Genomic DNA, 57,671 nt, shown 5'->3' on the forward strand with positions numbered 1-57,671 from the left:
TGACTCGATATGAATCTTTTTGATTTGCTTTTTCAACGCTTCCTGTCTTTTCTTTTGTTGACTTTCTGGTCGTTTGGCCCATGCATAGTATGAAACACCTAGAACTTCACACATCTTCACCACGCGAAACTCCTTTCTATGTGTATGAATGAATTCATAAATTACTTCTGGTTTTTGGCGAAGATGCTCATGGCCTTTTTTAAGATCGCGTTTTCCTCCTCCAGATTCCGAATACGTTTTTGAAGTTCACGCTTTTCACGATCTTCTGGCTTGAGGTTTCCGCTCCCGATAAAGCTATGCTCAGCATCTTTTTTATAATCTGCTACCCATTTATGAAGAGTTTTTGGCGAAATATCGAGTTGTCTTGCGGTTTGAGCGACCGCCTTTCCTTCCTCGACCACTCATTTTACTGCATGTATTTTGAATTCTTTATCAAAACGTCTAGTCATTATAGACACTCCCTATGATTGATAGATTTACTATACATTTCTCTATTCGTTGTGTCTATAATCTAGACTAACATCATTTAACGTTTCTCTACAAATTGGACAGCGTAAGTTCCCAAGAATTGAAACCATTGATGTCCGTCCCCTTTGCTTTTTTATTTCGAGATTTCTTGCTTCTCTCCACCTCTCCTCTCAAAATACACATGCAACCGATACTCGCAAATTTCTTGCGTCCATTTGTATAATATGTGTTCGTCTTCTGGTGCGATGGAAAAGGTTAGCGAGAAGACGTTGTTTTCAAACGAGATGAGTCCGTTTGAGCTACCACTCCATTTTGTCATCGGCATTTTGGCGATAAGTTTCGCCACTTTTTGTTCGTCGTATTGCCATAGGCGTTTCGTTTCGCCGTCGGAGAAGTCGATACGTTTTCGATATTCTTTCTCCATAAAGTATTGATGGAAAAATGGCGCGGCTTCGTTCGGCGTCATTGGCAAGTGCCAGCGTGACGACCCGCGGTTTAGCATCGCCTGCAAAACGACCATTTTGTAGCTTTTTGTCATCGTTGTTCGCTCAACTTCGACAAGCCATGATTCATATCGCAAAAACACTTCTTTTTCGCGTTCGGACAATTCATCCGCCCAATAAAGAAACCCCACGTACGATTTAAACTCATCGCGATATTCTTTCGCGACACTGCGACCGTACAAGTGCAGTTCAAGATACGTCGGGCGGCGGCCGAGTTGTTGTTTGACGTCATAATAGTCAATGAGCAATTTTTCTTTGCGCGGTTGCCGTTTTCGACGCATTTCCTCCAATAAGTGAACGACACGAACATCAAAGTCAATAACACATCCGTCTGGAACAACAGGAATAGTAGATTTTTGTTTTCTTTTTTCTTCTTTTTTTGTATCAAATAGCGCGAGTTTGACATCGGCATTGCGGTAGTTCCCGATCAAGTCAATAATGACGCAATACTGTTTGGCTGGATGCAGACGCAAGCCGCGCCCAACTTGTTGCGTAAATATTGTGAGTGATTCCGTTGGACGAACGAATAATAACGTATCAACCGCTGGAATATCGACACCTTCATTAAATAAATCGACAGTAAAAATCGCATCTAATTCACCTTTTTCGAGCAACGAAATCGCTTCCGTACGCGTAATATGTACTTGTTTAGAATGCAAGCTAACGGTATGGTAGCCGTGTTCATTGAAATAATTTGCTAAAAAATCGGCTTGGCGAATGGAAGAGCAAAACACGAGCGTTTTCGTCTGTTTGTACTTCTCCCAAGCTTGCAAAATACGTTCTGCCATTTCTTCACGAAGTTGTACTTGCAATAGTTGTTCTTCATCGTAACGATTGCCGCGCCATGCGATTTTCGTATAATCCGTATCATCATATACGCCATAATAACGAAATGGCGCAAGCCATCCTCGCTGTACGGCTTCGATAAAATCGATGCGATACGCCACATTTCCGTCGCAAATGGCATATACGTCTTTATAATCATTGCGATCAGGGGTGGCTGTAATGCCAAGTAAAAACTTTGGCTGGAAATAGGCAAGTACACGCTCATAAGACTTCGCCGCCGCATGATGAAATTCATCGACAACAATTAAATCGAACGCATCTTGCGCAAATATTTCGAGATGTTTTTTCATGCTTAACGTAAAAATAGATGCAAAAACTACATCTGCTTGTCCTTCTTTCGCTTTTCCATCATAAATGCTAAACGTCTTATGTGGAAGAACTTGCGCAAACGACCGTTTTGCCTGATGCAAAATTTCTTCGCGATGGGCGATAAATAGCACTCTTTGAAACTTTTGAGCGAAAAAAGCAGCTAAATACGTTTTTCCTAGTCCCGTTGCCATGACGACCATCGCGCGATCGTATCCTTCGGCATATGTTGCTTCCAATTGGGTGAGTGCTTCAACTTGCGCAAAGCGTGGCTGAATCGATCCATATGGTACTTTTTCATCATGAATGATTTCTGTTTCTTGTTCCGTTTCAATAGGAAGCATAAATTCTACTTCTTCTAACTTCGTCCATTGTCGCACGAGATTCGCATGACGTTGGTGATAATCGGCATATTGTTCTTCATATTGCTTTAACGTCTCGGCATTGACTTGTACCGTTTGTTCAGCATAAAAAAGAGTTAAAAACTCATTCATTACTTCCGCAAACACACGTTCTTCCACACATTTATGTATACCAATATTCCATTCTACACCGCTCGTTAGCGCAGAACGCGATAAATTGGAAGAACCGATAATAAAATAGCCGTCATTTTCATGTTCAAACAAATACGCTTTCGGATGAAAAGAAATGCCCTCGCTTTTCCATAAACGAATTTCGATATTCGGGTGGATCGCTATGAGTTCACGTAAAGCGTCTGGCTGTGTAACATATAAATAATCCCCGGCACAAATTTTAATATCGGCTCCTCGTTCAGCCGCTTTTTTTAACGGCTCTTTTATTATATCGACCCCCGACTTCATCACAAACGACGTCAATATGTAAATCGTGGAAGCCGTTTCAATCTGTTCAGTTAACTTTTCAATTAGACGACTTTTGACAAACTCGATTTTACTCATCATGTACCTCAATTAAGAAAATTTTTTCTTTAAATCCGCCTCGTTTCTCCGCTTTCGATGCACGAATTGCTTCGACTTGCTCGATTGTCGCTCCATGGCATTCGGCAAGTGCATGGATAATCTCCAACAAATCCGCTAACTCTTCTACTGCTGTCGCATCGTCTTTCGCGTCCATATATTCTTCCAGCTCTTCAAACGCTTTTTTCCGCAACTCTTGCCGATATTCTTCATCGCCTAACGTCCGTATCGTACACGTCTTCCCAGCTGCTTCGATGACTTGTGGAATGTTGTCACGAACAAGTTTATTATAAACAGGCATCATGATCCTCTCCTATCTCTTTCCTTTATCTATTACATATTTTACTAGATTTTCAATACGTATTGAAGTCTTCTACAAACATGTTTGAAAAATAAAAAAGCAACTCTTTGTTGAAGAGTTACTTTCTCAAGATACTACTATTCAAAAACAAAATACTTTTCCACTTTGTTCTCTCGCGTTTATTGTTGGCAACAGAAAAATGTACTTTTTGCCCTATGTCCCAATAAAAAAGTACTAAGTAGCAAAAAAGCCCGTTTGGAGTGTCCATAATACTAAATAAAGTCACAAAACGAACGGCTTATGCTCTTACTCCCCCTCTAACAGCTCACGCAATTCTTTTACATATTCCTCCGATCCGGTGACGATCATGCGGTCGCCGATGCGCATTTCGGTGTCCCCATGTGGAACGATCGATTCGTGCCCACGGAAAATGCGGACGATGATGCAGTCGCCGAGAAATGGGAATTGGCGAAGGAGCACACCGTGGTAAGCCATGTTGTTCATTTCTATTTCATGCAATGTGATGTCGCGGTGTGTCAACATATGGACAACATTTGGTGATTCAATAAATGCTTTTAACATCGCTCCTGCTGATAGGGCGAGAGAAATGGTTTCAACGCCAACGTCGTTTAATTGTTGGACAACGGATGGGGACTCGGCGAAGGCGATGACGCGTGAAGCCCCTTGTTGTTTTGCCCACGTGGCGATTTGGGCGTTCGTCTGTTCGTTACCTGTCAAAACGACAACAACGTCAGCTGTTAGTGCCACATGTGCTTGTAACGTTTCGAATGAATAATCATCGATATCGACAATCGGAAAAATATGTTCCGTTTGTTCTATTTTATCTTGGCGAATATGGTACAATGTCGGTTCATATTCATCGGCACGCAAATCGCGAACAGCCGCAAGTGTAAATTGATTTGTCCCGATGAGTTTGACAACTTTTTTCCGCTCCTCTTTTTCCACTCGATATAACTTTTTAAACATAATTGGTGAAACGACGCTCGTGAGTACAGCGACTAAAATTAACGCGCCTTTCATATTTTCATCAATCATCCCCATTCGCTCTGCGATCGTTGCAGCAGCGATGACAAGCGAAAGCGTCGAGACGAGTAAAAAGCCTGCCGCAAGCGTTGTCTTTCGATCGTACCAAATACGCAACATATACACTGGTACGACTTTAGAAATGACAAGTGCGATAAATAAAAGTGGAATAAGCAATAAAATATCAAATTGTGTAAACAACGGGCGCAAGTCTAAATTGACACCAACCATCACGAAAAAAATCGGGATAAAAAAGCCGTAGCCAAATGAGTCAAGCTTATGAACGAAATCTTGATTTGGCGCCAATAAAGAAACGAGCACCCCGGCAAGAAACGCCCCTAAAATGTTTTCAGCACCAAGCGTTTCTGATAACGCGACGAGAACAATAATAAGCGCAAATACAGCACGCGTGCCAATTTGAATTGTCCCTTTTGCCATCGTTTCGATAAACGAACGTTTTTTAAAATATTTCCCTGCAAAATAAAACAACACACCGACGAGAAATAAACCGAGCAATAACCATGTGTTCCCATGGCTCGGATCATACGTCGATACGAAAACAGCTAACAACACCATCGTGACTAAATCTGCGATAACCGCAATTAATAAAATGGTTTGTCCGATGGTTGTCTTCATTAATTGTGCATCTTTCAGCGTCGGAACGACAACGCCAAGCGAGATGGTCGAAATGATGAGCGTCATTAAAAAGGCGTTATCGATGTAACCGAACCAAACAAATGTGTAAGAAAGACCGAGCGAAACGAGAAAAATGCCGACAAATATAATAGAAGCGACGAAAAACGCATTCGGCTCTTTTTCTCCCTTCCTCTTCTTTTTGTTTGCGAAAGCAGAAAAATCAATTTCTAACCCGCTTAAAAACATTAAAAACAAAAACCCTAACGTCGATAACGTCTCGAGCCACATATCTTGTTCAACAATATTGAACCCCGTCTTCCCGATGATAATCCCTACAATAATTTCCGCCACCACGACAGGAATCATGTGCAGACGAAAACGATGCAATAAAAGTGGCGTGAGGAAAGCGGCAACGATGACAATAACTAATGATGAAAGCGATGCATGCATCATTCATCCCTCCTTCCAATCTTTCCACCCATTATATAAGTTTGTGAGCGAAGTTACAATTTTTTCGCATAAACGGGGCAACATAAGAAAAAAGAAAGGAAGATGCATCATGAAACTACACGGATTTAACAACTTAACAAAGTCGCTTAGTTTTAATATGTACGATATTTGTTATACGAAGAGCGCAAGTGAGCGGGAAGCTTACATTGCATACATTGACGAAGTGTATAATGCGGATCGGTTGACGAGCATTTTAAAAAATGTAGCGGATATCATTGGCGCGCATATTTTAAATGTCGCCAAACAAGATTACGTTCCTCAAGGGGCAAGTGTGACGATGCTCATTTCAGAAGGACCGATTGAAGTGCCAAAAGAAGAACCGCCTGTGCCACAAGCGGTCGTTTGTGCCCTTGATAAAAGCCATATTACGGTACATACATATCCCGAATATCATCCGAACGATGGAATTAGCACGTTTCGGGCTGATATTGATGTCGCCACGTGCGGGGAAATTTCACCATTGAAAGCACTTGATTATTTAATTCGCTCATTTGAGACCGATATTATGATTATCGACTATCGCGTGCGCGGATTTACACGCGATATTTCCGGGAAAAAGCTATTTATTGATCACGATATTACATCGATTCAAAACTACATTCCTGACGACATTCGCAAACAGTACGATATGATTGATGTGAACGTGTATCAAGAACATATTTTCCATACGAAATGTAAATTGCGCGAGTTTGATTTAGATAGCTATTTGTTTGAACTATCTAAAGATCAGCTTACAAAAGAAGAAGTAGAAGACATTACACAAAAATTACGCATAGAAATGGATGAAATTTTTTACGGAAAAAACATGACGCTACCTAACTAATGTCGATCCAAATGCAATGGTATGTCGCGCGAATAAACCCTTGTTCCGAAAAACGTTGTTCATATTCATGCATCATTGTTTTAAATACAGACGGTCGTTGGCAATAGCGACCAGATGTACTATTCGTTGCGCCAATATGGCGAAGCGATAAAAAAAAGTCGCGCACAGATGGAAAATATTCGACTTCAAACTGCTCGTGGCCACGCGCATGGGAATGCATATGCAGCCACTCATGAAATGTCGGAAACGATGGTCCGATGCGAAGCGGTTCATGAATATGTTGTTTCGCTAACGCATAAGCAAACGATGTATGCAGCTCGTAAAACGTTCGGTCGCCAAATGTTGAAAAAAGAAGTTGTCCCCCTTCGTTTCTTCGTTCGGCGAGTTTGGCGATCGTTTGTTTTGGATTTGTGAACCATTGAAACGTGGCATTCGAAATCATTAAATCGTACGTTTCATGTAGCGTTACTTCTTCTACATCCGCGCAAAGCCACGTCACCGGCGCATCCCCTAGTCGTTCTTTTGCGACTTCAATCATGCCCGGGGCGATATCGACAGCGGTGAGCTGTGCATGCGGATAGGCGTCATACAGCAATTTTGTCAAATATCCTGTGCCACAACCAATTTCTAAAATTGTTTTTGGCGGGCGACAAATGCGTGCCATTAACGCGTGCGCCATCTTTTTTTGGACGTTTGCGAACTGGTCGTACGTATTTGCTCGTTCGCTAAATCGCTTTTGCATCAATTGTTTATTAATCATTTTTCCCACCGCCTAACCACGTTTCAATGTAATGGGCGCACACGCTTGGTTGCGTGACGTGCGGGGCGTGTCCGACATTTGGCATAAGCATAAATGTACAATCGTTTGTTCGTTCGTATATATATTGAGCGGCTTGCGGCGGACAAATGCGATCACATTCTCCGTGAATAAGTAATAGCGGCACACGAATGCTTGACAGCTTGTCGCGCACATCTGTTTTGAGTAAATAGTCTAGTCCGAGCAGCAAGTCAGGCGTATGACGATACATATACGGGAACGGCTCTGCCTCTTCCTCGCCCCATAACATATCAATAAATGATTGTATCGTTTTTTCCGGCTGGCGTAGCAATTGTTCTTTCATTCGTTCAACCACGCGCGCATGCCAGCCGATCCGATAATGGTCTGTCATCGTAAATCGGCTCGTTCCCCCGATACATACGAGCGCTTGAACATGTTCATGCATCGCAAGCTGTAAAGCGACGAGCGATCCGAGCGACCAACCGATCACAAGAGATGGAACGGTTAGGGCTTCTTCTGCTTTCTCTAAAAAATGATCGATATCACGCATATGCTCCCATGCGACGACGGTCACATGGTTTGGCTGAAGTGCGTGAATGAGCGGGGTAAACACTTCTCCTTTCATCCCCCATCCCGGCAATAATAACACGTTCACGCGATCAACCCCATTTCTTTTCCGACTGCACAAATGTGCTCAAGCGCCCAATCGATTTGTTGTTTTGTCATCGTTGCCATGAGCGAAAAACGAATGCGTGCCGTTCCTTCTGGGACCGTTGGTGGACGAATTGCCACGGCGAAAATGCCACGCTCGCGCAATCGGGCACTAAACGCTAGCGCCCGTTCGTTGTCGCCAACGATCAGGGGCACAATGTGCGTCGTACTTTCACCTATATGAAACCCCGCCTGTTGAAGACGCGTGCGAAAATGGTCGCTTAACGCACGTAAATGGTAACGCCGTGCCGGCTCTTTTTGTACAACGTCAATCGCGGCATAAATGGCGCCGAGTACGCTTGGGGGTAGCGCTGTTGTAAAAATAAACGGTCTCATCGTGTTTATCAAATAATCGATGAACACGCGCTTTCCAGCGACATAAGCCCCATATGAACCGAGCGCTTTGCTGAATGTTCCCATATGTACGTCTACATGTTGTGCCACTTGACATTCGTGAGCCATTCCTTCTCCGTTTTTTCCATATACACCGCTTGCATGCGCTTCATCGACGACGAGTATCGCTTCGTATGCTTCCTTTAACGAAACGAGTTCGCGCAATGGAGCGACGTCGCCGTCCATGCTGAAAATCGTGTCGGTAACGATCAGTTTGCGTTTATGTTTGTCTGTCTTTTTTAATAGCGTTTCTAAATGATCGATGTCAGCGTGACGGTAACGTCTGACTTCTGCCCGGCTTAATATGGCGCCATCCACAATGCTTGCATGATTCCATTTGTCGCTGAAAATGACCGCGTCTCGTCCTGCTAAAGAAGAAAGAATGCCGACATTTGCTGTGTATCCACTATTGACGATGAGTGCAGCTTCATAGCCTTTCCAACGAATAAGCGCATCTTCTGCCTGTTCGTATAGCGGATGGTTGCCGACAACAAGGCGGGACGCGGTTGCTCCAACGCCGTATGTTCTCGTTGCTTCCATACTCGCTTGAATTAATCGTTCGTCATTCGCTAATCCTAAATAGTTGTTTGACGAAAAATTAAATGCATGTTGTCCGTCTATACGTATAAAACACCCATCGCTTTCCACGTTGACTAACGCTCGTTTTTGCGCTTTTTTCTCGAGCTGTTCTATATGTGTTTGCAACTCTTCCCACAATGTCCCTCTCCCCTTTGTAAACCTCACGAAAAGAAAAGTTTACAAATATCTTATCATACGTTTATTTCTTTTTCCATAATAAATAAACGAAATAAGGCGCGCCAATGAGCGATACGAGCACACCCGCCGGAAGACCATCTGGCTCAATTAAGTTGCGTCCAACTGTATCAGCAAACAGCAACAACGCCCCTCCCATTAGCATCGCAACAGGTAAACTTAACTCGTTGCGCGACCCAACAAGCGCACGAGCCATGTGCGGCGCCATTAAACCGACGAATGCAATTCCCCCTGTAACAGAAACGGCCGATGCCGCAAGTGCCACTGCTGTAAGCAATAAAACAAGCCGTTCACGATCGAGCGATACGCCGATGCCAATCGCTACCGAATCGCTTAACTGCAATGCATTGAGGCGATGAGCTTTATATAAAACAAACGGAACGAGAATAATAAGCCACGGCAACAATGCGAGAACAAACGCCCAATCGAGCCCCCAAATGCCGCCAGCTAACCATTTTGCAATAAAGTCGACTTTCGTTCGATCAGCTCCTGAAATGAGGACGATCATTAAACCTGAAAACGCAGCGGCAAAACCGATGCCAATTAACACGAGACGAATCGGTTGAAGTCCTGTTTGCTTATTGTATGACAACATATAAATGAGGATAGCTGTCAGTAGCGCACTGAAAAAAGCGACGAGCGGAATAATGTAGGCAAATGATTCCGCTTGAATCGGAATAAATAAAAAGAACAAGGCGACTCCCACACCTGCTCCGGCGTTTATACCGATGACACCTGGATCGGCTAAGTCATTGCGCATGACAACTTGTAAAATGGCACCAGACAACGCTAAAGCCATTCCCGCAAGCAATGTGATCGCGATGCGCGGCAAACGAATGGAGAAAAGAACGAATTGTTCTTTAAACGTTCCTTCACCTAAAAGCACCGGGATCAATCGGTCAAAAGATAAAGAAGAATAGCCTGTCCCCATGCTGATGATCGCTGTCATGCAAATGAGCGTAAATAATACGAGCAAAATGATGCGCTGTTTTTTTCGTAGAGGTACGATCACAACCCTTTTCCTCCTTTACGAACGATGAAAAGAAAAAACGGAAGCCCCATGACCGCCACAACTGCTACAACAGGCGTTTCATACGGTGCGTGAATCGTTCGGGCAATCGTATCGGCAAACAACATAAATGTCGCCCCACCGATCGCGCTCATCGGTAAAATGAAACGATAATCCGTTCCGACAAACAAACGAACAAGATGTGGGATCATTAAGCCGACAAACGCTAAATTTCCGACAAGAGCTACAGATGCACCCGCTAAAATAATGACAATGAAAAAAAGAATCGTTTTTACGCGCGTCAGTTGTTGACCGAGCCCGACCGCTACTTCTTCACTCATGCTTAAAATCGTTAATTGACGGCTTTGCCAAAAAGCAATAAGCATCGCCAAACAAATAAATGGCGTAACGATTTGTAACTCATGCCACGTTGTACCCATCATCCCGCCAGCCGTCCACATCGATACGTCTTTTGATACTTTATATATAAGTCCGATCCCTTCTGCGACCGCATATAAAAAAGTAGAAATCGCCGCTCCTGCTAAGACGATGCGAAACGGTGAAAATTGTTTCGCGCCAATGCTAAAAACGAGCAACCCTCCAAGCGCTGCCCCGCCAAAACAAGCGAACACCGTTTCGATATAGTTTGCGGAAGGGAAAAAGGCAAACATCATCGCTAAAGCAGCGTTCGCCCCTGCGGTTAGCCCAATGAGTCCAGGATCGGCGAGAGGGTTGCGGGTCATCCCTTGCATCACAGCTCCGGCTACAGCGAGAGCCGCCCCAACAACAGCCGCAGCCGTTTCACGCGGCAGGCGAACTTCGTGAATCATCGTCGCTATTTTGTTTGTCTCTGGCGCTGTAATCGCTAGCCAGACGTCTTTGATTGTCGTATCCGCCGCTCCGATAACAATGGAGCAAACGAATGTCACAAACAATGCAACACATGCGAACAAAAATTTTTTCAGCATACGCATCCTCTCTTTTCCATTCACATAAAGAAAGAGGAATTCGCGACGAACTCCTCTTTAATTATATTACTCACCTAAAAAATGTTTTTTGAAAAACTCAAGCTGATATTCTAATGTAATTGGATCGTTAAAGTAAAATTCTTTTGCATTCGCTTCAAAAACGCGGTTGTTTTTCACAGCTGGAATGTTTTTGTACGTTTCTGTTTCTGTAAATGAAAGGTCTCCATCTGCGTTTTTGCTGAAAATGACATAGTCCCCAGCAAATTGTGGAAGCACTTCAAGTGAAATGGCGTAATATCCGTCCTTCAATGCATGTTCTTCCACTGCTTTTGGCATTTTTAATTTCATTTCTTGATATAAAATTTCTGTCCCACGGCCCCAGTTGTTGCCGAATACGTACAATTGCTTGTCGAAGTTTTCAATGACAGAAACGGTTGCATTTTCACCGATTTTTGCGCGAATCTCTTCACCAGCTTGTTGTGCACGTTTTTTAAAGTCTTCGATCCACTTTTTCGCTTCTTCTTCTTTATTTAACAATTTACCAATTTCTAAATGTTGTGTTAAGTAATCTACTTTGCCATACGTGTACGTCACCGTTGGCGCAATTTCTTTTAGCTTATCTAAGTTTTTATTTGTTGATGCAGCAATAATTAAATCTGGTTCAAGCTCAATAATTTGTTCTAAGCTTTCATCTGTCACTTCTTTTGCGTCTTTTAAATATGGCTCATAACGCGGGTTCATTTTCGCCCAAGAATCTACCCCAACAATCGGTACGTCTAACGCCATCACGCTACCCGCTAAAAACGAAGACAAAACAACGACTCGCTTCGGATTTGTAGGCACTTCGATTGGACCTGTTTCAGATTGATACGTCATCGTTTTTGGTTCGTTGGCTTCTTTTGTCGCTTTCTCTTGTTCTTTTTCTGCTGCTTGATTACCGCACGCACTCAAGATGAGCACGAACAAAAGTAGAATGGACATCATTCGCTTTTTCAACATGTTCTGCATCTCCTTTAATTAAATGATATGTGATACACATTGGCTTGTTTGTTCGAGGGTCGCGACCGATTTCCGCGTCAATATGAAACACTTTTCGCAATACGTCAGGCGTCATCACTTGCTCGCACGTTCCCGCCTGAACAATTTTTCCGTCTTTCATCGCAATCATATAATCAGCAAAACGCGCCGCTTGGTTTAAATCATGCAACACCATGACGATTGTGCGCTGTTGTTCGCGGTTTAAACGTTGTAACAGTTCGAGCACTTCTAATTGATGCGCCATATCTAAATATGTTGTCGGTTCATCTAAAAAAATAATGTCTGTTTCTTGCGCAAGCGCCATCGCAATCCATACCCGCTGTCTTTGACCGCCTGATAGCGAATCAACTGGACGGTGTTTAAATTCGATCGTTCCGGTCACTTCAAGCGCCCAATCAACGACTTCATAATCTCGTTTCGTGAGCCGACCGAATCCTTTTTGATACGGAAACCGTCCGTACGAAACAAGTTCACCGACCGTTAAACCGCCCGGACTTTCTGGTGTTTGCGGTAAAATGGCCATTTTTTGCGCTAACAGTTTCGTATGCTCTTGTGAAATTTGTTTTCCGTCTAAAATGACTGCTCCTTCTTGATGACGAATAATGCGTGTCATCGCTTTTAACAACGTCGATTTTCCGCAACCGTTTGGTCCGATAATCGTCGTGATTTTTTCATCTGGAATATGTACAGTTAGCCGATCAACAATGACGCGTTCTCCATATCCAACAGAAAGCTGCTCTGTATACAACCGCGGCATATATGTTTCCCCCCTCGAACAACAAGTTAACTAATCGATATTGAGAATTAATATCAATACATATTGTAATTTACACGAATTGATTATCATTGTCAATGAATTTTTTGTGAAAAAAACCAACTTCATTCGTTTGGAAGTTGGTTTTTGATGTATGTTTTTTCAAATACGTCTGCTGGAAGTGGTTTACCGAGCACATATCCTTGAATTTCATCGCATTGAAGGGAACGAAGAATATCTAACTGTTGCAACGTCTCGACTCCTTCAGCAATGACGCGCAATTTTAAGTTTTTCGCCAGCACAATAATCGCTTTAACGACGGCAACGTCTTCTTTTTCCTCCGTCATTCCATCGATAAACGGTTTTGCAATTTTTAGTCGATCAATCGGAAATTTGCGCAAATAACTGAGCGATGAGTAACCTGTCCCGAAATCGTCAATCGATATGTGCACGCCGAGCTGCTTTAGTTGTTGGAGCTTATGAATCGTATACTGTTCCTTAAATACAGCGACACCTTCTGTAATTTCTAAATCGAGTTGATGAGGTGGCAATGGCGTGTTTTGTAACACGGAATGAATATGTTCCACAAAGTTTTCTTTTAAAAATTGTTTTGGAGAAATGTTGACGCTTATCCGAAGCGATCGTCCAGTTTGTTCATTCCAGCTTTTCATTTGTCGGCACGCTTCTTCAATCACCCATTCACCGATTGGAATAATTTGTCCCGTTTCTTCTGCAATCGGAATAAAAACGCTTGGTGAAATTGTACCGAGCTTTGGATGAATCCAGCGAATGAGCGCTTCCATGCCGATTAATTCCTTCGTTTGCACATCAAATTGCGGCTGATAAAATAAGGTGAACTGTTTTTTCTCAATCGCTTCGTGAAGCGCCGTTTCAATGATCGTTTTTTGTAAAACGATACGGTCCATTTCGCTATTAAAAAATTGATATTGATTTTTTCCTTGCTCTTTGGCGCGATACATTGCAATATCCGCATGCTTCATTAACGTATCGCTCGTTTCTCCGTCGAATGGGTAAACAGCAATTCCTACACTTAACGTGATGCGCACATCTAAATGTTTAACTGTTATCGGCTGTTCGGTAATGGTCATCATTTTTTCAACAATCGTTTGTAATTCATGTAAGTGATAAATTGGTGTAACAATAATCGTAAATTCATCTCCGCCTTGTCGTGCTACGATATCTGTTGAGCGGACTTGTTTTTTTAACCATTGACCGATTTGTACAATGAGCGCATCACCTATTTCATGTCCGAAATAGTCATTGATTTGTTTAAAGCGATCGACATCAATAAAAACAACGGCCATGCTATGTTTTTGTTTATTCGCTTGAGCGATCGACTGCTCAAGTGCAGTTACGAAAGCTCTGCGATTAAAAAGCCCTGTTAAAAAATCGTGATTCGCAGCGTATGTTAATTGCTCATTCAGCTGAGTCAACTCTTGCGTGCGTTTCATGACTTTTTGTTCTAAGTCGTTGTTTAATGTTTGTAATTGCTGAACGAGCTGGCGGTTTTCTTTTAACGTCATAAATTGACGAATGAAAATGAATACAACCGCAAAAGCAAAACATGTGATGACGATCTGGTCGCCAAGATAAATAAAAGGCATCCACATCAAAGTAAGAAAACTGATATATGGAAAGAGAACTTTTATATGGAACGATTGTTCTTCCTTTTGAAAAGATAACTCTCCTTCTTTTGCATCATAACTTGAAAAACTGATCATGAGTAAGCTCATCATCCATAGCGGATCTAACCACGAACTGTATACCTCATTCCATTGCATCATTTGAATGAAATATATCGTATCTGTAAACACAAACAATCCAACACCTACAATATTCCATAGCCAAATCCGACGAACATTTGTTACAAAAAAGAGAAGCAACAGTAAAAATAACATCACGAGATCAAGGAAAGGATAAGCAACTAAAACAGCGACATATAAGACTTTTTCTTCTAAACGAATAATCGGCTGAATGATATATATCCAGCTATATGCCATCGTCACACATGTCACGATGAGCGCATCGAATAACGCTTGCCACATCGCTATTTGTTTTCGTTGTTGCATGATGATATATAGTAATGAAGCAATATACATCAATGAATGAGCAATATAAAATACGTCCGACCAATTCGGAAACGTAGGTTCGGTTTGAGACGACCACTCGTATATGCGATAAATCGTTTCGGCGATCAAGTAACAAATTGCACCGATGGTCATCCATTTCCAAAATATTCGCTCATTCGTTTTTATACGAATCGACGCGCGCCATAACAAAATGGCTGAAAGACATATGCCACCTAATGAAAAGAACGAACTAACAACCATTTCTGTTTGTCCAGACGTACTAAACAATGCGATGTAATAAACGATGACATACATAAAAACAATGACTTGCACCCGCACCCCTCCTTTTTTCACATCATATGCACAAGAAAAAGAAACGAATAGGACAACAAACTGTGTGGTTAAAAATGTGTTTCTCTTTTCTTTTATTGTTCACTTAGAACAATGTTTAATTAGGAAAATTCGGGCATTATTCAAGCGGTTTTCGGCTACGAAAACCGCTTGAGCATTCGTGCAAGATTGCGTGCTTTCGTATATAAAAGTGTAGCCGCTGATTGCATACTTTGTTCTACCGTCATCGGTTTTGTCACAATGGCATCACAAGTAACGAAATATTCATATAGTTTTTCAAATCCGTCACCGAGACTACCGGACAATAAAAAAGCAGGAACATCATATTGTTTGGCTAATTGACCAACATAAAACGGCACTTTTCCATATACCGTTTGTTCGTCGCTTTGTCCTTCGCCAGTAATGACGATGTGGGCATGCTTCACTTTTTGTGGCAATTGCACTGTTTCACCGACAAGTTTTGCTCCAGAAATCAACGTTCCACCGAGCAATAAAAAGGCAAATCCTAAACCGCCTGCCGCTCCTGCTCCGCGTTCAAGAGCGTATGAGCGCCCGATTTGCTGCTCGATTTTTTCCGCATACGTATATAGCCATTTATCTAATGTGCGAACCGTTTCACGATCTGCCCCCTTTTGTGGTCCGAATACGTACGATGCTCCTCGCTCGCCATAAAGTGGATTATCGACATCGCAAGCGATAAGAAATTCGCTTTCATATATCCGTCGATCAAGCGATGCCATATGGACATGGGCAATATGTGGCAAAGAAGAAGGCATGGGCGGCAATGACTCCCCTTTTTCATTTGTAAACGTCGCTCCAAGCGCACATAACATCCCGAAACCACCATCGTTTGTGCTACTCCCGCCAAGCCCGATCACAAACCGGCGATACCCCGCATGAAGCGCTGCGGTAATGATTTCACCTACACCATATGTTGTCGTATAAAGCGGATGACGCTTTTCATTCGGAACGAGTGGTAAGCCGATCACTTGCGCGACTTCAATAATGACCGTATCCCCAACGACACCGTATGCCGCTTGCCGCGTTTCAAACAGCGGACCGCGAACCGTTACATAGCGAACGGAACCGTTCATTGCTGAAACGATCGCTTCCATTGTTCCTTCTCCTCCGTCTGCCATCGGAACAGAAATGACAGTCGCTTCTGGATATTCATGTTGAAATGCTTCTTTTATAATGGAACATACGTTTTTTGCTGATAAGCTTCCTTTAAATGAATCTGGCGCAATGACGACACGCATTATCCAACAACCTTTTTCAATATATTTTTTCCATTTTCACGAACGAAAACAACCGTCATGATCGTTTCGCGTTCACATGAAAACGGCTCGTTCGTAATCATCTGTTCGTAATCGCGATAAGGTGAACGATACAAATCAAATAAAAACGTTGTCGCATCAATCGATTCGACAAATATAATTTCGGCAAACCATTCCCCATTTACATACGAAAGTGGTGGGCCGTCTTTTCTTTCAAGCGAAATCAGCTTTTTCTCCCCATCTATTTCATAAAAAGCGACGCCAACATCATCCCCTGCACAAAAGCCAATGATCGGCTCGTTCGTTGTAAACGTAAGCGTCTCTCCTTTCACTTGCACATCAACTGTTCGTTCATAAGCACAAATAAATAGTCCTTCAATATAAAATAATTGTTGGTCACCACATGCCATAAGTCATTCCCTTTCTCGTTATGTTTCTTCCTTAATCATAATACAGGCGAAAATGTTTTCACAACATCATTCCTTTTGTTAAAATGATAGTATGCTTTACAACAAGGAGGCTTTGGTATGTTACAAAAATATGCAGAATTAGCTGTACGTGTTGGCGTTAACATTCAACCTGGGCAAACGTTGTATATTAACGCTCCGCTTCCGTCTGCCCCACTTGTACGTGAAATTGCGAAAAAAGCGTACGAAGCTGGTGCAAAACATGTGCATGTCGAGTGGAGCGATGAAGAAATCACGTACATAAAATTTAAACATGCACCCGAAGAAGCGCTTCATGAATATCCGTCTTGGCTTGCTAAAGGACGTGAAGAAGTGGCTGAAAAAGGTGGGGCGTTTTTAAGTATTTATGCACCAAATCCAGATTTATTGAAAGATATTGATCCGGCACGTGTAGCTGCGGCAACAAAAGCGGCAAGCCTTGCGTTACAACATTACCGCAGTCGCTTAATGGCGGACCATAACTGCTGGTCTTTAATTGCCGTGCCGACACCTGCATGGGCGAAAAAAGTATTTCCTCATATGAGCGAAGAAGAAGGAATAAAAGCGTTATGGGAAGTCATTTTCCGCGTCACACGCGTCGATCAAGAAGACCCGATCGCAGCATGGAAAGCGCATAATGAAAAATTAGCTCGCATCGTTGATTATTTAAACAATAAGCAATATAAACAGCTCATTTATAACGGCCCAGGGACAGACTTAACAGTTGAACTGCCAGATGGACATATTTGGGCCGGTGGTGCAGCAAAAAGTACAGACGGCATCGTATTTAATCCGAATATGCCAACAGAAGAAGTGTTTACAATGCCACATAAAGATGGAACGAATGGGGTTGTGCGAAATACGAAACCGCTGAACTATGGCGGCAATATTATTGACGGCTTTACGCTTACATTTAAAGACGGAAAAGTCGTTGATTTTACTGCAGAAGTCGGCTATGACACGCTCAAACATTTGCTTGATACAGACGAAGGCGCACGCCGACTAGGAGAAATTGCGCTCGTACCACATCAATCTCCAATTTCACAATCAAATCTTGTCTTTTATAATACGTTATTTGATGAAAACGCTGCCTCACATTTAGCGCTCGGAAAAGCGTACCCGACAAACATCGAAGGCGGGACAAATATGCGTACAGAAGAACTGCTTGAGCGTGGGGCAAACGATAGCTTAGTACATGAAGATTTTATGATCGGTTCTCATGAATTAAACGTCGATGGAGTGACAAAAGACGGGGTTCGTGAGCCGATTATGCGAAACGGCGAGTGGGCCATTTCCATTTAACAATGTTGCGGCGTTTGTCCGCAACATTTTTTTTCGTCCGCATATATTGGCAAAGAGAGGAGGAGCGGACGATGTTTAAGCAATTTATTGCCAATAGCGGCATACTTATTGCCGGATTTTATTTGATTAGCAAGTTTTTCCCTTCTACCGTTCATCAACAATCCCCTTTTCATATGCGTTTACTTGCTGGGGCTTTTTGCGGTTTATTAAGCATCGTGCTTATGTTTTTTTCCATTCCGCTTGGACATGGAATCATCGCAGATTTGCGCCACGTGCCACTCGTTGTCGTAAGCTACTACGGCGGGATGCCGAGCGCACTGGCGGCAGGCATGATCATGGGAACAGGGCGTTTTTTGTTCGGCAATACGTTTGCATCGATCGTTTCTTTTTTTATTTCTCTTGCGATTGCGATCGGTTGCGGATGGATCAGTCAACGGATGAAACGACATATAACGATTACAACGTTTTGGATGAACGTCTACAGCATGTGCTTCATTTCGCTTGCTTTGTTTATTAACATGCGAGATGAACACATCTATACGCAAACACTCGTTGTTTTTTGGCCTATTTCGATTGTCGCTACATATGTAGCTGCGAATATTTGTAAAGATATTCGGCAATCAAAAGACATGTTGCAACATTATAAACAATGGGCAACGACTGATTTTTTGACCGGGCTTTATAATGTTCGTCAGTTTCATACGTTATTTGGGCAACATCTCGAGCAAGCGAAAGAGAAAAACAGCTGTTTATCTCTTATTTTATTTGATATTGATCGCTTTAAATTGATTAACGACACATATGGGCATGATGGCGGGGATGTCATTTTACGTGATCTTGGCGAACTGGTCCGCTCGCTCGTTTCGAAAGACGGGATGGCTTTTCGCAATGGCGGGGAAGAATTTTCAATATTACTTTCAAGCTGTGAACATGAAGCGGTGACATTTGCCGAACATATTCGAACAACGATTGAACGTCATCCGTTTTTCGTGCAACAACAAACGGTGCATATTACGATTTCCATCGGCATTTCTGTTTTTCCAACGCTTGCAACAAATGAATCAGAGCTATTTAAGCAAGCGGACATCGCTTTGTATGAAGCGAAGCAACAAGGACGAAATCGCACCATTGTATATAGAAAGGAATACTTGCATGAAACGTGAAACTATAAGACAATAAAAGTAAAAACAATTAAAGGAGCGAAACAAATGAAACAACGATCGAAGCTACTCATTTGTGCGGCGGCTGTCGCTACATTGCTTTCCGCATGTAACGAACAAACGACAGCGCCAGCGAAACAGCCTGTCGAACATAAACAAGAAACAAAAGAGCAAACGCCGCAAAATTTCACACCTGTCGAAAGCACAAATCAATCGTTTACAATTTCGTTATTACCAGCATTCACTTTAGAAGCTGAAGAACCGGGAAAAGATGTCGTGATGCATGAAAGCGAACAAGACCAATGGATGCGTATTGAGCTGCTGCCGAAAGAAGCGAAAGATCAGATGGAAACGTACGCAAAAGAAAGAGCCATGGCCGTCTCTGAACAAGCTACACCGTTTGAAGGCACACTCCCATTTGAAGATGCGATCGTATATGAAGCACCTGTCGATAACGATGTCGTTTATATCGTTGGTGTGACGGGAGATGAACCGATGTTTTTAACGGTATTTACGAAAAAAGAAGATAACTGGCTGAATACGTTTATGACGATGGCGAAAACGATTGAACGGACGGAAACGGAAACGAGCGAACAACCGCAACCATCTTCTTTCACATATAAAAGTAGCAATCAGCCGTTTCAAGCAAATATTTTAAACGGCTATATGGCGGAAGCGGTCGAGCCAGGGAAAGATATGATTTTTCTCGATGAAGAAAAAGCGTCGATGACTGTTGAACTCATTGATGAAGGAGCGGATTGGTCTCTCATTGCCGAACAAGCAGAACAGTACGTAAAGGCAAGCAGCAAAGATGGAACAGTCGAAAAAATGACGTGGACAAAAGGAACTCGTTTAAACGGTGCCGATGTATATAAAAGCGCCATTGAAAGTGGCGAAGTATACGTGTTTGTCGTAAAAAATGGAACGGCGATGCGGCTGACGATTTTTGTTCAACAAGCAAACGAATTAGATCCTTTTTTACAAATGGCAGAAACGATTGAACGGATTGATTAAGGAGGGGTGGTCGTGGAACTGTTAGAGGCATATCGATCATTATGGTCAAACCGTTCGTTGCCTGTCGGGGAAAACGAAGCGGAACATGTGCTGCTCGATGCTATTCAGCGCGATTTATTAGATGAAATGACACATCCGCGCTTAAGAAAATCACCTTATGAAAAATTTTCATTAGCCGTGAAGCGAATTGCCACATCATCGCTTGATGCCAAACAGCAATACGAGCTCGTTCGTTTATACGTGCAACAGTTGGAAAACTTGCCTTCGCGCTGAGGCAAGTTTTTTTTGTATAACTTTGTCCGATTTGCACAAAATACGTATCGAATATGATACGAGGAGGCTTTACGATGGATCCATTTCGTTCGTTAGATGTGATGCGCCGAGATGTAGAACGTATGTTTTCGAACTTCCCTTCCTTTTTATCGCATATGGATGATATGTTTCGTATGCCGCGCGTCGATGTGCATGAAAATGACAAAGAAATGATTGTCACGTGTGACATTCCGGGACTAGAACGAAAAGAAGATGTTGACATTCATATTGACGATCAAACATTATCAATTAGCGGTCAAGTGCGGCGACAACATGATGTAAAAGATGAACATATGCATCGACAAGAGCGGTTTTACGGACGATTTTATCGCACGATTCCACTTCCGTCCCATGCTGCACATGAAAACGTACAAGCATCATATAAAAATGGTGTACTTGAAATTCGTATTCCGAAAGCACAATCTGAGGGGAAAAAACGAATTGACGTACAATTTCATTAACACCGGCACGATTGCCGGTGTTTTTTGAAACTTCTCGTGTTTTCATTCGTATGTATCGGTGAGGTGAATGAAATGGATCATCAATCGTTTTTAATGGAACAGCTCCATCACATTGAACAATGGGAAAAAGAACAAAAGCGTATATGGTTTTGGGAAAAAATGAGCCGTTTACCGTTTATGTTACTTGATCGGCTCACGCCCGCATGGATACATAAAAAAATGGCGCAATTGCTTGATGAGCTCGGACAATATATTCAAACAGGTGGACAATATCTCGTAAATAAAGAAGCGGTTTTATCCTCTTTTTATGGGGAGATCACGTTAGACGATGTTCGCTCGCTTCCTTTACAAAAGATGAATGAAGCGTGTGAAGCACTTGTTGCTAAACGAAAAACGTTTGCGACATATCAAGGGGCTACGACAGGATTTGGCGGTGCGTTTACGTTGCTTCTCGATGTTGTTGTCGTTCTCGGAACCGCTTTAAAAACGTTGCAAGAAATTGCAACGATCTATGGATTTGATCCACATGAGAAAGAAGAACGATTATTTATCGTCAAATGTTTACAATTTGCGCTTGCTGATGTCGTTGGAAAACAAGCCATTTTAAACGAATGGTCGATGAAAAATGAACGACAAACGATGTCTCAACTGCAAGGTTGGCGGGAAATCGTTTGGGCATTTCGCGATCAGTACGGCTGGAAAAAACTATTTCAAGCGATTCCCATTGTCGGGATGTTATTCGGAGCGTGGACAAATCAAACAATGATTGCTGATATTGCTGAAGTTGGTTCCATGTTTTATCGTAAACGGCGCATTATAGAAAAATTGAAAGAAATAGAAAAGGCGGAAGATCCCGCCTAGCGCTCTAACGTTGTGCTTCATTGCTCGGAATAACGGCATCATGAAGCGCAACGTTTACTTGCTGTTCGTATTTATTTCGCTCCTCTTCTGTCCAATGAAAATACGATTGCATCAACGTAACGACTGCTTCTTTTAACTGACGAACCGCCTGAATGTCAAAAAAGAGCGCTCCGGTACGCCGAATGAAAAAGTCGAGCGGTGTCACCGTCATTTCGCATTCAAGTGCATATATGCACATCACATACCAATCAATAGGAAGAGCTATTTCCTCTCGATTGTATGTGCTAGCAAAAGCGAATAAACGATCGACATTTGTACCGTATCGCTGCACGAGCCGTTTTGCTTGTTGCTCCGTCAAGCCGCAAGCCATTCCTTCAGCGATTTTTTCACACATAAACGTATGCCATCGGCTCGCACCGCCAACGTCCCCACCGGAAATCGGCAAATGTTTCGTTTGACACGGTGGATATGTCCCACCTAGCTGTTTAGCGATCAAATCAACAACCGTTTCAGCCATTTTGCGATAGCCTGTTAACTTTCCCCCTGCGATCGTAATCAGACCAGATGGAGATTGCCAAACTTCATCTTTCCGGGAAATTTCAGATGGATCTTTCCCTTCCTCATAAATGAGTGGACGCAATCCAGCCCAACTTGATTCAATATGTTGTTCCGTTAAATGAACGGTCGGGAACATGTATCGAATGGCGCGCAGTAAATAGTCGCGATCATCGCTTGTCATTTTCGGGTGGACGCGATCTCCGTCATAAAACGTATCTGTCGTGCCGACGTACGTCTTCCCTTCGCGCGGGATCGCAAATACCATGCGACCGTCAGGCGTATCAAAATATACCGCTTGCTTAAGCGGGAAATGTGCTTGATCAACGACAATGTGCACCCCTTTTGTTAAGCGCAGTTTTTTTCCGACGTGTGAGCCGTCTTTTTCACGTAATATATCGACCCATGGCCCTGCCGCATTGACAATTTTTTTCGCATATATCGTAAACGTTTTCCCTGTCGTTTGCTCGCGACATATCACTCCATTGATCCGCCCATTTTCATCGTACAAAAACGATTCTGCTTTTACATAATTGACTGCGTGAGCTCCGCATTCCACCGCTTTTTTTATTACTTCAATCGTCAATCGTGCATCATCTGTTCGATATTCAACGTAATAACCACCGCCAAGCAATCCGTCTTGTTTAATTAACGGCTCTTTTTGCAACGTTTCATATGGTGATAACATCGTTCGCCGTTCCTCTTTTTTGACGCGCGCTAAATGATCGTACACCCATAATCCGATAGACGTACTCCATTTTCCGAACGTGCCACCGCGATGAATCGGCAATAACATCCATTCTGGTGTCGTAACATGCGGACCGTTTTCATATACAATGGCCCGCTCTTTCCCTACTTCTGCGACCATTTTTACTTCGAACTGTTTTAAATAACGTAATCCCCCATGAACGAGTTTCGTCGAACGACTGGACGTGCCAGCCGCAAAATCTTGCATCTCAATGAGCGCTGTTTTCATTCCGCGCGTCGTTGCGTCGAGCGCGATGCCACAACCGGTAATACCTCCGCCAATCACAAGCACATCATACGTCGTTTTACTCATTTCCTCGATTATTTCCATTCGTTGTTTCGCTGAAAACATCATCATTCCCCCTATAATAAGAAAAGTGCAAAGCGCCCGCCTATCGGCGAAGAGCGCACAAGCCCCACCGAGGAGGCTGTTGCCGCCGCAGTGTGGGGCGGAGCGACTCGAGCCGATGGCGCTTGGAGCTAGACATGAACCTAAAATTTTATACTTTCTTAAATTTAAATAAAAAGAGACCAAAACAAGCACAATAAGCTTTACTTATTATGCATGTATGGTCTCTCTTCGTCTCTTGACATATATGAACTTTAGTTTCATTGTATCATATATGTGGAAAAAGGCAACTATTTTGCACAAAAAGCCATTTAATCGCTGCACGCGGCTTACATAAGCTGATGTTGATTCCTTTTTCTTTATATTTGTTTACGATATGTTTGACGTTTGACCGCTTGTTTTTCTCTCGTTTTCTTTGCACACGCTCTCTTCCCTTCTCATCTCTTTCACATATTTACGAATCACAACATAAAAAGTTTCGCGAACAATTTATTTTTTCCTGCATATATTACGAACAAACGTATGTCATAAGGAGTGAATATGTTATGAAAAAAGATTTATCTCATATGCTCGATTCGTTTTTTGATGATCGTTCATTAAAAAAATTGTTGTATACGCTTGATGAATATGTTCATCGCACGTTTTCGCCGATCTATATCCCAATCGATGTACGAGAAACAAAAGAACAATATATCATCATCGCCCATCTTCCAAATGTGAAACGTGAGAACGTTCATTTACAGTTTATAGACGACACACGTCTATTGTTGTCGGTCGTTTACGATGAACAAACGGAAACGATTGATGATGAAAAGAAAATGATTCATCGTCAGCGAACGTATGAACGCGCGACAAAATCTATTTTTCTCCCTTATCCTGTTCGTGAATCAGACATTCAAGCGTCATTTCAAGACGGTAAACTTATCATTCGCCTCCCACAAAAGAAAACATTTATTCCAATTGAATAAACGATAAAAAAACGCAAACGTTACATTTTAAACGTTTGCGTTAATCCTTTTACGAGCCCGCTCATTTGGTTCATGACTTGCACCGCCTGCCCCATCGTATTCATCATTTTTGTAATATCGTACGTTCCTTCTTTCGTTTTAAACTGCTCAAGCAAGCTTGGCGGCTTTGCAGGAGCGAATGGAGACATGGGTGGAACGAACGGAGAGGCAGGCGGTGTAGCAAATGGAGACATGGGCGGAACGACTGGTGGAACAGGAAACGAAGTCGGTTGGGAATAATATGGATGGTAATGAACAGGTACCATATGCGGCATTTGCATCGTAGACCATGGCTGGTACATCTTTTCTCTCCCCTTTCACTACATCGTATTCGTTTTTCGCAAAATGGTTCATGACTAATCGTGTCAATCAATGTCGGAATTCTCAATTTTTTGAATTTAACATGTCGTCTTTTTTTATGTTATGATAAGTGCAAAAGGGGGAGGGAATAATTATGACAATTATTGAATTAAAAAACAAATTTATCGCGACAAAACAGTATGAGCCGATCGATGCAAACGAGCTGCTTGACTTTGCGCGTCAACTTTATTTGCGCAATGAATTGCCGCTTGGCGTATACCGCCATCTTGTGCGCGATTTAGAAGCGCTTGGAGCGTATAAGCCTGATGACGAACGAGTAGAACAATATTCAGGAAGCGCTGAATGATTTCGCCCCTCTTGTGCCATGCTAAATGAGACGCTAGCATGGAAAAGGAGGCGGATGAAAATGGGGCGTGGTGTTCATTTTCACCATAAGAAAAAAGGACATGAAAGCGAGAAGCCAAAACATGGTGAACATGTTGAGTCGAAGCAACGTGAAGTTGTCGAATATGCCATTGACACAGTAGGAAGCGAAACGCATCGTCCAGTGACAATTGAACGTGTAAAAGAATAAAGGTGGCCAACGCGCCACCTTTTTATATCGCCGGAGCGAACATATACGTCTCTTTTTTTTCGATTTGTTGTTCAATGTTGTCGAGTTGGCGTTCGATGTCTTGTAAACTGTCTTGTTGCATATCGTAATGTGTATCCATTTGCTCAGTCGTACGCTCTTTTAATTTTTTTTCTAATTGTTCAATGTCATCAAACAATTGTTGTAATTGCATTTGAATATGTTCCATCCTCCAACTCCCCTTTCGCCCTTTGCCATACACATTCGCTATCCATCTCCTCGTCCCTTCTCGATTGACAAAACTAGAAGAAATTCGGCAAACAAAGTGGTATACGTACAAAATTCGACAAATATGTTCGCATGTTTTTTATATGAACGGTCAAAATAAAATGGTGAAAGGAGGCGACAACATGGCGAAAAAAGAGCAAAAGAAAAAACAAAAGCCGAAGCAAGAAGAAACAACAGGATTTGGCGACAAAAAACTAGAAGGTCCAGACCGCCCTTCTACATAAAGAAACAGGAGAGGTTACGCCTCCCCTGTTTCTTTCTCTTCATTCATTTTATCTAAAATGGAAATCGCATCAATTAAATGATTGTTAAAAATTTGTTTAGCAATACTTAATAAATCCACAATCATCGGATCACGCAATGAATAGATGACTCTGTTTCCATGTTTTGTACCATATACAATATTTTTTGCGCGCAACACGCTTAGTTGCTGAGACACAGCTGACCCTTCCGCACCAATTAGCGTTTGTAGCTCATTGACGTTTTTATCTCCTTCTGCTAACAGTTCTAAAATACGGATGCGCAGTGGGTGAGCTAAAGCTTTAAAAAACTCTGCCTTAAATTGTTGTAATTCTAGGTTCATTTGTTTCCTCCGACATATTCTGTTTTAAAATGATTGACCGCTTGTTCCCCTTGAATATGACATAACTGGCGGCACTCTGAAAACGCATAATGCTTACAGCCGACACATTGCGTTCGATTAATGTGTGAAAAAGCAGTTTGTAGCGCCTCACCTGTATGTTCAAAAAAGTTTTCTGTGCCAATTTTATCATATAATCCAGATCTTTTTAACATCTCTTTCGGTTGTTGTTGTATACCAGAGACGAAAACAATTCCGCCTTTTGATTGAAAATGCTCAACAAGACTTGCTAAATTCGCTTCACCTGTTTGATCCATATATGGCACTTTGCTCATACGTAAAATAAGAACACGTGGAGCATGGTGTATTGTCGCCATAATCGATTGCTCGAACATTTGAGCGACACCGAAAAACAGCGGTCCATCAATTGTATATATACTAATTTGTGGACAATCCTTACCTTGTTCAACCATTCTCGGAGTTACTTTTTTCTTTTTTTCATCTGGAAGTACTTTAAATACTTGAAATACATCTGTCATTCTTTTTACAAACAATATCACCGCTAAAATGAGCCCTACTTCCACAGCAACAGTCAAGTTCACGAAAATCGTTAAAACAAATGTAATGACAAGCACAATTGAATCGGCTGACTTCATTTTTAACACATGTATAAATTCTTTCCGCTCACTCATATTCCAAGCGACAATCATTAAAATCGGTGCCATACTCGCTAGCGGAATATGTGATGCATAAGGAGAAAAAATAAGTAAAATAACAAGAACGACAACACCGTGAATCACACCAGACAATGGAGATGTCGCCCCACTTTTAATATTCGTTGCCGTTCGCGCAATTGCACCAGTCGCCGGAATCCCGCCAAAAAAAGGCGTCACTATATTCGCGATTCCTTGGCCGATTAACTCGCGATTACTATGATGTTTTTCTCCTGTCATTCCATCGGCAACAACCGCTGATAACAAAGATTCAATCGCTCCAAGCATAGCAATGACAAAAGCCGGCCTAATCATCTCATATATATGTTCTAATGTTAAGTTAGGAATAGAAACATGTGGAAGTGTATTCGGAATCTCCCCATAAACAGATCCGATTGTTGCTACTTTGTTTTCAAATAAAAAAAAGGCAAATAAGCTTGACACAACTAAGCTTAGTAATGGGCTCGGTATTTTAGGCACAACTTTTGGTGCAAGTAAAAGAACGACAAGCCCGATGGATGCGATAATGACGCTATATATATTTACATCATTGAGATGCATCCATATTTCCTTCATATTATCGACAAACGCTTCATGCTTTTTTACATTTAATCCTAAAAAATTAGGAATTTGTCCGGTAAAAATAATAACGGCAATTCCCGCTGTAAACCCGATCGTCACAGGGCGCGGAATAAACTTAATAAGTGAGCCTAAGCGCAAAACGCCAAATAACACAAGCATAATTCCTGATAAAAAACCTGCAACAAGCAAGTTTTCATATCCATAGGTCAATACGATGCCTAATAAAATAGGAATGAATGCCCCCGTAGGCCCTCCAATTTGATACTTTGAACCACCAAAAAGAGAAATGAGAATCCCAGCAACAATAGTCGTATAAATTCCGTATTCTGGTTTTACACCAGAAGCAATTGCAAACGCCATCCCAAGCGGCAAAGCAATAACACCTACAATAAACCCTGACAATACATCTTTTTGAAAATGAGCCATGGTGTATCCTTGAAACCGCTTCAAACAAAATCCCCCTTTTATATATTCAAATTTTTGAATATACATATATACAAAACATTTATATCATTTTCTTATTTTCTTGTCAAAACATCATTCTTTTTCTAATTTTCGGGCAAATGACGAACAGATAAAACATATGGTATAATGTTGAACATTCAAGGGGGGATGATATGTTTAAATATCCGAATGGGCGAGCATATGAAAAAAAAGAAAATGAACGCACATGGCATACTCGTGCTTCTGATACGTATGGAAATCGCGGAATGACGCTAGAGGCGGATTTAAACGAAACAAACGCCTATTATTTAGCTCAAGGCATTGCCGTCATTCATAAAAAACCGACGCCGGTGCAAATCGTCCGAGTCGATTATCCAAAACGAAGCGCGGCCGTCATTAAAGAGGCGTATTTTAAACAACCGTCAACGACGGACTATAACGGCGTATACCGTGGGAAATATATTGACTTTGAAGCAAAAGAAACGAGAAATCGTACGTCGTTCCCGCTTCAAAATTTTCATGAACATCAAATTGAACATATGAAACAAGTACTAGCCCACGGAGCGATTTGCTTCGTGATTTTGCGTTTTACAACACTCGATGAAACGTATTTATTCGATGCACATCACCTCCTTGAATATTGGGAGCGAAAACAACAAGGTGGACGCAAATCAATCACAAAGACGGAAGTAGAACGGCATGGCCATCTCATTCCGCTTGGCTATCATCCACGAATCGATTATATTCAAATTGTGGACAAACTATATTTTTAGAATAGGAGGAACGATATGGCGAATTATCGTTCACGAACAGAACGAAAACAAGTAGAACAAAAAAAACAACGTCCGCGGGAGCGAGGGCGTTCGATAATGAAAAAAATTGTGTTGATCATGTTGCTCATCATGACCATTGGAATGTTTTCTGGAGTAGCCGCATTTGCTTGGATGATTAAAGATGCGCCGCCGCTCGATGAAACGTTGCTGCGCGATCCTTTAGCTTCGATCGTGTACGACGTGAATGGCGAAAAAGTAACAGAGCTCGGCCAACAAAAGCGCATTTACGTATCGTATAACGATATTCCAAAAGTGCTTGAGAACGCGGTGCTTGCGACAGAAGATGCGCGCTTCTACGAACATCACGGTTTTGATATTGTACGCTTTTTCGGCGCCGTTTTAGCAAACATTCGCGAAGGATTTGGCGCTGAAGGTGGAAGTACGATTACACAACAAGTCGTCAAACTTTCTTTTTTAACGCCTGAAAAAACATTAAAACGAAAAGTGCAAGAGCTATGGCTTGCCATTCGGCTTGAACAAAAATACTCGAAACACGAAATTTTAGAAATGTATTTAAACAAAATTTATTATTCAAATCGGGCGTACGGTGTCGCAAAAGCGGCGGAAACGTACTTTGGCAAAAGTGATTTATCGCAATTAACGCTTCCAGAAGCGGCATTGCTCGCCGGCATTCCACAAAGCCCGAACAACTACAATCCGTTTACGCATCCAGAAGCGGCCGAAAAGCGTCGCAATACAGTATTGTCGCTCATGGTGAAGCACGGATTTATTTCAAAAGAAGAAGCTGAAGCGGCAAAAAAAATACCTGTTCAATCGCTATTAACAGAAAATAAACAACAAAGCGATATTCCGTACGATTCCTTTATTGATCAAGTGATCGATGAAGTAACAGAAAAAACAGGGCTTGATGTATTTACTGCCGGATTGCACATTTATACAACATTAGATCCGAACGCTCAATCATATGTAGAGAATTTATTGAATTCCGATGAAGTCATTCGTACAAATAAAGCTGATTTTCAAGCTGGTATTGCAGTCGTAGATACGAAAACAGGCGAAATTCGGGCGCTTGGCGGCGGACGGAAAAAAGAAGAAGGTGTTACGTTCGGATTTAACTATGCAACCGATACACGAAAACAGCCAGGTTCAACCATTAAACCGATCGTCGATTACGGCCCAGCGATTGAATATTTAAAATGGTCAACGTACCATCAATTAAAAGATGAACCGTATCAATATTCTGATGGAACGCCAATTAAAAACTGGGACGGCAAATATGAAGGACAAATGTCAATGCGAACAGCACTTGCTCGTTCCCGAAACATCCCTGCCTTAAAAGCGCTTCAAGAAGTCGGTTTAGAGCGAGCAAAACAGTTTGCGAACAAGCTTGGCATGGGCTTTGAAGAGATGCATGAGGCCTATGCGGTTGGCGGCGTCGGCAAAGGGGTATCTCCGTTACAAATGGCTGGCGCATATAGCTCATTTGGAAACGGTGGCATTTACATTGAACCGCATGCGGTGAAAAAAGTGGTGTTTCCAGATGGAACAGAAATCGATCTTCGTCCAGAGCCAAAAGCCGCGATGAAAGATTATACGGCGTTTATGATTACCGATATGTTAAAAACGGTCGTTCAATCTGGAACAGGAACAGCAGCGAACGTACCAGGGCTTCATATTGCCGGAAAAACAGGAACGACGAACTACGATGAAAAAGACCGCCGCAAGTATGGTCTGCAAAGAGGGGCTGTGCCTGACAGCTGGTTTGTCGGTTATACGCCAAACTATACGGCTGCCATTTGGACCGGTTTTAGTAAAAAAAGTAGCGAAGCGTATTTATCAAAGCCTGAACAACAATATGCAAAACAGTTGTTTAAACGCGTCATTTCCCATATTGACGACGGTAGTGGCGGCGATTTTAAACAACCGAAAAGCGTTGTGAAACTAGCGGTGAAAAAAGGAACGAATCCGCCGAAACTCGCCAGCGAACATACGCCAGAAAGCGAAATTACGTACGAATATTTCGTTCGCGGTTATGAAGAACCGACAGAAGTGGCTGAAGATGAACCGGAAGTGATTGAACCAGTAAAAGACTTACGAGCGCAATACGATCCAACAACACAAACGATTTCGCTCGCATGGTCATATACGATCGACCCAGAAAAAGATGTATTGTTTGAAGTACGGCAAACGGTAGACGGTCGCAAACCGACAGTGATCGCAAAAACAAAAGATTCACAGCTAACTGTCGACGCAAAAGAAGGCTCCGTATACTTGTTTGAAGTATACGTTGTGACAGCTGACGGCACACAAAGCGCGCCAGCGACAGCGCTTGTGCAAATTCCAAAAGAAGAGCCGGAACAACCGAACGAAAATGAGTCACCAGGACAGTCGGGAAACGAAGAAACCCCGGAGACGCCAACAAACCCGGAAAATCCAACAAACCCGAGCGAGCCAAATCCAAGCAATCCGGGGACGCCAACAAACCCGACAAATCCGAACGAACCAAACAATCCGAATAACAATTCATCAGGGACGAATAACCAGCAACGAAACGGAAACAATAACGGAACGACCGATCGCCAATCATAAGAAAGAGGCTGAGCGCACGTGCTCAGCCTCTTTTTTGTTGAACCATTTGTTTATAAAACAGTTTCGTAAGCTCGATAAATAATTCGTCTAATTGAATAAACGAATGATGAAGAGCCGGTCGAGCGAAAATAAAGGAAAGCCGATCAACGACATTTAACGGTCGAAGCGGAAGAGATAAAACTTCTTCTTCCCAGCAGCATACATTTCCTACTGGGCGTTCGTTCAGCCAATATAGCGCGCATAAAAAATAGCCTACCCCCCGAATGATCCCGTCTTTTGCTTGTTTCGCTTGACGTTTTGCAAACAACGGGGCAAGCTCACGTTTTTCTTCTTCCCAAAGCTGAAATACGGCAGGAAGCGCACGTTCTTTTTGTTGCCATGGCTTTTCTTCATTTGTCATATCATAATAAAACGGCACATGCTTCATCATCATCGGAAACGGTTGAAGCGTCTCGATATCGACCGTATCGGTCGCAAAAAAGAGCGGATGTTGAAACGTTTTTGGAACGATCATTTACATCTTTCCTTTCATCCGTTTTTTTCCTTCACGACAAAGATGAAGAAGCGGACATATGTCGCATTTAGGCGACTGTGCTTTACAATGATAACGCCCAAAAAAAATAAGGCGATGATGGGTCACCGACCATTCTTCTTTCGGAATTTTACGCATTAACGTTTCTTCTACTTCTAACACCGAATCTTTCCAGCGGCAAATACCGAGCCGTTTGCTTACTCGTTCGACATGCGTATCCACAGCAATAGCAGGAACGCCAAAGGCAACAGATACGACAACGTTCGCTGTTTTGCGCCCAACGCCAGGAAGCTTCATTAATTCCTCGCGGCTTTGCGGCACGTTTCCATCATATTGTTCAATTAATATTCGACATAATTGCTGGATGTTTTTCGCTTTATTCCGATATAAACCGATCGAACGAATATCTTGTTGCAACTCTTCTAACGACACAGACACGTAATCTTCTGGTGTTTTATATTTTTCAAATAATTGCTTCGTCACTTTATTGACGAGCGCATCTGTACATTGCGCCGATAAAACGACGGCGATTAACAGTTCAAACGGGTTGCGATGAATAAGCTCACAATGCGCATTTGGAAACATGTTTGCGATCTCGTCTAAACAGTAGCGAATTTGTTGTTTTGTTAGCATGTAACCATCCTTTCTACGACTGTTCAAGCCAATTATAAATCGGAACGGTTGGTTTATATGGTTGGTCTTGTTTTCCTTGGTTTTTGCGAAACTTTTTTGCATGTTGTTGCGCTTGTTCAATTGTTTTAATGCCGTTCTTTTTCCATTCAAATAAAATTCGATCAATATAACGGAAATTTAGTTTTCCAGATAATACAGCCTCCCGTAATGCCGCTTTAATGATCGTCGGATCATGTTCATCTTGATCCATCCACATCGCTAACGTTTCACACTCCATCGGTGAAAGCGGACGGCCAAACTCATGCTCGAAAACGGTATATAATTGCTCCTCTTGTTCTTCCGCTTGTTTTTGTCCTTGAAAAACCGTGCGAATGAGCTTTTCCCAAAGTGGATCAAGCGAATAACATTCACTTCGAATATGGTTATCCATCTGCTCTTCAATGGCTAAAAACCCTTTTTGAACGAGCTTTCTTAATTGTTGCATGCACATTTCTGGAGAAATTGTCATTCGAGCCGCAATTTCATCTGGCGTTGGAAACGAAATGCCTTGCTCAAGAAACGAATGAATGTGTAAAAGCAACATAAACTCTGTTTCATTTAATCCAAGCGTCTTATAGTTCGTTAACAATAATCGTGGAATGGCAATGCTTCCTGTACGGAAAAAACGAATCATTTCATTATTCATATCAAACACCTCACGCCCTATTATATCATAAAACAAATCCCCCATGTGAGCACGGGGGATTTGTTCATTATGGATATAAACGATTTAATAAACGCGGGAACGGAATCGTTTCACGAACGTGTTCGACGCCGCAAATCCACGCGATTGTTCGCTCAAGACCTAATCCGAAACCAGAATGCGGCACAGAGCCGTATTGACGAAGCTCTAAATACCATTTATACGCTTCGAGCGATAGTTGATGTTCTTCTAACCGTTGCTTTAATAAATCGTAATCGTGAATGCGCTCCGAACCACCGATAATTTCTCCATATCCTTCTGGGGCAATTAAATCGGCGCAAAGAACAACTTCAGGACGATTCGGATCCGGCTGCATGTAAAACGGCTTTAATGTCGTTGGATAATGTGTAATAAATACCGGTTTATCAAAGCTTTCTGCAATCGCCGTTTCATGTGGAGCACCGAAGTCATCGCCCCATTGAATGTCGTCAAATCCTTTTTCATGGAGAAGCTGAATCGCTTCATCATACGTAATGCGCGCAAATGGCGGCTTTACATTTTCTAATTTAGACGTATCACGGCCGAGCGTTTTTAGCTCTAGCTGACAATGTTTCAACACCGACTGTACAATATGGGATACGTATTGTTCTTGTACTTGTAAGTTATCTTCGAATTGGTAAAATGCCATTTCCGGCTCGATCATCCAAAACTCGATTAAATGGCGACGCGTTTTTGATTTTTCAGCACGGAACGTTGGACCGAACGAAAACACTTTGCCAAGTGCCATCGCTGCTGCTTCCATATATAGCTGGCCACTTTGAGAAAGGTATGCATCTTCATCAAAATATTTCGTATGGAACAATTCTGTCGTTCCTTCTGGCGCGCTTCCTGTTAAAATTGGTGGATCGACTTTGACAAAGCCATTTTCATTAAAGAATTCATACGTTGCCCGAATGACTTCGTTGCGAATTTTCATAATCGCATGTTGACGTTTCGAACGAAGCCATAAATGACGGTGATCCATTAAAAACTCGATCCCATGTTCTTTTGGTGTAATTGGATAATCAACAGCCATATGAATAAGTTCAATGTTTGTGACAGAAAGCTCGTATCCGAACGGCGAACGTGCATCTTCACGCACAACGCCCGTGACATAGAGCGAACTTTCTTGCGTTATGCTTTTTGCCGCTTGAAAGACGTCTTCGCTCACTTGCGCTTTTTCCACAACTCCTTGAATAAAGCCTGTGCCATCGCGCAATTGTAAAAAGGCAATTTTTCCGCTTGACCGTTTGTTCGCAAGCCAAGCCCCAATCGTTACTTCTTGACCTACATATTTATGTACTTCTGCAATCGTCGTTTTCACAAAAAGTCCCTCCAAAGACGTTCAACTAGTATGTACATCATCAATATTATACATTTCGACAAAAAAACGCAAGATCATCTCACGCTCAAAAGAAAAGGCTAGTCACATCGACTAGCCGCGCGTCTTTTCACTAATAAACGTTTCGATGCGATCGAGTGCTTTGCGCAAAAGATCAAGTGATGTTGCATAGGATAAACGCACGTTATTTGGCGCACCGAAACCTGAACCTGGCACGAGCGCCACTTTCGCTTCGTCAAGCAACGCTTCGACAAACGCATCAACGTTTTCATATCCAGTCATCGTCGCCGCTTCTTTTGCATTCGGGAACAAGTAAAATGCCCCTTGTGGTTTCACGCAAGAAAACCCTGGAATTTGAACGAGACGATCGTAAATAATGTTTAAACGTTGTTCAAACGCTTGACGCATATGTTCTACTGGCTCTTGCGGCCCGCTATATGCGGCAATCGCTGCATATTGAGCAATCGATGTTGGATTCGATGTGCTATGGCTTGCTAAGTCTGTCATCGCACGAATGATGTCGGCATCGCCTGCTGCATAGCCAATTCGCCATCCTGTCATTGAATGTGATTTGGACACGCCGTTAATAATGATCGTTTGTTTTTTCAATTCCGGTGAAAGTTGCGCAATCGAAACGTGTTCATGTCCACCGTAAACGAGCTTTTCATAAATTTCATCAGAAACGATGAGAATGTCGTGGGCTACGCATACTTCACCGAGCGCTTGTAGCTCTTCTTTCGTATAAATGACGCCCGTTGGATTGCTTGGCGAGTTAATAATCACCGCCTTCGTCCGATTTGTTATTGCCTGTTTTAGCTGCTCCGGTGTAATTTTGAACTCGTTTTCTTCAAGCCCTTCCACGTAAACAGGGACGCCACCTGCTAGTTTTACTTGCTCTGGATAGCTAACCCAATACGGCGTCGGAATAATGACTTCATCGCCTTCGTCTAAAATAACTTGAAATAGCGTATAAAGCGCATGTTTTGCTCCAACACATACGATAATTTCCGACGGTTTATAATCGAGCTGTTGATCTTGTTGAAATTTTTTTATAATCTCTTGTTTTAACGTCGCTAATCCACCGGATGGCGTATATTTTGTATGTCCGTCGTACATCGCTTTTACAGCAGCTTCCATAATATGTTGAGGTGTATTAAAATCTGGTTCACCGGCACCAAGCCCAATCACATCGTGCCCTGCTGCTTTTAATTCTTTTGCTTTTGCCGTAATAGCAAGCGTTGATGACGGCGTTAATGCGGCGACGCGTTTCGCTAATTTCATACATCCTTCCCCCTCGTCAAATGATATCTTTTTAAAAAGGCCCCGTCTTCAAAACGAACGTAATAAAACGAGTAACGGTTTTGTTCGTCAATATATGTAATTTCCCAAAGCGGGATCCCTTTTTCCATTCCTAATTTTACGGAAATGACTGTTTTTGGACGATACGGCTTAACGGAAGATAACGCTTCTTGTTTCGTTATTCCTTCTGAAGCCCGATGCATCGCAGTCACTTTCCCTTTTTCTGTCACCCATACGATCCATTGTTCACCTTCATCATCTTTCCCTGTCACAATGACGTATACATCGTTTCCTCGATACGTATATACGTCAGTCATTTGAACAATTCCTTTTTTCTCCGCTTGTTTCACCGCACGTTGTTCGCTTTCATTTTTAGACGATACCGCCTCACTATATGCATGAATATATAGCGATAACGCAGCGAACAAAACGCACGCGAAAGCAATGATTACTTTTCTCACCCTCATCCCTTCTTACGTTCGATAAATCGTAAACACGGCCTTTTCTTTATTTTCTTCATCAAGCGCGAGCCCGAACATTAAGTCTTTTTCTTTTAACGTCCGATTTAAACAATCGACAATTTTGTATAAATCTGATGAGTATTCAACTTTTACAGTAGCTAATACTTCAATTTTACTTTCCACGATCCGATCCTCCATGTGCACAAATTTTGTTACTTATATCGTTTATTGCGAACGGAAACAATACAACTACACACCGATTTTAGTGTATAAACATCTTCATTGTAGCAACGGTTTCCTACATTGGTCAATTTGAAATAAAAAAATTCCTATCGTACACACCGCGGGCCGAACGTTGGCCCTTTTTTTAAAACGTCATGACGTCATATTCGTGTAAATTACATTTCACAACAATCACTCCGAAACGATTCGTCTCATAGCAGTCAATCCAAGCAGCGTACAACCGTTCAAGCAATCGCTCATTCGGCCAACTTCCGTGCTTTTTAAAGATGATAGCTACTTGCGGATCGACATGTTTTAAAAAAGATGTCCGCGGATAATCATGGAGGCCAAAATGAGCAATTTTCAATATGTTTACATCGCTAAGCGGCATCGTCATCAATATTCGTTCGACATGATGATCAGCGTGCGCCATATATAAAAGGCGAAGCTGGCCATATTGAAGCGACATCGTCACATCCCCATGGGCAATATAGAGCGGCTGCATACGAAAATGCGGAAACGGCTCATACACTTTTTGTTCTTCCCATTCATTCACAATTTTCGGACCGTACGTTTGTTCAATCCATTTTACATTCCCCACATACTCTTCATCATCGCTCGTGAGGATGAGCTCATCAATTTCAGTAATATGAAAATGTTCAAACCATCTTTTTAGTTCCCGTTCTGTATGTGGGGCACCTGTATTGAACAATATCGTCTTTCCGCTTGCATGCTTAAATAACGTTGCTTCTCCGTTACTAAGCGGCAAAAAAATAATGGCCATTTCTTCTTCTTCAAGCATCATATCAATTTTTTGAATATGCTCTCCTGTCGTAGAAGGATGCATTAAACTATTGAGTAGCAAAAATAATAACGCCCACTGCAAAACCGCCCACTCCCTTCATCTACCCCTTTTATTTTTCACCGATGAAGGGAAAATTATAGCCACTCATTTACATGTTGTAAAAGTTCCGCAAGCGGCGCATGATATACACGGATAGGCGGTAAAGATTGCAAAAAATATTTACTGTATGATGCGGTTAATAAACGTTGGTCTAAAACGAAAATAATCCCGCGATCTTCTTTTGTGCGAATTAATCGCCCGAATCCTTGTTTAAAGCGCAAAATCGCTTGTGGCAACGATAAATCGTAAAATGGATTGCCTCCTTTTGAACGAATATAGTCGCTTTTTGCCGCCATGACCGGATCGTCTGGGGGAGCGAAAGGTAAACGAACGATAACGACGCATGTCACTTCATCTCCCGGAAGGTCTACTCCTTCCCAAAAGCTACTTGTACCAAATAAAATCGCTTGCTCAAACTGTTGAAAATGGCGTGTTAATTTCGCAGCATTGCCTCCGCTTACTCCTTGCGCAAGCAATACAAATGATTGTTCATCATTGAGCTGTTTAGCAAATACATACGTTTGTTTCAATAGCTCATATGACGTAAATAATACGAGCATTCGTCCTTTCGTATGTTTAGCGATGCGTATAATTTGTTGTGCCGCTTGCTCAGCGTATTGTTCAACAGTAGCTGAAGGAAACGTCGGCAAATCGGTCGGAACCATAAGCGCTGCTTGTTTTTCATATGAAAATGGCGACGGAATGGTGCGTGTAAACGGATAAAAGTCGTCGAGACCAAGCCGCGCAATTATAAACGAAAAACGATTGTTTGTCGTTAACGTAGCGGATGTTAAAATGACGCTCCGCTTACGTGAAAATAGTTGATCTGCAAAAAACGGAGCTAAATCAAGCGGCTGTGAAATAACCGTAACCGCATTGACTGCCGCTTTTGTATCTACCTCTAGCCAGCGGACGATGTCGTCATCGTCGCTCGTTAGTAAATGTTGTAACGTATATAAAACGTCTACAAACGTTGTAAAAGGTTTGACATCTTCTTTCGGAACATCGTTCATCATATGTGACAGTTGCTGTACATCGCTCATAATACGCATAAGCAATTCTATCGTCCCGTTCCATTCTTCCCCATACTCTTTCCAAGGAACGAAACGGTAACGTATGCGACCGTCCCCTTTTTGTCGGCGCAGTACGTAATGGCGAAGAGATTGAAACAGTTGATTTAGTTCATATTCCAAATCTCCAAGAAGCGAGCGAAGCGTACCCATTTGGTGCATCGTCGCCATATCGTTCATCCGCGTCCATAATAGCCGAACGTACTCATATGACACGTGCCGACCGAAAAAATGGGCAGCGACGTCTTCTAAATGATGCGCCTCATCGATAATAAGCTGTTCGTGTGGCGGCAAAAACTTTTCGTCTGCTGTTAAATCATGCATAACGAACGAGTGATTTGTAATAATCACATGTGCGTGTTTCGCTTTTTCTTTGGCGCGCACAAAAAAATCGTGCTCTTCATTTGTTTCATCGCTATGCACTTCTTCCCAAAATAGCGCGCCCCCTGCAGTTAAGTTTAATTCATCGACATCTCCTGTCTCCGTTTCCGTTAGCCAAACGAGCAATTGACATTTTGTTAAAGCGATATCGTAGTTTGTGTCGACATGTTTTAACGTACGAGCAAATTTTCGCACGCTAATATAGTTTCTTTTTCCTTTTAACATCGCGGTTGTAAATGAAAAAGGAACGAGCTTAGCGACGCGTGGCAATTCTTTTTCAATCATTTGTTTTTGCAGTTGGAGCGTATGTGTGCTAATGACGACAGGGCGCTGTTGGGTTACTGCATAAAACGCTGCAGGAAGCAAATAAGCGATCGTTTTTCCAACGCCTGTTCCTGCTTCAATGAGCGCATGTTGACACGTTTGTAACGCTTCGTTTACATCGATCATCATTTGCTGTTGCCCGTCGCGATATTCAAATGGCGCAACAAACGGGTTTGTCGCAAGCCATTCTGAAAAAGACGGAACATGTTCATTCCGATCTTCATGTTTTGGCAAAAACCATGCTTTTAAAGCGACTCCTTCATATTCAACGACTGAGTCATCCGGTTGAACCGTGCGTTCTTTTTTTGCAATAAACTCGTTTAGCAAAGCGGTCAGCTCGCTTTTTAACGGTTGGCTATGCCGGCGTAGTTGCTTTAATGTCACAAGCGGTAAACGAGATAGCTTGCGAAGTAAAAAAAGAAGAAGTTGGGCAGTCGCTTCCGCGTCGTAATCGGCTTGATGTGGCCGATCGTGCGCAAGCGACAACGATTCAGCTAAATGGCTAAGCTTATAACTTGATTGTGTCGGCATGAGAAAACGTGCGAGCTCTACCGTATCTAAAAGCCGACATGTCGGTGGTTGTACGCCGCTACGAATAAATTCCTCTTGCAAAAATGCCCAATCAAAATGAACGTTATGGGCAACAAAATAAGCTCCTTCCCATTTTTCAACAAGCATCGGTGCAATATGATGAAACGGAGGAGCATCGTGCACCATCGTATGATCAATGCCTGTTAACTGTTGAATAAATGGCGGAATGTCCCGTTCAGGCTGAATGAATGTTGAAAAACGTTCGCTAACTTTGTCGCCCTCGATGACGACAAAACCAATTTGAATGATGCGATCTTCTTTTTTCGGGGCATTTCCTGTCGTTTCAATATCGACGACGACAAAGCGATCATTCATATTTCTCCACCTCGCATGTGTATCACAAATAAAAAGAGGCGGCATGGCTCCCGTTATAAAACGGTCGCCGCCGGCTCTTGAACAATAAGCTCTTTAATGCGATTATGCTCGTCCATAATCGCGATTTTCGGACGGTGTGAAGCTACTTTTTCTTCTGGTACGAGCACATATGAAATGACGATAATGACATCGTCTTTTTGAACGAGACGAGCAGCTGCCCCATTTAAGCAAAATACACCGCTCCCTCTTTCTCCTGGAATAATATATGTTTCAAATCGTGCACCGTTATTGTTATTTACAATTTGCACTTTTTCGTTTGGAACCATGCCGACTGCATCTAAAATATCTTCATCGATCGTAATGCTGCCAACATAGTTTAAATTCGCTTCCGTTACGCGAGCACGGTGAATTTTAGCGTTCATTAATGTGCGAAACATGATGTTTCCCCCTTATTGTACGTTCATAACGATATTATCAATCAAACGAGCGTTTGTAAACCGCACAGCGAGCGCAATAATGATATTTCCTTGTAACGTTTGAATTGGCTTTAACTCAGGATACGAATAAATTTCAACGTAATCAATCATACCGCTTGTATGTTGTTCGATATGATGTACAATGGCTTGTCGTACCTTCTCTACGTCGCGTTCTCCCGCTTCGATGAATGCTTTTCCTTTTTGTAAAGCAGCATATAATGCAGGAGCTTCCTGTCGCTCCCGCTCGCTTAAATACACGTTGCGCGAGCTTTTAGCAAGTCCGTCCTCTTCACGAACGGTCGGAACAGCAATGAGCTCAATCGGAAAATGAAAATCTCGAATAAGCCCATCGATCACAGCGACTTGCTGTGCATCTTTCATTCCGAAATAGGCACGATGTGGCATGACGATGTGAAATAGTTTCGTCACAACCGTCGCCACACCATCAAAATGACCTGGGCGCGATTTTCCACAAAGCACATCGACGCGCTCATGCACTTTCACCGTCACAGATGGCTCGTGTGGATACATTTCATCGACTGATGGATAAAAAACAATGTCGACGCCCGCCTGTTTAGCCATTTCACAATCGCGTTCAAAATCGCGCGGATAACGATCGAAATCTTCATTTGGTCCAAATTGGAGCGGATTGACGAAAATGCTTAAAACAACGATGTCATTTTCTTGGCGTGCTCGTTGTAATAATGCGACATGCCCTTCATGTAAATAACCCATCGTCGGTACAAAACCGATTGTTTTTCCTTTTTGTCGTTCAGCAATGATATGCGCTTGCATTTGCTTAATTGTTTCGATGATAACCACCTTATTTCCCTCCATACAATGCAATCCATTGTTGCTCATTCATCGTAAATGATTGTTCATCGCTCGGGAATTGACGTGTTTTGACGTCAGCAACATACTCCGCAAGCGCTTGTTGCATCGTTTGTTGAACGTTCGCATATTGTTTAACAAACTTTGGCACACGGTCTACACCATATCCAAGCACATCGTGATAAACGAGCACTTGTCCGTCAGTACCAACTCCCGCTCCGATGCCAATCGTCGGAATGGTTAGTTGTTTCGTGATCGCCTCTCCAAGTTGTTTCGGCACACATTCTAACACGAGCGCAATCGCTCCTGCTTGCTCACACGCTTTCGCTTCTTCTAAAAGACGCTTTGCACTTTCGGCATCTTTTCCTTGCACTTTATATCCTCCTAATACGCCGACCGATTGTGGCGTTAAGCCAAGATGGGCAACAACAGGAACTCCCATTTCTGTTAAAGCAGAAATCACTTGTAATACTGCGCCTGCTCCTTCGACTTTTACAGCATTTGCACCTGATTGTTGCATGATCGCTTTTGCATGTTGCAATGCGTCGTTCACCGTACTATAGGACATAAAAGGCATGTCTGTCACGATAAACGTATTCGGCGCACCACGTCGAACCGCTTTCGTATGATGAATCATCTCTTCAACGGTGACTGGGATCGTTGAGTCGTATCCTAATACGACCATGCCGAGCGAGTCGCCAACTAAAATCATATCAACCCCGGCGGCTTCAGCAAGCTTGGCTGACGGATAATCGTAAGCAGTCAGCATAACGATTGGCTCGTGATTTTTTTTCATGCGAAGAAAATCTAATTTTGTTTTCATATACATCCTCCTCTCATATGCAGAGGAAATGGATAAAAAAAGCCTTCTTTCTGCCAAAATCGAGAAAGAAGGACTTTTTGTTTCGCTCCATCCCTCTGTCCCCGTCCGCTTCATCGGATCAAGGCAGAAACCATGTTAAACATATCGTCGTGCGTGGTGCAGTTCTTACAAAGATACTGCCCAATTTCAACCGCTTTCATTTTAACAAATATTTCGAAATTTCCCTACTGTTTTTTTATCTCAATGTCCGCTGAGTAGACGTAATGGATCGCTCCGTCTTCTGTTTGTACTTTTAATGTCCCGGAATCTGTAATGCCGAGTGCAACACCGCGAATCGCTCCATTTAGCGTACGCGCTACAATTTGTTGACCAATCGTTACGGAATAACCTTCCCATAACAGTTTAATGGGTAAAAATCCGTGTTGTAAATATTGTTCATATAACTGTTCTAATTTTTGTAATAGCGTTTGAACAATTTTCGGTCGATGAAACGTTCGTCCTGTTTCAATCGCAAGCGACGTCGCAATCGAAGCAATATCGCTCGGAAATTGTGTTTGATTGACGTTCATGCCAATGCCGACGATGACCGCTCGCACTTGATCGGGATCCGCTTGCAATTCTGTTAAAATGCCCACAACTTTTTTCCCGTTGATTAATACATCGTTTGGCCATTTAATGTCCGGTACGATATTTGTTACTTCTTGAATCGCTTGGGCAACCGCAACAGCAACTAAAAGCGTCAGCTGAGGTGCTTGTTGTGGTGGAACGGACGGACGTAAAATAATGCTCATCCAAATGCCTGTTCCTTTCGGTGAATGCCATGACCGGTTTAAACGTCCTCTCCCTGCTGTTTGTTCCTCGGCAATGACAATCGTTCCTTCTTCGGCACCTTCGTGCGCAAGTTGATGGGCTAATTGTTGCGTTGACGGCACGCTTTCTTGATCGTATACGTTCCAACCAAAACGTTTCGTTTTTAAACCAAGTTGTAATTCATTCGCGTTTAGTTTGTCAGGCATTTGTTTTAGACGATAGCCGAGCCGTCGAACCGCTTCGACCTCAAATCCTTCTTTTCTTAAGTCTTCAATATGTTTCCAAACCGCAGTTCGTGAGCAACCGAGCTGTTCGCTAATTTTTTGTCCCGATAAAAATGACTCGCCTGCTTCTGTAAATAGTTTCAGCAGTTGTTTTCTCGTTTCTGATTGCACACCGCCCACTCCTTTAACTTCTCTTTCTCATTTTCCACTTGACGATGCAGCACGGCACGCTCCATATTTTCAATCATTTCAGCTAACCACGGACCAGATTTTCTTTCAAATAATGCAAGCAAATCGTGACCGTTGATCGCAAGCTCTTTCCGATCGCGAATCGGCAGCGCTTCCCACTGTTTCATTAACAGAGACACATGCGGTTCGTCACCATAAAGCGCTGCGCGTGTGCGCTCGATATGCGGAATGTACGATCCGTACTTATACAGCGCATCGATTGTCCAATCCTCAAAGGAGCGAATATGTTCGAGCGCTTTTAAGCAAATCGACACGTCGCGAATGAGGTGGTTCGGCAATTTCCATTTTTTCAATTGTTGGTTTTGAAAATGAGCGACAGATGCTAATCGAGCCCACGCTTCAATACGATGAGCTGGCACAAGTGAAGAAGCCCCTAGTTGAGCGAGCTCTCCTTTTTTCGTCGCAAGCTCAGGCAAGTACAAAAATAAATTCGTTTCGATAAAAAGCTCGATCGCTTTAGACATAAACGGGCCGAGCAACAATTTTTCGAATTCAACCGCTATGCGCTCAACTGCAATATGTTGCAGTAAATGACCGTATTGCATGATCGCTTGTTTTGTGTTTGGCGATAAAGAAAAGCCAAGCTGACTAACAAATCGAAGCGCGCGCATCATTCGCAACGCATCTTCGTTAAATCGCTCGGCCGCATCGCCAACCGTTTCGATCATGCGTTGTTTTAACGCTTCGATTCCGCCAAACGGATCGATCATCTCGCCGTGTTCATTCATCGCAATGGCGTTCATCGTAAAATCCCGCCGCTGCAAATCTTCATAAAGCGAACGAACAAACGTGACGTCTTTCGGTCTTCGATAATCTTCGTAACGCCCCTCTTTTCGAAATGTCGTCACTTCATATGAAATCCCGCGCTCAATGACCATCACTGTTCCGTGGGCAATACCAACAGGAACGGTTTTCGGGAAGATGGCCATCACTTCTTGCGGATGGGCGGATGTCGCAATATCAATATCTCCGATTGGTCTTTGCAATATATAGTCACGAACGGCGCCACCGACAAAATACGCTTCATGCCCGTGACGTTTTAATGTTTCAATGACAGAAAGCGCCTGTCGAAATTGTTCGTTCATCATTCATCCCCTTTAAGTTGAAAATAAATGTGTTCATATTGTGCCACAATTCGTTCGGAATAAAATTTTTCATACACCGTTTCATACGCCTTTTGTCCCATCGTTTCCCGAAGAGCTTCATCCGTCAATAAGCGAACGGTGTGATGCGCCGCTTCGTTTATATCACCGAGCGCACATAAAAAGCCGTTTTTTCCATCTTCAATTACTTCAGGAATGCCGCCAATCGCCGTTCCTACACAAGGAACGCGACATGCCATCGCTTCAAGCAAGACGAGACCGAAACTTTCTTTTTCTGACAATAACAATTTTACATCGCTTATTGAATATAACTCCGCTAAGTTTTCTTGCTTTCCTAAAAAGCGAACGTGGTCGCATAGTTTTAATTCTTTTACAAGGCGACAAACGACCGTCATTTCCGGTCCATCACCGACAAGAAGCAATTTCGCCGGGACTTGTTTCACGACGAGCGCAAACGTGCGAACGACATCGCATACCCGCTTCACTTTGCGAAAATTCGATACGTGAATGACCACTTTTTCATGCGGGGCGATGCCGTATTGACGACGAAGTTCATCATTTCGCTGTTTGCTGTATACACGTTCATCAACGAAGTTGTACACCGTTTGAATAGGCTTTTGTACGTCAAGTAGCTCATACGTTTGAATGGCTAACGCATTCGATACCGCCGTTACCACATCTGATCGTTCGATACCAAATTTAATTAAGTCGCTTAATGACGGGTCGTATCCAAGAACGGTAATATCTGTCCCGTGTAGCGTCGTCACAATTTTTAAATGGTCGCCGACCATTTGCTTTGCTAAAAAGGCGCAAAGGGCGTGCGGAACAGCGTAATGTGCATGAATAATATCTAGCTGCTCCCGCTTTGCCACTTCCGCGATTTTACTCGCCAACGCTAAATCGTATGGCGGATATTGAAATACAGAATACTGATTGACTGTTACTTCATGATAATAAATGTTTGGATACACTTTATTTAGCCGAAACGGAATGCTTGAAGAAATAAAATGAATATCATGACCGCGTTCGGCAAGCATTTTTCCTAATTCCGTCGCAACGACTCCAGAGCCGCCAACCGACGGATAGCAAACAATTCCTATTTTCAGTTTCATCGTTCTTCCCCTAACAAATCATGTGCAAGTATAAGTGGTTTTTTCGAAATAAATCCTTCCGCAAACGAAACACCTACTTCTTTTCCGAACAATCGCTCGCGGCTTTCAACGGTTTCAATATAGCCGTTTGTTAACGGCGTGTCAACTGAACCGCTCATTCGTTCAAACTGACTTTCGTACGCCCGTAAGCTCGCCAATTTTTTGTCGATCGTATCGCTAATATCAATAACAAACTGAGGACGATGAAAGCCGTTAATCATATAAAAATAAACCGCTTGCACACGATGAGGAGGAAGTTCTCCGTAACGGCGAATAGCGGCTGAAAACACCGCTTCTTCCACCAACTTCGCACATTGCCCATGATCGGGATGGCGATCTTCCCAATATGGTGCAAATACGATGCGCGGCCGATACGTACGAATGACAGTCACGATCGGATCAATATGCTCTTTTTGGATCGTTAATCCACGATCAGGAAGTTGTAGCTGTATACGCGTGCGAACGCCGAGAATGTCGGCTGCCCGCTTCGCCTCTTGTTGCCGAGTATGTATCGTTCCGTTCGATGAAAGTTCCGCTAGCGTCAAATCGCATATGCCGATGTCATACCCTTGTTGAGCGTATTTCGCAATCGTTCCGCCCATTCCGATTTCTACATCATCTGGATGAGCGCCAAACGCTAACATATGCATCATTCTTTTCCTCGCTTCACAATATTTCGCCATGCAAAATCGCCACGCTCTAAGCCGTGTATGAGCACCTCTGCTGTTCCCATGTTCGTCGCTAGCGGAATGGCATACACGTCACAAAGGCGAATGAGCGCGCTCACATCCGGCTCATGCGGTTGGGCAGTCAATGGATCGCGAAAAAAAATCACCATATCCATATCATTATTTGCGATCATCGCACCTATTTGTTGATCGCCGCCAAGCGGGCCAGATTGAAAGCGATGGACAGAAAGACCCGTCGCTTCTTGAATGCGCAATCCTGTCGTACCTGTTGCATATAACTCATGTTCAGCTAAAATGTGTTGATATGCCGTCGCAAATTGTACCATATCTTCTTTTTTCTTATCGTGCGCAATTAATGCGATTTTCAATGTCCTCGCCTCCTTATTCAATTAAATGCTCTAATCCATATACGAGCGTTTCTAGCTTCATCACCGTTTCAACAGAAAAGCGAACGCCTGACATAAACGATGCGCGGTTAAACGAATCATGACGAATGGTGAGCGTCTGTCCATCGCCACCAAAAATGACTTCTTGATGCGCCACAAGCCCCGGCAAGCGAACGCTATGAATGCGCATGCCATCATATAATGCACCGCGAGCACCTTCGATCGTCTCTTTTTCCGCATGATGCCCTTGCATAAACGAAGAGCGTACTTGCTGAATGAGCTGAGCTGTTTTTAACGCTGTACCGGATGGAGCATCAAGCTTTTGATCGTGATGAAGTTCAATGATTTCTACGTGAGGAAAATATTTGGCCGCCATTTGCGCAAATTTCATCATTAAAATGGCACCGATCGCAAAGTTTGGCGCAATAATCGCACCTATTTTTTTCTCTTCCGCTATTTTTGTTAAACGTGCTAAATCATCTTCTGTAAATCCTGTCGTGCCAACAACAGGTCGAACGCCATAACGCAATGCTATTTCTGTATGACGTTTTCCCACTTCCGGCGTTGTCAAATCAATGAGCACATCGGCTTGTACCGTTTGCAAGCACCGTTCTAAATCTGTAAAAATTGGCGCTTCTATCGCAGGAAAGCCGTCAAGTTCCGCTAACGTTTTTCCTTCGTTCATTCGGTCTACAACCGCCACAAGTTCAAAATGTTCTGTATGATGAACGAGGGAAACAGCTTCTCGTCCCATTCGTCCACGTGGTCCAGCAATGACAATTCGAATCATCGTTCCTCTTCCTTTCTTGTCCAACGATCGCGATCTCGCGTTTGAAATTTATGCATGACCGCATCATGTGCTTCTTGTAAATCGATATGTAACGAATTCGCCATGCATATAAGGACAAACAATAAATCGCCTAGTTCTTCTTGAATCGTTTTTTCTTGCTCCGTTTTCTTTTTTGGTTTTTCTCCATAATAATGGTTGACTTCACGAGCGAGTTCCCCCAATTCTTCCGTTAAACGGGCGAGCATCGCTAGCGGGCTAAAATATCCTTCTTTAAACTGTCCAATGTATTCGTCCACTTCTCGTTGCAGTTGTCGCATCGTTTTTTCCATGACTTTCACCTCTTACATTCATGTTAGCTAAAAGTGGGACGTTTGACAAATGTTTTTGACGGGTATGATCACATTCCTCTATAATAAAAAACGCAGTCATATTCAAGGGGTGAAGTTGATGAAGCTGAAAAATGTAGCATTTATTTTACTAGGCTCGGCTATTTTTGCGTTTGGACTTGTCCATTTCAATATGGAAAATAAATTAGCAGAAGGCGGGTTTACAGGGATTACCCTTCTTTTATACTTTTTGTTTGGGATTGATCCTTCGATTTCGAACTTAGTATTAAATATTCCTCTCTTTTTTATCGGGTGGAAATTGCTCGGACGGACGACGTTTTTTTATACGATTCTCGGAACGGTTAGTTTATCTGTCTTTCTTTGGATTTTTCAACGATACGGATTTCACATTCCGTTAAATAACGACCTCACATTAGCTGCTTTGTTTGCTGGTGTTTTTATCGGGGTCGGTCTCGGTATTATTTTCCGCTATGGAGGAACAACAGGCGGTGTCGATATTATCGCTCGGCTCGTTTATAAATATAAAGGCATTAGTATGGGAAAAACGATGTTTCTATTTGACTCGTGCGTCATTTTTCTCTCGTTGCTTACGTATTTACCTTATCGTGAAGGGATGTATACGCTCGTTGCGGTGTTTGTCGGTGCGCGCGTCATCGACTTTTTACAAGAAGGAGCATACGCAGCAAAAGGGGCAACCATTATTTCTGAAAAAAGCGACTTAATTTCCGAAAAAATTATGACAGAAATGGAACGAGGGGTTACGATTTTAAAAGGAATCGGCTCTTACACAAAACGTGAACGAGATGTTTTATATTGCGTCGTAGCGAAAAACGAATTATCCCGTTTAAAAGCGATCATCACGTCCGTTGATCCGTATGCGTTCGTTGCGATTAGCGATGTGCATGATGTGCACGGTGAAGGATTTACGTTAGATGAAAATAAACAACCGCTACATGAATAAAAGCGTCCGATGTTGGACGCTTTTATTGTTTATCCCTTACCATTTTTCGCTCTTTTTCACCACGGTATTTCCGCCACCCTACATACGTTAACGTCATCACGATCATACCACCGATCGACGTCATCACCCACCAAAGTGAAGGAAGTGCCGTTTCCTTTTTTCCATCCGCAAACAACGCTTGTAAATCTTCTTCCATTTGCCGCAGCTCTTTCATTCGCTCCGTTGCATGCAATTGACGAAAAGCAGGCGCTTCCAAAAGAGAAATATGGGCAGATACACGTTGTACTTGTTCACGATCGGCGTTAATTTTCACGCTCGGTTCAATGAGTTGATATTGTTGTAAAAATTGATGAAACGCTTCTTGAAACGATTGTTCGTCTTCTCGCTCCATCGCTTGTTTCATCTTGTCAAACGCGGACATGACAGCATTTTTCATTTCTTTCCAAAGCGGTTGATGTTTAGCGTGAACAGCATCGACCGCAAGCCGAAATTGTGTCAATTGGTTAATTCGTTGTTCCATCGGTACACTCGATGCTGTGACCGCTTTCAACGCTTCTTCGTGTGTAGCTGTTAACACATATATAACATCCATCGAATGAATATCTTCACGAAACAATGTGAATTGTTGTTCAAAGTATTCTAATAACTGCTTTGCTTCTTGCAAACGGTCGTTTTTTGTTAGCTGAAGCGCTTCGTCAGAAATTTGATCTAGTTTGTCCCATTCATGACCGGTTGCATATACTGTATACGGAAATAAATAAATGATGATAAACATCACGACGAGTCGAATGCGCATCCCCTTGTCCCTCCTTACGATCTTACTATTGAATATATGACCGCAAAAAGAGACATAGACCATGATTTATCGCCGATGTGAAAAAATGTACGCAACGGCAATAGAAGCAATGCTGAGCCAAAACGTAAAGTAGCCGATTTGTAACGTATATTGCGCTAACATGTGATATTGTGGCATCATGCCAAACACGTAATCGATGACGTCGTTATGCAATGTCCAAATCGCTGCGACAACAACATGAACGAACGACATGCGATAGTGCGGAGCATACAACAACGCTTGTACCGCCATCGCTCCGTGCGATATAACAAGCATCCACCCTGCAAAGCCGAGCTGTCCAGTCACAACAAATACAAGCATATTCATCACAACCGCCCAAATGCCATATTTCACAAGTGTCACAACGGCTAATGCTTCCATAAACGGCCAATGCGTGTGACGAAGCCATGCCATTAAAACAAATACGAAAAATAAACTCGCTGTCGGACTATCTGGAACAAACGGAAGAAAGATCGTTGGCGTTTCCGACAATTGTGGCCCGTACCATATGTAACCGTAAATCGTTCCAATGACATTCACGATCAACAAAAGCATAAGAAACGAACGATGCATTAACAAAGTACGTATGTGTAACATATATTGACCTCCCATATGTACAAAAAAGCTGACTGATGTTCAGTCAGCTTTTACAAACTATTCTGCTTTTAAACCAGCGACAAACTCTGCAAGTTTTTGCAATTCTTCATCTGTGCCTTTGAAAATACCGCCTGGCATGCCACCTTGACCATTTTTCGCGATGTTAGCAATTTCTTCTGGAGATAATCCTGTGCCAACGAGCGATGGTGCCGCTGGACCTCCTTGCAAGTTTTCACCGTGACATGTTAAACATGTATTTGCTTCTAAAATTTTATATCCTTCTGCATTTTTGTCAATGTCTACTTCCGCACGAATTTTTCCTTGTTCAGCCGCTGCTTCCCAGTCGTGCGTGACGACAGATTCCCATGTTAAGAAAATGATTGCCGCGAGCGTAAGCAACATCATTCCGACAGCAACTGGACGTTTTGATGGACGACGCTCTGGACCACGATCTAAAAACGGTGCAAGCAATAACGCACCAAATGCAAGTCCAGGAATAATAATCGCTCCAACAACTGTATATGGACCAGATGCAAACGAGTACTTCAATAGTTGGTATAAGAATAAGAAGTACCAGTCTGGAAGCGGAATATAACTTGTATCTGTCGGATCCGCAATTCGCTCAAGCGGCGACGGATGCGCAACGGTTAAACATAAAAAGCCGATTAAAAAGACGGAGCCGACCATCCATTCTTTTAATAAAAAGTTCGGCCAAAACGCCTCTGTTTTCCCCGGATATTCGGAATAGTCTTTCGGAATGTTCGGCTTGCGCATTGCAGGTACGCGCGAATCGCCGACAAATTTCATCCCTTTTCCGCGATGCATAGCGTTCCCTCCCTTATGCTAAATTTTACAGTGGACCAGAAATTCCTTGTTTTCGAATCATTAAGAAGTGTGCAGCCATTAATCCTAATAACGCTCCAGGCAAGAAGAAGACGTGAATCGCAAAGAAGCGCGTTAACGTTTGTGCCCCAACGATTTCGTGATGACCTGCTAATAACGTTTTAATCGCTGGACCGATGACTGGTGTCGCTTCAGCAATTTGCAATCCTACTTTTGTCGCAAAGAGCGCTTTCATATCCCAAGGTAATAAGTAGCCTGTGAAACCAAGCCCCATCATGACCATAAAAATAAGTACGCCAACGATCCAGTTTAATTCACGTGGCTTTTTGTAAGCACCTTGGAAAAATACGCGCAACGTATGTAAAAACATCATCACAATAACGAGACTTGCTCCCCAGTGATGCATGCCGCGCACAATTTGTCCAAATGCTACTTCGTTTTGTAAGTAATAAACAGATTCCCAAGCGTTTTTAATATCTGGTACGTAATACATCGTTAAAAACATACCAGATAAAATTTGAATGACTGTCACGAAAAATGTTAATCCACCAAAGCAGTAAACAAACGCAGAAAAGTGATGCGCAGGGTTTACGTGCTCTGGCACTTCATGGTCTGCGATATCCCGCCACAAAGGCGTAATATCTAGCCGTTCGTCAACCCAATCATAAATCTTATTAAGCATGTATTACGCCTCCCCTCGTGGTTTCGCTTTCCCTAAATACAACGTGCCATCTTTTACTTCGTATTCGTAACGGTCTAATGGAGCTGGTGGTGGCGTGTTTGGCACGTTCGTTCCGTCCTTTTCATATAAACCGTAGTGACAAGGACAGAAGAAACGGTTCGGATTGCTTTTTTCACCGTTCCAGTTCACCGTACAGCCAAGATGTTTACAAATTGGTGATAGCGCAACGATATCCCCTTTTTCATCTTTAAATACCCAAGCCGATCTTGGCTCTTCTGATTCGTACCACGCGTCTTTTACTTTTACTTTAAAGTCAAAGCGCTGTGGCTCTGTCGTGATGTCTTTCACTTGGGCAACTGCAACCATATCTTGCCCAGCTTCTTCTTTCAAGATTGGATCTAAGGCAAAGCGCACCATCGGTGATAAAATGCCAGCTGCCATAAATCCACCTACACCTGTTAACGTGTAGTTTAAAAATTGCCGTCTTGACACGCGATGCTTTTTCTCGCTCATCGTTTTCCCCCCTCTATGCGAAGTTAAGTCCATCCGGACGAATTGTTATAACACATATATAAAACTAGGACAACCTAATGATATATCATGTTTCCACCAAGGTCAATATAATGATAGTGTAAACGCTATCTAATTTTTTAACGTCCATTTTGTGACTAACGCATCCATCACTTGTTCCACTTGTTGACGAACAACTTTTTGCTTATATGCTTCATCTGCATGTTCAAGTGGAAGCGCTGGCACATAAATAAACGACTCATCTGCGATGTCTGCATGTGAAGTGACAAAACATACATGTTGAAATCCCGCTTGTTTAAGCACGTTTGTCCATTCATGCACGCGCGCTTGTATTTGTTCTTGCACGAAATATGTCAATGGTGGAAATAACATCACCCTCCCTTTAAACTGTCGTTCTACTTCATTTGTAATAAACAACGTATGCTCGCTCATTTCAGCAAACGCTTTCATGTTTGTGCTTCCTATCGGTATGCACGGAACGAGCGCTGTATCAACATACTCTTTTGCTTGATGATACATGTCCACATCTTTTGCTGTCCATTTCATTCAAATCACTCCTTATGTTTCCATCTTACACGAAATGTGTATGTATTTTTTTGAACATTTTGTGACAAATATACACATCATAAAAAGCGTTGCGAAACCACAAGGTTAACGCAACGCTTTTAATTGTTCAGTCAGCTCGCGAAATTTTTGTTCATCTTGCTGATCAAGCGCCTCGTCAATTAATCGCATAATTTTTTGCCGTTGGAAATGTTGAATCGATTGATGAACGATTGTTTCCACCAGTTGTTCATCTTGTTTATTCACCCGTTTTGGCATGTACGGATTTTCTTCAAGCACCGCCACATATTGTGGCGAATGAAAAGCACCGCGAAAGTTTAGTTGAATGAAAATATCTTCATCGCGGTTTAAACGAATGTCATGAAACGATTTTTCTGCATCCGTCGTAATGACGTTTTGCTTATAAAACCGAAACGGTACGTCGTCGACACAATGCGTCGACATCATCATGCCGCGCGGGCAATATTCAGCATGTTCTACAAAATGCACTTTTTCCATTAGCGCATCATGGCTAAGTAAATAGTTTAAAATCCATACACATTCGCGCCGTTTTAATTGGTAATTATTTAAAAACCAGCGTACGAACTCTTTTTTCTCCCGGACAGAAACCATTCCCTTCCCCCCTTGCATCCGAATGACATCTTCATTCAAATTGCAACATCATATGGGCAATCTCTTCGTTTGTCGGATCAATACGCAATAGTTGTTCAAATATGTCTTTCGCCTTTTCTCTTCTCCCCTCCTCAAATAAAAAATAGCCAAAATCATATAAAAAGTTTGGGTCATCTTTAAAAAAAGTATATGCCTCTTCATAATGATTTAATGCCTGATCATACATTTCAAGCTTTTGCTTCGCTTTCGCAAGCTCCCACTCAAATTGCGGATCGTATTCCCCTTGATCGAGCGCTTGTTGAATGATACGAACGACATCTTCGTACCTTTCTTCATGAAACAACAAGCTTGTCTGGATGAACAACGCTTCTAAATAGCCCGGATCGATATGAAGCGCTTGTTCGATATACTCGATCGCTTCTTCTCGCTTCCCGAGCTTCAACGCAATTTTTCCAGCATATACAAGCAATTCTTTATTCCATTCATCAATGGTTAACCCTTCTTTTGCTATTTCGTAACTTTGTTGTATATCTCCTTCTTGTTCATACGATTTTGCTAAAAATAAATAAAGCGGCACGTATTCGCGATCAAGCGCCTTTAACTCACTTAGTTTGGCAATCGCTGTTTTATATGCTTCCGCTTGATATGCCGTAAATCCGTATTGGAATAACGTGTGAGCATCGAAACGTTCATTTAATGCTTGTTCATAATAAACCATCGCTTGTTCAAATTCACCTAGCAAACTATAGGCTTCCGCCATACGTTGAGCGAGCACTGTGCCTGCCATCGTTTTTGTTTGCTTCATGACTTGCTCATAATACGGCAAGCTTTTTTGATATTGTCCGCTCGTAAAATATAGCTCAGCTAACGCAAATTGAACAAGTGGTTCGTTTGGCATTTTTTCGTACGCTTTTAATAGTTTTTGTTCACTTACTTCATCTAATCCTTGCATTTGATAAAGATCCGCCATTAACAAGCATGCGCGCACGTAATACGGATCGTCTTCTTCTATATCAATCAACAACTCAAGCGCTTCTTCCTCTTTATCCATTTCTGTATATATTTCTGCTAAAAAAAGTTGCAATTCACGTTCATCTGGATAGCGCGCAAGCAACATGTGAACGAGCGCTTCTGCTTCTTCTAAAAACCCCCATGAAAACAAGTGATCCGCTAGCATATATCGCTCTTCATCGCTTCCGTTTTGTTTCACTTGCTCCACAAGCGCTAACGCACGTTCAACGTCACCTTGTTCAACAAGTTGCACGATTTCATCTAGTTTTCCCATCAATCTCACCCTTATCATTCATATCGTCACGCTTTATCATACCATCGAACAAATAAGCATGCAAAAAAAGAAGCTGATCCATGATCGAATCAGCTTTGTAACATGCGGAGATGGTCAAAAAACGTCGGATACGACACCGCAATCGCTTCCGGACGTTGAAGAGTAACATGTCCTTTTGTGATGCACGATGCGATCGCTAACATCATGCCGATGCGATGGTCGCCATAACTATCGACGAGGACATCGTTCGCATGTAGCGGCGTTTTCCCATGAATAATCATTCCGTCTTCTGTCGCTTCAATGTGTGCGCCAAGCTTTCGCAATTCAGACACGACCGTCGCAATTCGATCTGTCTCTTTCACTTTCAACTCGCTCGCATCTGTAATGACTGTCGTTCCTTCTGCTTGCGTCGCCAAAAGAGCAATGATTGGAATTTCATCAATTAATCGAGGAATGATGTCACCACCAATATGCGTTGCCTTTAACGTCGAGGTGCGAACAGTAATGTCAGCTACCGGTTCGCTTTCTTCGTGGCGAACATTTTCAACGGAAATGTCCGCTCCCATATTTTTCAACACATCAATAATCCCTGTGCGCGTCGGGTTTATTCCGACATGCTTTAGCGTAATTTCGCTGTTTGGAACGATCGCACCCGCGACTAAAAAGAAAGCGGCTGAAGAAATATCTCCCGGCACTTCTATATCGATCGCGCGAAGCGTTTGCCGTCCTGTAATAGAAACGCTCAATCCGTCCACACACACCTCTGCACCAAATGCCCGCAACATTCGCTCAGTATGATCGCGCGATTGGTGTGGTTCGATTACTGTCGTCGTTCCGTCCGCATGCAACCCTGCAAGCAAAATGGCCGATTTCACTTGCGCGCTTGCAACTGGGGAATGATATGTGATGGGCTGGAGTTGTCCGCCACGTATCGCTAACGGTGTATATCGTCCTTGTTCTCTTCCATCGATGTGTGCGCCCATTTGTTTTAACGGTTTTGTGACACGATCCATCGGCCGTTTAGCAATCGAATCATCCCCAATTAAACAAGCATGAAACGGACAAGCAGCTAAAATCCCTAACAATAAACGTGTCGTTGTACCTGAGTTGCCGACGTTTAATATATGTGTAGGTTCTTTTAAGCCGTCGATTCCTTTTCCTTCAATGATCACTTCATTTCCTTGTTGCGTAATGGCTACACCCATTTTCCGAAAACAATCGATGGTGCTTAAACAATCTTCCCCTGTTAAAAAGTTTGTCACCCGTGTCGTTCCGTTCGCCAATGCTCCAAACATAACGGCACGGTGAGAAATGGACTTATCACCTGGCACAGCAATTTCTCCTCGTAATGCATGGACATTTGTTTTTAAATTCACAATTTCACCCTCTTTTACACAACATACGTTTCGTAGTTCGTATTCGCTTCAATGCAATGTTTCGCGCGTTGCCGATCATCGTCTGTTTGAAAACTTAAACGAAGCACGCCGTAAATATCTTCCCGCGTTTCAATGATGCGAATATTCGTAATGCTAATACGCTCTTTTGCCAAATAACCAGTAATTTCAGAAATAACCCCTGGATAGTCTGGCACATCAACATATAGATCGTAAAAGGAAGGAATCGCTCCTTTCGTTCGGACAGGCAACCCGTCGCGAAACTGTTTCGCGTCATGAAAGTATTGATAAATTCGTTCGCTATCCCCGTCAGCAACGTACGTACGAATTTTTTTCATTTCCTCTATCCAACGATCAAATAGCTGTAACAATTCGTCTTTATTATGTATGAAAATATCACGCCACATTTCTGGATTGCTAGAAGCTATGCGCGTAATATCACGAAAACCGCCTGCCGCTAATCGACTCACAAGATCATCTTCCCGTTCGTACTGTTGCGCTTGGTGAACGAGGCTTGCCGCAATGATGTGCGGAAAGTGACTAATGACGCCAGCAATGCGGTCATGCTCTTTCGGTGTTAATGTAACAAAGTGTGCTTTCGTTCCTTCAAGCCATCGCTTTAATCGCACGATATTTTCTTCTTTTACATGTTCTGTCGGTGTTAAAATATAAAAGGCATTTTCGAACAAGTGGGCACGCGCAGCCGCAACTCCACTCTTATGTGAACCGGCCATCGGATGTCCGCCGATAAACGTGACTCCTTGTTCTAATAACGGCCATGCTTGTTTCACAATGCGCTCTTTCGTGCTTCCTACATCTGTTACAATGACGTGTGGTCGTAAAGGAAGATCGACTAATTCAAGGAGCAATTGCTCCGTTTGGGCAACAGGTGCAGCAAGCACGATGACATCCGCCTCACAAGCAGCATGAGCAAACGACGGTACCGCTTCATCAATCACGCCAAGTGAGCGAGCCAAACGCAACGACTCGCCTGATATATCATATCCAATCATTACCGCGTCCGGATGCGCTCGCTTGATCGCAAGCGCAATCGAACCTCCAATTAAGCCAAGACCGGCAAT

At 42.7% G+C, this 57,671-nt stretch carries 61 protein-coding genes and 1 pseudogene (2 of these 62 only partly in view); 13 read left to right on the forward strand and 49 right to left on the reverse strand.

What is annotated here, in order from left to right:
- From EKC99_RS16130 to EKC99_RS03705, 4 genes and pseudogenes are all read right to left on the reverse strand, one after another.
- Positions 1-401 (reverse strand): annotated as a pseudogene (locus EKC99_RS16130) (transposase); the annotation flags it as partial.
- 200 nt (positions 402-601) lie between these two features.
- Positions 602-3,040, reverse strand: coding sequence for a DEAD/DEAH box helicase family protein (locus tag EKC99_RS03695; protein WP_163150679.1), 2,439 nt, complete (start codon positions 3,038-3,040; stop codon positions 602-604).
- Positions 3,033-3,359 (reverse strand): nucleoside triphosphate pyrophosphohydrolase, encoded by a 327-nt coding sequence (locus EKC99_RS03700; protein WP_163150681.1) that lies wholly within the window; start codon positions 3,357-3,359, stop codon positions 3,033-3,035. Before EKC99_RS03700 ends, EKC99_RS03695 begins: the two co-directional genes overlap by 8 nt.
- 306 nt (positions 3,360-3,665) lie before the next feature.
- On the reverse strand, positions 3,666-5,489 hold the full coding sequence (locus tag EKC99_RS03705) for a monovalent cation:proton antiporter family protein (RefSeq protein WP_163150683.1): 1,824 nt from the start codon (positions 5,487-5,489) through the stop codon (positions 3,666-3,668).
- Between the two features lie 109 nt (positions 5,490-5,598).
- Between EKC99_RS03705 and speD the strand changes: the two genes are divergently transcribed.
- Positions 5,599-6,372, forward strand: a complete 774-nt coding sequence (gene speD, locus EKC99_RS03710) for an adenosylmethionine decarboxylase (protein ID WP_026011643.1) — start codon at positions 5,599-5,601, stop codon at positions 6,370-6,372.
- Here speD and bioC read toward each other — a convergent pair.
- The 10 genes from bioC to EKC99_RS03760 all read right to left on the reverse strand — a co-directional run bounded on the left by bioC (position 6,365) and on the right by EKC99_RS03760 (position 16,925).
- Positions 6,365-7,132, reverse strand: coding sequence for a malonyl-ACP O-methyltransferase BioC (gene bioC, locus EKC99_RS03715; protein WP_163150685.1), 768 nt, complete (start codon positions 7,130-7,132; stop codon positions 6,365-6,367). The genes speD and bioC overlap by 8 nt on opposite strands.
- Positions 7,125-7,805, reverse strand: coding sequence for an alpha/beta fold hydrolase (locus EKC99_RS03720; RefSeq protein WP_163150592.1), 681 nt, complete (start codon positions 7,803-7,805; stop codon positions 7,125-7,127). Before EKC99_RS03720 ends, bioC begins: the two co-directional genes overlap by 8 nt.
- Positions 7,802-8,971: an 8-amino-7-oxononanoate synthase gene (gene bioF / locus EKC99_RS03725; protein WP_163150594.1), complete on the reverse strand. Its 1,170-nt coding sequence runs from the start codon at positions 8,969-8,971 to the stop codon at positions 7,802-7,804. Before bioF ends, EKC99_RS03720 begins: the two co-directional genes overlap by 4 nt.
- A 61-nt stretch (positions 8,972-9,032) precedes the next feature.
- Complete coding sequence (locus tag EKC99_RS03730; RefSeq protein ID WP_163150596.1) at positions 9,033-10,040, reverse strand: FecCD family ABC transporter permease; 1,008 nt, start codon at positions 10,038-10,040, stop codon at positions 9,033-9,035.
- Complete coding sequence (locus EKC99_RS03735) at positions 10,037-11,011, reverse strand: FecCD family ABC transporter permease (RefSeq protein ID WP_039938878.1); 975 nt, start codon at positions 11,009-11,011, stop codon at positions 10,037-10,039. The genes EKC99_RS03730 and EKC99_RS03735 overlap by 4 nt, the downstream gene beginning before the upstream one ends.
- Before the next feature lie 60 nt (positions 11,012-11,071).
- Positions 11,072-12,004: an iron-hydroxamate ABC transporter substrate-binding protein gene (locus EKC99_RS03740; protein WP_483296091.1), complete on the reverse strand. Its 933-nt coding sequence runs from the start codon at positions 12,002-12,004 to the stop codon at positions 11,072-11,074.
- Positions 11,940-12,800 (reverse strand): ABC transporter ATP-binding protein, encoded by an 861-nt coding sequence (locus tag EKC99_RS03745; RefSeq protein WP_163150598.1) that lies wholly within the window; start codon positions 12,798-12,800, stop codon positions 11,940-11,942. Before EKC99_RS03745 ends, EKC99_RS03740 begins: the two co-directional genes overlap by 65 nt.
- A gap of 122 nt (positions 12,801-12,922) precedes the next feature.
- Positions 12,923-15,220: a putative bifunctional diguanylate cyclase/phosphodiesterase gene (locus EKC99_RS03750; RefSeq protein WP_163150600.1), complete on the reverse strand. Its 2,298-nt coding sequence runs from the start codon at positions 15,218-15,220 to the stop codon at positions 12,923-12,925.
- A 155-nt stretch (positions 15,221-15,375) separates the two neighbouring features.
- Positions 15,376-16,497: a glycerate kinase gene (locus EKC99_RS03755; RefSeq protein ID WP_163150602.1), complete on the reverse strand. Its 1,122-nt coding sequence runs from the start codon at positions 16,495-16,497 to the stop codon at positions 15,376-15,378.
- Positions 16,497-16,925: a hypothetical protein gene (locus EKC99_RS03760; RefSeq protein ID WP_009373616.1), complete on the reverse strand. Its 429-nt coding sequence runs from the start codon at positions 16,923-16,925 to the stop codon at positions 16,497-16,499. The genes EKC99_RS03755 and EKC99_RS03760 overlap by 1 nt, the downstream gene beginning before the upstream one ends.
- A 117-nt stretch (positions 16,926-17,042) precedes the next feature.
- On the opposite strand from EKC99_RS03760, the gene EKC99_RS03765 reads away from it, so the two are divergent.
- The 6 genes from EKC99_RS03765 (at position 17,043) to EKC99_RS03790 (ending at position 22,071) form a co-directional block, all read left to right on the forward strand.
- Entirely contained in the window at positions 17,043-18,263 is a 1,221-nt protein-coding gene (locus tag EKC99_RS03765) for an aminopeptidase (protein ID WP_019417576.1), read from the forward strand.
- 71 nt (positions 18,264-18,334) lie between these two features.
- Complete coding sequence (locus EKC99_RS03770) at positions 18,335-19,426, forward strand: diguanylate cyclase (RefSeq protein ID WP_163150604.1); 1,092 nt, start codon at positions 18,335-18,337, stop codon at positions 19,424-19,426.
- A 45-nt stretch (positions 19,427-19,471) separates the two neighbouring features.
- Positions 19,472-20,437, forward strand: a complete 966-nt coding sequence (locus EKC99_RS03775; protein ID WP_163150606.1) for a hypothetical protein — start codon at positions 19,472-19,474, stop codon at positions 20,435-20,437.
- A 12-nt stretch (positions 20,438-20,449) separates the two neighbouring features.
- On the forward strand, positions 20,450-20,710 hold the full coding sequence (locus EKC99_RS03780) for a hypothetical protein (RefSeq protein WP_009373621.1): 261 nt from the start codon (positions 20,450-20,452) through the stop codon (positions 20,708-20,710).
- Positions 20,711-20,784: 74 nt separating this feature from the next.
- Positions 20,785-21,210 (forward strand): Hsp20/alpha crystallin family protein, encoded by a 426-nt coding sequence (locus EKC99_RS03785; RefSeq protein ID WP_009373622.1) that lies wholly within the window; start codon positions 20,785-20,787, stop codon positions 21,208-21,210.
- Positions 21,211-21,282: 72 nt separating this feature from the next.
- The gene (locus EKC99_RS03790) at positions 21,283-22,071 is read left to right on the forward strand and encodes an EcsC family protein (RefSeq protein ID WP_163150608.1); all 789 of its coding nucleotides are present in this window, start codon (positions 21,283-21,285) and stop codon (positions 22,069-22,071) included.
- A gap of 4 nt (positions 22,072-22,075) precedes the next feature.
- On the opposite strand, the gene EKC99_RS03795 is transcribed toward EKC99_RS03790, so the two are convergent.
- Positions 22,076-23,728: a glycerol-3-phosphate dehydrogenase/oxidase gene (locus tag EKC99_RS03795; protein WP_163150688.1), complete on the reverse strand. Its 1,653-nt coding sequence runs from the start codon at positions 23,726-23,728 to the stop codon at positions 22,076-22,078.
- 539 nt (positions 23,729-24,267) lie between these two features.
- Here EKC99_RS03795 and EKC99_RS03800 point away from each other — a divergent pair.
- Complete coding sequence (locus EKC99_RS03800; protein ID WP_009373625.1) at positions 24,268-24,690, forward strand: Hsp20 family protein; 423 nt, start codon at positions 24,268-24,270, stop codon at positions 24,688-24,690.
- 20 nt (positions 24,691-24,710) lie between these two features.
- Here the strand turns inward: EKC99_RS03800 and EKC99_RS03805 are convergent, their stop codons facing one another.
- Positions 24,711-25,031, reverse strand: a complete 321-nt coding sequence (locus EKC99_RS03805; RefSeq protein ID WP_163150610.1) for a YppG family protein — start codon at positions 25,029-25,031, stop codon at positions 24,711-24,713.
- A gap of 152 nt (positions 25,032-25,183) precedes the next feature.
- Here EKC99_RS03805 and EKC99_RS03810 point away from each other — a divergent pair, with 152 nt between their 5' ends.
- Together EKC99_RS03810 and EKC99_RS03815 are read left to right on the forward strand one after the other, a co-directional pair.
- Complete coding sequence (locus EKC99_RS03810; protein ID WP_009373627.1) at positions 25,184-25,396, forward strand: YppF family protein; 213 nt, start codon at positions 25,184-25,186, stop codon at positions 25,394-25,396.
- A 60-nt stretch (positions 25,397-25,456) separates the two neighbouring features.
- On the forward strand, positions 25,457-25,624 hold the full coding sequence (locus EKC99_RS03815) for a hypothetical protein (RefSeq protein ID WP_009373628.1): 168 nt from the start codon (positions 25,457-25,459) through the stop codon (positions 25,622-25,624).
- Positions 25,625-25,646: 22 nt separating this feature from the next.
- On the opposite strand, the gene EKC99_RS03820 is transcribed toward EKC99_RS03815, so the two are convergent.
- The 3 genes from EKC99_RS03820 to EKC99_RS03830 form a co-directional block, all read right to left on the reverse strand.
- Positions 25,647-25,850 (reverse strand): hypothetical protein, encoded by a 204-nt coding sequence (locus EKC99_RS03820; RefSeq protein WP_009373629.1) that lies wholly within the window; start codon positions 25,848-25,850, stop codon positions 25,647-25,649.
- Positions 25,851-26,147: 297 nt separating this feature from the next.
- Positions 26,148-26,492 (reverse strand): ArsR/SmtB family transcription factor, encoded by a 345-nt coding sequence (locus tag EKC99_RS03825; protein ID WP_009373631.1) that lies wholly within the window; start codon positions 26,490-26,492, stop codon positions 26,148-26,150.
- Positions 26,489-28,276 (reverse strand): SulP family inorganic anion transporter, encoded by a 1,788-nt coding sequence (locus EKC99_RS03830; protein ID WP_083857317.1) that lies wholly within the window; start codon positions 28,274-28,276, stop codon positions 26,489-26,491. Before EKC99_RS03830 ends, EKC99_RS03825 begins: the two co-directional genes overlap by 4 nt.
- Positions 28,277-28,401: 125 nt before the next feature.
- Between EKC99_RS03830 and recU the strand changes: the two genes are divergently transcribed.
- Positions 28,402-29,001 (forward strand): Holliday junction resolvase RecU, encoded by a 600-nt coding sequence (recU, locus tag EKC99_RS03835; RefSeq protein WP_163150612.1) that lies wholly within the window; start codon positions 28,402-28,404, stop codon positions 28,999-29,001.
- Between the two features lie 15 nt (positions 29,002-29,016).
- The gene (locus tag EKC99_RS03840; RefSeq protein ID WP_163150614.1) at positions 29,017-31,611 is read left to right on the forward strand and encodes a transglycosylase domain-containing protein; all 2,595 of its coding nucleotides are present in this window, start codon (positions 29,017-29,019) and stop codon (positions 31,609-31,611) included.
- A 22-nt stretch (positions 31,612-31,633) separates the two neighbouring features.
- Here the strand turns inward: EKC99_RS03840 and EKC99_RS03845 are convergent, their stop codons facing one another.
- The 19 genes from EKC99_RS03845 to EKC99_RS03935 form a co-directional block, all read right to left on the reverse strand.
- Positions 31,634-32,125 carry a YpoC family protein gene (locus EKC99_RS03845; protein ID WP_163150616.1) on the reverse strand — a complete coding sequence of 164 codons (492 nt, stop codon included), beginning with the start codon at positions 32,123-32,125 and terminating at the stop codon, positions 31,634-31,636.
- Positions 32,126-32,776 carry an endonuclease III gene (gene nth / locus EKC99_RS03850; protein WP_026011649.1) on the reverse strand — a complete coding sequence of 217 codons (651 nt, stop codon included), beginning with the start codon at positions 32,774-32,776 and terminating at the stop codon, positions 32,126-32,128.
- Between the two features lie 13 nt (positions 32,777-32,789).
- Positions 32,790-33,461, reverse strand: coding sequence for a DnaD domain-containing protein (locus EKC99_RS03855; protein ID WP_019417586.1), 672 nt, complete (start codon positions 33,459-33,461; stop codon positions 32,790-32,792).
- Between the two features lie 67 nt (positions 33,462-33,528).
- Positions 33,529-34,821, reverse strand: coding sequence for an asparagine--tRNA ligase (gene asnS / locus EKC99_RS03860; RefSeq protein WP_009373638.1), 1,293 nt, complete (start codon positions 34,819-34,821; stop codon positions 33,529-33,531).
- 111 nt (positions 34,822-34,932) lie between these two features.
- Positions 34,933-36,120 carry a pyridoxal phosphate-dependent aminotransferase gene (locus tag EKC99_RS03865; RefSeq protein ID WP_163150618.1) on the reverse strand — a complete coding sequence of 396 codons (1,188 nt, stop codon included), beginning with the start codon at positions 36,118-36,120 and terminating at the stop codon, positions 34,933-34,935.
- Positions 36,117-36,605, reverse strand: coding sequence for a cell wall elongation regulator TseB-like domain-containing protein (locus EKC99_RS03870; protein WP_163150620.1), 489 nt, complete (start codon positions 36,603-36,605; stop codon positions 36,117-36,119). The genes EKC99_RS03865 and EKC99_RS03870 overlap by 4 nt, the downstream gene beginning before the upstream one ends.
- Before the next feature lie 6 nt (positions 36,606-36,611).
- Complete coding sequence (locus EKC99_RS03875; RefSeq protein ID WP_006319505.1) at positions 36,612-36,782, reverse strand: YpmA family protein; 171 nt, start codon at positions 36,780-36,782, stop codon at positions 36,612-36,614.
- Between the two features lie 184 nt (positions 36,783-36,966).
- Positions 36,967-37,707, reverse strand: a complete 741-nt coding sequence (locus EKC99_RS03880; RefSeq protein WP_163150621.1) for a ComEC/Rec2 family competence protein — start codon at positions 37,705-37,707, stop codon at positions 36,967-36,969.
- A gap of 53 nt (positions 37,708-37,760) precedes the next feature.
- Entirely contained in the window at positions 37,761-40,406 is a 2,646-nt protein-coding gene (gene dinG / locus EKC99_RS03885) for an ATP-dependent DNA helicase DinG (protein WP_163150623.1), read from the reverse strand.
- Between the two features lie 53 nt (positions 40,407-40,459).
- Positions 40,460-40,843, reverse strand: a complete 384-nt coding sequence (panD, locus tag EKC99_RS03890) for an aspartate 1-decarboxylase (RefSeq protein ID WP_009373643.1) — start codon at positions 40,841-40,843, stop codon at positions 40,460-40,462.
- Between the two features lie 12 nt (positions 40,844-40,855).
- Positions 40,856-41,704: a pantoate--beta-alanine ligase gene (gene panC, locus EKC99_RS03895; protein WP_163150625.1), complete on the reverse strand. Its 849-nt coding sequence runs from the start codon at positions 41,702-41,704 to the stop codon at positions 40,856-40,858.
- A gap of 1 nt (position 41,705) precedes the next feature.
- Positions 41,706-42,536 (reverse strand): 3-methyl-2-oxobutanoate hydroxymethyltransferase, encoded by an 831-nt coding sequence (gene panB, locus EKC99_RS03900; protein ID WP_009373645.1) that lies wholly within the window; start codon positions 42,534-42,536, stop codon positions 41,706-41,708.
- Positions 42,537-42,760: 224 nt separating this feature from the next.
- The gene (locus EKC99_RS03905) at positions 42,761-43,750 is read right to left on the reverse strand and encodes a bifunctional biotin--[acetyl-CoA-carboxylase] synthetase/biotin operon repressor (protein WP_019417599.1); all 990 of its coding nucleotides are present in this window, start codon (positions 43,748-43,750) and stop codon (positions 42,761-42,763) included.
- Positions 43,711-44,904, reverse strand: coding sequence for a CCA tRNA nucleotidyltransferase (locus EKC99_RS03910; RefSeq protein ID WP_163150690.1), 1,194 nt, complete (start codon positions 44,902-44,904; stop codon positions 43,711-43,713). The genes EKC99_RS03905 and EKC99_RS03910 overlap by 40 nt, the downstream gene beginning before the upstream one ends.
- A complete protein-coding gene (gene bshA, locus EKC99_RS03915) occupies positions 44,904-46,034 on the reverse strand; it encodes an N-acetyl-alpha-D-glucosaminyl L-malate synthase BshA (RefSeq protein ID WP_009373648.1) in 1,131 nt (376 codons plus the stop codon). The genes EKC99_RS03910 and bshA overlap by 1 nt, the downstream gene beginning before the upstream one ends.
- Positions 46,031-46,723 carry a bacillithiol biosynthesis deacetylase BshB1 gene (bshB1, locus tag EKC99_RS03920; RefSeq protein ID WP_009373649.1) on the reverse strand — a complete coding sequence of 231 codons (693 nt, stop codon included), beginning with the start codon at positions 46,721-46,723 and terminating at the stop codon, positions 46,031-46,033. Before bshB1 ends, bshA begins: the two co-directional genes overlap by 4 nt.
- Complete coding sequence (gene mgsA, locus EKC99_RS03925; RefSeq protein ID WP_009373651.1) at positions 46,723-47,130, reverse strand: methylglyoxal synthase; 408 nt, start codon at positions 47,128-47,130, stop codon at positions 46,723-46,725. The genes bshB1 and mgsA overlap by 1 nt, the downstream gene beginning before the upstream one ends.
- Positions 47,131-47,143: 13 nt before the next feature.
- Complete coding sequence (gene dapB, locus EKC99_RS03930; protein WP_009373653.1) at positions 47,144-47,938, reverse strand: 4-hydroxy-tetrahydrodipicolinate reductase; 795 nt, start codon at positions 47,936-47,938, stop codon at positions 47,144-47,146.
- Entirely contained in the window at positions 47,935-48,267 is a 333-nt protein-coding gene (locus EKC99_RS03935; RefSeq protein WP_009373654.1) for a nucleotide pyrophosphohydrolase, read from the reverse strand. Before EKC99_RS03935 ends, dapB begins: the two co-directional genes overlap by 4 nt.
- 118 nt (positions 48,268-48,385) lie before the next feature.
- Between EKC99_RS03935 and EKC99_RS03940 the strand changes: the two genes are divergently transcribed.
- Complete coding sequence (locus tag EKC99_RS03940) at positions 48,386-49,246, forward strand: YitT family protein (protein WP_033383406.1); 861 nt, start codon at positions 48,386-48,388, stop codon at positions 49,244-49,246.
- 22 nt (positions 49,247-49,268) lie between these two features.
- Here the strand turns inward: EKC99_RS03940 and ypjB are convergent, their stop codons facing one another.
- A complete protein-coding gene (gene ypjB, locus EKC99_RS03945) occupies positions 49,269-50,042 on the reverse strand; it encodes a sporulation protein YpjB (RefSeq protein ID WP_163150627.1) in 774 nt (257 codons plus the stop codon).
- A gap of 66 nt (positions 50,043-50,108) precedes the next feature.
- Positions 50,109-50,678 (reverse strand): lipoprotein heptaprenylglyceryl N-acetyltransferase LhaT, encoded by a 570-nt coding sequence (lhaT, locus tag EKC99_RS03950; RefSeq protein WP_163150629.1) that lies wholly within the window; start codon positions 50,676-50,678, stop codon positions 50,109-50,111.
- 57 nt (positions 50,679-50,735) lie between these two features.
- On the reverse strand, positions 50,736-51,503 hold the full coding sequence (locus EKC99_RS03955; protein ID WP_163150631.1) for a menaquinol-cytochrome c reductase cytochrome b/c subunit: 768 nt from the start codon (positions 51,501-51,503) through the stop codon (positions 50,736-50,738).
- A gap of 25 nt (positions 51,504-51,528) precedes the next feature.
- A complete protein-coding gene (gene qcrB, locus EKC99_RS03960) occupies positions 51,529-52,203 on the reverse strand; it encodes a menaquinol-cytochrome c reductase cytochrome b subunit (protein ID WP_006319468.1) in 675 nt (224 codons plus the stop codon).
- A 3-nt stretch (positions 52,204-52,206) separates the two neighbouring features.
- The gene (locus EKC99_RS03965) at positions 52,207-52,716 is read right to left on the reverse strand and encodes a Rieske (2Fe-2S) protein (RefSeq protein ID WP_009373661.1); all 510 of its coding nucleotides are present in this window, start codon (positions 52,714-52,716) and stop codon (positions 52,207-52,209) included.
- A gap of 129 nt (positions 52,717-52,845) precedes the next feature.
- Positions 52,846-53,280: a YpiF family protein gene (locus EKC99_RS03970; protein ID WP_163150633.1), complete on the reverse strand. Its 435-nt coding sequence runs from the start codon at positions 53,278-53,280 to the stop codon at positions 52,846-52,848.
- Between the two features lie 105 nt (positions 53,281-53,385).
- Entirely contained in the window at positions 53,386-53,910 is a 525-nt protein-coding gene (locus EKC99_RS03975) for a ReoY family proteolytic degradation factor (protein ID WP_033383409.1), read from the reverse strand.
- A gap of 31 nt (positions 53,911-53,941) precedes the next feature.
- Positions 53,942-55,195, reverse strand: a complete 1,254-nt coding sequence (locus EKC99_RS03980) for a tetratricopeptide repeat protein (protein WP_163150634.1) — start codon at positions 55,193-55,195, stop codon at positions 53,942-53,944.
- An 89-nt stretch (positions 55,196-55,284) separates the two neighbouring features.
- Entirely contained in the window at positions 55,285-56,571 is a 1,287-nt protein-coding gene (aroA, locus tag EKC99_RS03985; protein WP_163150636.1) for a 3-phosphoshikimate 1-carboxyvinyltransferase, read from the reverse strand.
- Between the two features lie 14 nt (positions 56,572-56,585).
- Positions 56,586-57,671: the 3' portion of a prephenate dehydrogenase gene (locus EKC99_RS03990; protein ID WP_163150638.1), read on the reverse strand. 18 nt of this gene lie beyond the right edge of the window; only the last 1,086 of its 1,104 coding nucleotides appear in the window; the start codon falls outside the window, past its right edge — the gene reads right to left on this strand; the stop codon is at positions 56,586-56,588.
- Position 57,671 carries a 1-nt sliver of a histidinol-phosphate transaminase gene (hisC, locus tag EKC99_RS03995; protein WP_163150640.1) on the reverse strand. It continues 1,115 nt past the right edge of the window, so only 1 of the gene's 1,116 nt is visible here; its start codon lies off the right edge, out of view; only part of the stop codon is in view: it crosses the right edge, with 1 base visible at position 57,671. The genes EKC99_RS03990 and hisC overlap by 19 nt, the downstream gene beginning before the upstream one ends.

This window comes from Anoxybacillus sp. MB8, assembly GCF_011006755.1.
In the GTDB taxonomy this organism is placed as follows: Bacteria; Bacillota; Bacilli; order Bacillales; family Anoxybacillaceae; genus Anoxybacillus; species Anoxybacillus gonensis.

Excerpts from the sequence above, each read along its gene's own strand:
- EKC99_RS03695 (WP_163150679.1), bottom strand. The coding sequence starts at position 3,040 with ATGAGTAAAATCGAGTTTGTCAAAAGTCGTCTAATTGAAAAGTTAACT.
- EKC99_RS03700 (WP_163150681.1), bottom strand. The coding sequence starts at position 3,359 with ATGCCTGTTTATAATAAACTTGTTCGTGACAACATTCCACAAGTCATC.
- EKC99_RS03705 (WP_163150683.1), bottom strand. The coding sequence starts at position 5,489 with ATGCATGCATCGCTTTCATCATTAGTTATTGTCATCGTTGCCGCTTTC.
- speD (WP_026011643.1), top strand. The coding sequence starts at position 5,599 with ATGAAACTACACGGATTTAACAACTTAACAAAGTCGCTTAGTTTTAAT.
- bioC (WP_163150685.1), bottom strand. The coding sequence starts at position 7,132 with ATGATTAATAAACAATTGATGCAAAAGCGATTTAGCGAACGAGCAAAT.
- EKC99_RS03735 (WP_039938878.1), bottom strand. The coding sequence starts at position 11,011 with ATGCGTATGCTGAAAAAATTTTTGTTCGCATGTGTTGCATTGTTTGTG.
- EKC99_RS03740 (WP_483296091.1), bottom strand. The coding sequence starts at position 12,004 with ATGTTGAAAAAGCGAATGATGTCCATTCTACTTTTGTTCGTGCTCATC.
- EKC99_RS03745 (WP_163150598.1), bottom strand. The coding sequence starts at position 12,800 with ATGCCGCGGTTGTATACAGAGCAGCTTTCTGTTGGATATGGAGAACGC.
- EKC99_RS03755 (WP_163150602.1), bottom strand. The coding sequence starts at position 16,497 with ATGCGTGTCGTCATTGCGCCAGATTCATTTAAAGGAAGCTTATCAGCA.
- EKC99_RS03760 (WP_009373616.1), bottom strand. The coding sequence starts at position 16,925 with ATGGCATGTGGTGACCAACAATTATTTTATATTGAAGGACTATTTATT.
- EKC99_RS03765 (WP_019417576.1), top strand. The coding sequence starts at position 17,043 with ATGTTACAAAAATATGCAGAATTAGCTGTACGTGTTGGCGTTAACATT.
- EKC99_RS03770 (WP_163150604.1), top strand. The coding sequence starts at position 18,335 with ATGTTTAAGCAATTTATTGCCAATAGCGGCATACTTATTGCCGGATTT.
- EKC99_RS03775 (WP_163150606.1), top strand. The coding sequence starts at position 19,472 with ATGAAACAACGATCGAAGCTACTCATTTGTGCGGCGGCTGTCGCTACA.
- EKC99_RS03785 (WP_009373622.1), top strand. The coding sequence starts at position 20,785 with ATGGATCCATTTCGTTCGTTAGATGTGATGCGCCGAGATGTAGAACGT.
- EKC99_RS03790 (WP_163150608.1), top strand. The coding sequence starts at position 21,283 with ATGGATCATCAATCGTTTTTAATGGAACAGCTCCATCACATTGAACAA.
- EKC99_RS03795 (WP_163150688.1), bottom strand. The coding sequence starts at position 23,728 with ATGATGTTTTCAGCGAAACAACGAATGGAAATAATCGAGGAAATGAGT.
- EKC99_RS03800 (WP_009373625.1), top strand. The coding sequence starts at position 24,268 with ATGAAAAAAGATTTATCTCATATGCTCGATTCGTTTTTTGATGATCGT.
- EKC99_RS03805 (WP_163150610.1), bottom strand. The coding sequence starts at position 25,031 with ATGTACCAGCCATGGTCTACGATGCAAATGCCGCATATGGTACCTGTT.
- EKC99_RS03810 (WP_009373627.1), top strand. The coding sequence starts at position 25,184 with ATGACAATTATTGAATTAAAAAACAAATTTATCGCGACAAAACAGTAT.
- EKC99_RS03815 (WP_009373628.1), top strand. The coding sequence starts at position 25,457 with ATGGGGCGTGGTGTTCATTTTCACCATAAGAAAAAAGGACATGAAAGC.
- EKC99_RS03820 (WP_009373629.1), bottom strand. The coding sequence starts at position 25,850 with ATGGAACATATTCAAATGCAATTACAACAATTGTTTGATGACATTGAA.
- EKC99_RS03825 (WP_009373631.1), bottom strand. The coding sequence starts at position 26,492 with ATGAACCTAGAATTACAACAATTTAAGGCAGAGTTTTTTAAAGCTTTA.
- EKC99_RS03830 (WP_083857317.1), bottom strand. The coding sequence starts at position 28,276 with ATGTATATTCAAAAATTTGAATATATAAAAGGGGGATTTTGTTTGAAG.
- recU (WP_163150612.1), top strand. The coding sequence starts at position 28,402 with ATGTTTAAATATCCGAATGGGCGAGCATATGAAAAAAAAGAAAATGAA.
- EKC99_RS03840 (WP_163150614.1), top strand. The coding sequence starts at position 29,017 with ATGGCGAATTATCGTTCACGAACAGAACGAAAACAAGTAGAACAAAAA.
- EKC99_RS03845 (WP_163150616.1), bottom strand. The coding sequence starts at position 32,125 with ATGATCGTTCCAAAAACGTTTCAACATCCGCTCTTTTTTGCGACCGAT.
- nth (WP_026011649.1), bottom strand. The coding sequence starts at position 32,776 with ATGCTAACAAAACAACAAATTCGCTACTGTTTAGACGAGATCGCAAAC.
- EKC99_RS03855 (WP_019417586.1), bottom strand. The coding sequence starts at position 33,461 with ATGAATAATGAAATGATTCGTTTTTTCCGTACAGGAAGCATTGCCATT.
- EKC99_RS03865 (WP_163150618.1), bottom strand. The coding sequence starts at position 36,120 with ATGAAATTAGCGAAACGCGTCGCCGCATTAACGCCGTCATCAACGCTT.
- EKC99_RS03870 (WP_163150620.1), bottom strand. The coding sequence starts at position 36,605 with ATGAGGGTGAGAAAAGTAATCATTGCTTTCGCGTGCGTTTTGTTCGCT.
- dinG (WP_163150623.1), bottom strand. The coding sequence starts at position 40,406 with ATGAATGATCGCTTTGTCGTCGTCGATATTGAAACGACAGGAAATGCC.
- panD (WP_009373643.1), bottom strand. The coding sequence starts at position 40,843 with ATGTTTCGCACATTAATGAACGCTAAAATTCACCGTGCTCGCGTAACG.
- panB (WP_009373645.1), bottom strand. The coding sequence starts at position 42,536 with ATGAAAACAAAATTAGATTTTCTTCGCATGAAAAAAAATCACGAGCCA.
- EKC99_RS03910 (WP_163150690.1), bottom strand. The coding sequence starts at position 44,904 with ATGAACGAACAATTTCGACAGGCGCTTTCTGTCATTGAAACATTAAAA.
- bshA (WP_009373648.1), bottom strand. The coding sequence starts at position 46,034 with ATGAAACTGAAAATAGGAATTGTTTGCTATCCGTCGGTTGGCGGCTCT.
- bshB1 (WP_009373649.1), bottom strand. The coding sequence starts at position 46,723 with ATGCATATGTTAGCGTTTGGCGCTCATCCAGATGATGTAGAAATCGGA.
- dapB (WP_009373653.1), bottom strand. The coding sequence starts at position 47,938 with ATGATTCGAATTGTCATTGCTGGACCACGTGGACGAATGGGACGAGAA.
- EKC99_RS03935 (WP_009373654.1), bottom strand. The coding sequence starts at position 48,267 with ATGGAAAAAACGATGCGACAACTGCAACGAGAAGTGGACGAATACATT.
- EKC99_RS03940 (WP_033383406.1), top strand. The coding sequence starts at position 48,386 with ATGAAGCTGAAAAATGTAGCATTTATTTTACTAGGCTCGGCTATTTTT.
- ypjB (WP_163150627.1), bottom strand. The coding sequence starts at position 50,042 with ATGCGCATTCGACTCGTCGTGATGTTTATCATCATTTATTTATTTCCG.
- lhaT (WP_163150629.1), bottom strand. The coding sequence starts at position 50,678 with ATGTTACACATACGTACTTTGTTAATGCATCGTTCGTTTCTTATGCTT.
- EKC99_RS03955 (WP_163150631.1), bottom strand. The coding sequence starts at position 51,503 with ATGCATCGCGGAAAAGGGATGAAATTTGTCGGCGATTCGCGCGTACCT.
- qcrB (WP_006319468.1), bottom strand. The coding sequence starts at position 52,203 with ATGCTTAATAAGATTTATGATTGGGTTGACGAACGGCTAGATATTACG.
- EKC99_RS03965 (WP_009373661.1), bottom strand. The coding sequence starts at position 52,716 with ATGAGCGAGAAAAAGCATCGCGTGTCAAGACGGCAATTTTTAAACTAC.
- EKC99_RS03970 (WP_163150633.1), bottom strand. The coding sequence starts at position 53,280 with ATGAAATGGACAGCAAAAGATGTGGACATGTATCATCAAGCAAAAGAG.
- EKC99_RS03975 (WP_033383409.1), bottom strand. The coding sequence starts at position 53,910 with ATGGTTTCTGTCCGGGAGAAAAAAGAGTTCGTACGCTGGTTTTTAAAT.
- EKC99_RS03980 (WP_163150634.1), bottom strand. The coding sequence starts at position 55,195 with ATGGGAAAACTAGATGAAATCGTGCAACTTGTTGAACAAGGTGACGTT.